Annotated in this window: 54 protein-coding genes, 1 tRNA gene and 8 pseudogenes (1 of these 63 running past the window's edge); 38 read left to right on the top strand and 25 right to left on the bottom strand. The window is 64.5% G+C overall.

What is annotated here, in order from left to right:
• The 12 genes and pseudogenes from B9A11_RS13460 to allE all read left to right on the top strand — a co-directional run.
• Positions 1-890 carry the 3' portion of a thiamine pyrophosphate-dependent enzyme gene (locus B9A11_RS13460; protein WP_306345511.1) on the top strand. Its footprint begins 109 nt before the window's first position, so 890 of the gene's 999 nt are visible here — the last part of the coding sequence; its start codon lies beyond the left edge, outside the window; it ends in the stop codon at positions 888-890.
• Positions 891-1,001: 111 nt separating this feature from the next.
• Positions 1,002-1,064, top strand: a pseudogene (locus B9A11_RS22600) (twin-arginine translocation signal domain-containing protein); the annotation flags it as partial.
• Between the two features lie 112 nt (positions 1,065-1,176).
• Positions 1,177-1,935 (top strand): extracellular solute-binding protein, encoded by a 759-nt coding sequence (locus B9A11_RS13450; RefSeq protein WP_370736542.1) that lies wholly within the window; start codon positions 1,177-1,179, stop codon positions 1,933-1,935.
• Between the two features lie 96 nt (positions 1,936-2,031).
• Complete coding sequence (locus tag B9A11_RS13445; RefSeq protein WP_058248555.1) at positions 2,032-3,087, top strand: ABC transporter ATP-binding protein; 1,056 nt, start codon at positions 2,032-2,034, stop codon at positions 3,085-3,087.
• Positions 3,084-3,935 (top strand): ABC transporter permease, encoded by an 852-nt coding sequence (locus B9A11_RS13440; protein WP_058248554.1) that lies wholly within the window; start codon positions 3,084-3,086, stop codon positions 3,933-3,935. The genes B9A11_RS13445 and B9A11_RS13440 overlap by 4 nt, the downstream gene beginning before the upstream one ends.
• A complete protein-coding gene (locus B9A11_RS13435; protein ID WP_234988849.1) occupies positions 3,932-4,561 on the top strand; it encodes an ABC transporter permease in 630 nt (209 codons plus the stop codon). The genes B9A11_RS13440 and B9A11_RS13435 overlap by 4 nt, the downstream gene beginning before the upstream one ends.
• 1 nt (position 4,562) lies before the next feature.
• On the top strand, positions 4,563-4,745 hold the full coding sequence (locus tag B9A11_RS22200; RefSeq protein WP_234988848.1) for a hypothetical protein: 183 nt from the start codon (positions 4,563-4,565) through the stop codon (positions 4,743-4,745).
• 32 nt (positions 4,746-4,777) lie between these two features.
• Positions 4,778-5,497, top strand: coding sequence for an aspartate/glutamate racemase family protein (locus B9A11_RS13430; RefSeq protein WP_058248553.1), 720 nt, complete (start codon positions 4,778-4,780; stop codon positions 5,495-5,497).
• A complete protein-coding gene (locus B9A11_RS13425; RefSeq protein WP_058248552.1) occupies positions 5,494-6,384 on the top strand; it encodes a polysaccharide deacetylase family protein in 891 nt (296 codons plus the stop codon). Before B9A11_RS13430 ends, B9A11_RS13425 begins: the two co-directional genes overlap by 4 nt.
• Positions 6,385-6,388: 4 nt before the next feature.
• Positions 6,389-7,102, top strand: a complete 714-nt coding sequence (locus B9A11_RS13420) for a polysaccharide deacetylase family protein (RefSeq protein WP_234988847.1) — start codon at positions 6,389-6,391, stop codon at positions 7,100-7,102.
• Positions 7,072-8,196 (top strand): M20 family metallopeptidase, encoded by a 1,125-nt coding sequence (locus B9A11_RS13415; RefSeq protein WP_058248551.1) that lies wholly within the window; start codon positions 7,072-7,074, stop codon positions 8,194-8,196. Before B9A11_RS13420 ends, B9A11_RS13415 begins: the two co-directional genes overlap by 31 nt.
• Positions 8,193-8,930 carry a (S)-ureidoglycine aminohydrolase gene (gene allE / locus B9A11_RS13410; RefSeq protein WP_058248550.1) on the top strand — a complete coding sequence of 246 codons (738 nt, stop codon included), beginning with the start codon at positions 8,193-8,195 and terminating at the stop codon, positions 8,928-8,930. Before B9A11_RS13415 ends, allE begins: the two co-directional genes overlap by 4 nt.
• 5 nt (positions 8,931-8,935) lie before the next feature.
• Here allE and B9A11_RS22195 read toward each other — a convergent pair.
• Both B9A11_RS22195 and B9A11_RS22190 read right to left on the bottom strand, forming a co-directional pair.
• A pseudogene (locus B9A11_RS22195) lies at positions 8,936-9,531 on the bottom strand (LysR family transcriptional regulator substrate-binding protein).
• A gap of 125 nt (positions 9,532-9,656) precedes the next feature.
• Positions 9,657-9,854 carry a helix-turn-helix domain-containing protein gene (locus tag B9A11_RS22190; protein WP_058248548.1) on the bottom strand — a complete coding sequence of 66 codons (198 nt, stop codon included), beginning with the start codon at positions 9,852-9,854 and terminating at the stop codon, positions 9,657-9,659.
• Positions 9,855-9,902: 48 nt separating this feature from the next.
• On the opposite strand from B9A11_RS22190, the gene B9A11_RS13400 reads away from it, so the two are divergent.
• On the top strand, positions 9,903-10,967 hold the full coding sequence (locus B9A11_RS13400; protein WP_058248547.1) for an FAD-binding oxidoreductase: 1,065 nt from the start codon (positions 9,903-9,905) through the stop codon (positions 10,965-10,967).
• Between the two features lie 57 nt (positions 10,968-11,024).
• Here the strand turns inward: B9A11_RS13400 and B9A11_RS13395 are convergent, their stop codons facing one another.
• The gene (locus tag B9A11_RS13395; RefSeq protein ID WP_058248546.1) at positions 11,025-12,035 is read right to left on the bottom strand and encodes a substrate-binding domain-containing protein; all 1,011 of its coding nucleotides are present in this window, start codon (positions 12,033-12,035) and stop codon (positions 11,025-11,027) included.
• 227 nt (positions 12,036-12,262) lie between these two features.
• Here B9A11_RS13395 and B9A11_RS22185 point away from each other — a divergent pair, with 227 nt between their 5' ends.
• From B9A11_RS22185 to B9A11_RS22575, 9 genes and pseudogenes are all read left to right on the top strand, one after another.
• On the top strand, positions 12,263-12,436 hold the full coding sequence (locus B9A11_RS22185; protein WP_234988846.1) for a hypothetical protein: 174 nt from the start codon (positions 12,263-12,265) through the stop codon (positions 12,434-12,436).
• Positions 12,437-12,459: 23 nt separating this feature from the next.
• Complete coding sequence (locus tag B9A11_RS13390; protein WP_234988845.1) at positions 12,460-13,293, top strand: substrate-binding domain-containing protein; 834 nt, start codon at positions 12,460-12,462, stop codon at positions 13,291-13,293.
• Between the two features lie 77 nt (positions 13,294-13,370).
• Positions 13,371-14,147 carry an ATP-binding cassette domain-containing protein gene (locus tag B9A11_RS13385; RefSeq protein ID WP_058248545.1) on the top strand — a complete coding sequence of 259 codons (777 nt, stop codon included), beginning with the start codon at positions 13,371-13,373 and terminating at the stop codon, positions 14,145-14,147.
• Positions 14,144-15,367: a sugar ABC transporter permease gene (locus B9A11_RS13380; RefSeq protein ID WP_058248544.1), complete on the top strand. Its 1,224-nt coding sequence runs from the start codon at positions 14,144-14,146 to the stop codon at positions 15,365-15,367. Before B9A11_RS13385 ends, B9A11_RS13380 begins: the two co-directional genes overlap by 4 nt.
• A 10-nt stretch (positions 15,368-15,377) precedes the next feature.
• The gene (locus B9A11_RS13375; protein ID WP_058248543.1) at positions 15,378-16,100 is read left to right on the top strand and encodes an SDR family oxidoreductase; all 723 of its coding nucleotides are present in this window, start codon (positions 15,378-15,380) and stop codon (positions 16,098-16,100) included.
• Position 16,101: 1 nt separating this feature from the next.
• Positions 16,102-17,663: pseudogene (locus B9A11_RS13370) on the top strand (FGGY-family carbohydrate kinase).
• A gap of 310 nt (positions 17,664-17,973) precedes the next feature.
• Positions 17,974-18,623: pseudogene (locus B9A11_RS13365) on the top strand (HupE/UreJ family protein).
• Positions 18,624-18,645: 22 nt separating this feature from the next.
• On the top strand, positions 18,646-18,939 hold the full coding sequence (locus B9A11_RS22580) for a hypothetical protein (RefSeq protein ID WP_306345510.1): 294 nt from the start codon (positions 18,646-18,648) through the stop codon (positions 18,937-18,939).
• Between the two features lie 44 nt (positions 18,940-18,983).
• A complete protein-coding gene (locus B9A11_RS22575; protein ID WP_306345509.1) occupies positions 18,984-19,289 on the top strand; it encodes a hypothetical protein in 306 nt (101 codons plus the stop codon).
• 155 nt (positions 19,290-19,444) lie between these two features.
• On the opposite strand, the gene B9A11_RS13355 is transcribed toward B9A11_RS22575, so the two are convergent.
• Positions 19,445-20,209, bottom strand: a complete 765-nt coding sequence (locus B9A11_RS13355; RefSeq protein ID WP_143595885.1) for a multicopper oxidase domain-containing protein — start codon at positions 20,207-20,209, stop codon at positions 19,445-19,447.
• A gap of 213 nt (positions 20,210-20,422) precedes the next feature.
• Here B9A11_RS13355 and B9A11_RS22180 point away from each other — a divergent pair, with 213 nt between their 5' ends.
• From B9A11_RS22180 to B9A11_RS13330, 6 genes are all read left to right on the top strand, one after another.
• A complete protein-coding gene (locus B9A11_RS22180) occupies positions 20,423-20,914 on the top strand; it encodes a heavy metal-binding domain-containing protein (protein ID WP_234988844.1) in 492 nt (163 codons plus the stop codon).
• A 39-nt stretch (positions 20,915-20,953) separates the two neighbouring features.
• Entirely contained in the window at positions 20,954-21,541 is a 588-nt protein-coding gene (locus tag B9A11_RS22175; RefSeq protein ID WP_234988843.1) for a P-type ATPase actuator domain-containing protein, read from the top strand.
• A 77-nt stretch (positions 21,542-21,618) separates the two neighbouring features.
• Positions 21,619-21,921 carry a hypothetical protein gene (locus B9A11_RS13345; RefSeq protein WP_143595884.1) on the top strand — a complete coding sequence of 101 codons (303 nt, stop codon included), beginning with the start codon at positions 21,619-21,621 and terminating at the stop codon, positions 21,919-21,921.
• A gap of 90 nt (positions 21,922-22,011) precedes the next feature.
• On the top strand, positions 22,012-22,437 hold the full coding sequence (locus tag B9A11_RS13340) for a c-type cytochrome (protein WP_058248540.1): 426 nt from the start codon (positions 22,012-22,014) through the stop codon (positions 22,435-22,437).
• Position 22,438: 1 nt separating this feature from the next.
• Positions 22,439-23,815: a multicopper oxidase family protein gene (locus B9A11_RS13335; RefSeq protein WP_058248539.1), complete on the top strand. Its 1,377-nt coding sequence runs from the start codon at positions 22,439-22,441 to the stop codon at positions 23,813-23,815.
• A 12-nt stretch (positions 23,816-23,827) separates the two neighbouring features.
• Positions 23,828-24,262 carry a c-type cytochrome gene (locus B9A11_RS13330; RefSeq protein WP_058248538.1) on the top strand — a complete coding sequence of 145 codons (435 nt, stop codon included), beginning with the start codon at positions 23,828-23,830 and terminating at the stop codon, positions 24,260-24,262.
• A 62-nt stretch (positions 24,263-24,324) separates the two neighbouring features.
• Here B9A11_RS13330 and B9A11_RS13325 read toward each other — a convergent pair whose 3' ends face one another.
• Both B9A11_RS13325 and B9A11_RS13320 read right to left on the bottom strand, forming a co-directional pair.
• Positions 24,325-24,648: a 2Fe-2S iron-sulfur cluster-binding protein gene (locus tag B9A11_RS13325; protein ID WP_058248537.1), complete on the bottom strand. Its 324-nt coding sequence runs from the start codon at positions 24,646-24,648 to the stop codon at positions 24,325-24,327.
• Positions 24,645-25,925, bottom strand: coding sequence for a cytochrome P450 (locus B9A11_RS13320; protein ID WP_058248536.1), 1,281 nt, complete (start codon positions 25,923-25,925; stop codon positions 24,645-24,647). Before B9A11_RS13320 ends, B9A11_RS13325 begins: the two co-directional genes overlap by 4 nt.
• 141 nt (positions 25,926-26,066) lie before the next feature.
• Here B9A11_RS13320 and B9A11_RS13315 point away from each other — a divergent pair, with 141 nt between their 5' ends.
• Positions 26,067-26,585 carry a MarR family winged helix-turn-helix transcriptional regulator gene (locus tag B9A11_RS13315; RefSeq protein ID WP_058248535.1) on the top strand — a complete coding sequence of 173 codons (519 nt, stop codon included), beginning with the start codon at positions 26,067-26,069 and terminating at the stop codon, positions 26,583-26,585.
• 428 nt (positions 26,586-27,013) lie between these two features.
• On the opposite strand, the gene B9A11_RS13310 is transcribed toward B9A11_RS13315, so the two are convergent.
• Positions 27,014-27,090, bottom strand: a tRNA-Arg gene (locus B9A11_RS13310).
• Positions 27,091-27,218: 128 nt separating this feature from the next.
• Between B9A11_RS13310 and B9A11_RS13305 the strand changes: the two genes are divergently transcribed.
• From B9A11_RS13305 to B9A11_RS13280, 6 genes are all read left to right on the top strand, one after another.
• Complete coding sequence (locus B9A11_RS13305; protein WP_058248534.1) at positions 27,219-28,142, top strand: SMP-30/gluconolactonase/LRE family protein; 924 nt, start codon at positions 27,219-27,221, stop codon at positions 28,140-28,142.
• Between the two features lie 96 nt (positions 28,143-28,238).
• The gene (locus B9A11_RS13300) at positions 28,239-28,691 is read left to right on the top strand and encodes an acetyl-CoA carboxylase biotin carboxyl carrier protein (protein WP_058248533.1); all 453 of its coding nucleotides are present in this window, start codon (positions 28,239-28,241) and stop codon (positions 28,689-28,691) included.
• A 4-nt stretch (positions 28,692-28,695) separates the two neighbouring features.
• Entirely contained in the window at positions 28,696-30,057 is a 1,362-nt protein-coding gene (locus B9A11_RS13295) for an acetyl-CoA carboxylase biotin carboxylase subunit (protein WP_058248532.1), read from the top strand.
• On the top strand, positions 30,054-31,520 hold the full coding sequence (locus B9A11_RS13290) for a biotin carboxyl carrier protein (protein WP_058248531.1): 1,467 nt from the start codon (positions 30,054-30,056) through the stop codon (positions 31,518-31,520). The genes B9A11_RS13295 and B9A11_RS13290 overlap by 4 nt, the downstream gene beginning before the upstream one ends.
• A complete protein-coding gene (locus tag B9A11_RS13285) occupies positions 31,517-32,329 on the top strand; it encodes an HAD-IIA family hydrolase (protein WP_058248530.1) in 813 nt (270 codons plus the stop codon). Before B9A11_RS13290 ends, B9A11_RS13285 begins: the two co-directional genes overlap by 4 nt.
• Positions 32,317-34,317: an acetoacetate--CoA ligase gene (locus B9A11_RS13280; RefSeq protein WP_058248529.1), complete on the top strand. Its 2,001-nt coding sequence runs from the start codon at positions 32,317-32,319 to the stop codon at positions 34,315-34,317. Before B9A11_RS13285 ends, B9A11_RS13280 begins: the two co-directional genes overlap by 13 nt.
• A gap of 68 nt (positions 34,318-34,385) precedes the next feature.
• On the opposite strand, the gene B9A11_RS13275 is transcribed toward B9A11_RS13280, so the two are convergent.
• From B9A11_RS13275 to B9A11_RS13230, 12 genes and pseudogenes are all read right to left on the bottom strand, one after another.
• Positions 34,386-34,706 carry a 2Fe-2S iron-sulfur cluster-binding protein gene (locus tag B9A11_RS13275; RefSeq protein WP_058248528.1) on the bottom strand — a complete coding sequence of 107 codons (321 nt, stop codon included), beginning with the start codon at positions 34,704-34,706 and terminating at the stop codon, positions 34,386-34,388.
• A 20-nt stretch (positions 34,707-34,726) separates the two neighbouring features.
• A complete protein-coding gene (locus B9A11_RS13270; RefSeq protein ID WP_058248527.1) occupies positions 34,727-35,485 on the bottom strand; it encodes an SDR family NAD(P)-dependent oxidoreductase in 759 nt (252 codons plus the stop codon).
• Positions 35,486-35,580: 95 nt separating this feature from the next.
• On the bottom strand, positions 35,581-36,135 hold the full coding sequence (locus tag B9A11_RS13265; protein WP_058248526.1) for an HD domain-containing protein: 555 nt from the start codon (positions 36,133-36,135) through the stop codon (positions 35,581-35,583).
• A 66-nt stretch (positions 36,136-36,201) separates the two neighbouring features.
• Complete coding sequence (locus B9A11_RS13260; RefSeq protein WP_234988842.1) at positions 36,202-37,521, bottom strand: PEP-utilizing enzyme; 1,320 nt, start codon at positions 37,519-37,521, stop codon at positions 36,202-36,204.
• Complete coding sequence (locus B9A11_RS22170; RefSeq protein ID WP_234988841.1) at positions 37,466-37,981, bottom strand: hypothetical protein; 516 nt, start codon at positions 37,979-37,981, stop codon at positions 37,466-37,468. Before B9A11_RS22170 ends, B9A11_RS13260 begins: the two co-directional genes overlap by 56 nt.
• A gap of 82 nt (positions 37,982-38,063) precedes the next feature.
• Positions 38,064-39,040: pseudogene (locus B9A11_RS13255) on the bottom strand (PEP/pyruvate-binding domain-containing protein).
• A gap of 113 nt (positions 39,041-39,153) precedes the next feature.
• On the bottom strand, positions 39,154-39,603 hold the full coding sequence (locus B9A11_RS22165; protein ID WP_234988840.1) for a cytochrome P450: 450 nt from the start codon (positions 39,601-39,603) through the stop codon (positions 39,154-39,156).
• Positions 39,604-40,458: 855 nt separating this feature from the next.
• Positions 40,459-41,451 carry an AfsR/SARP family transcriptional regulator gene (locus tag B9A11_RS13245; RefSeq protein ID WP_058248525.1) on the bottom strand — a complete coding sequence of 331 codons (993 nt, stop codon included), beginning with the start codon at positions 41,449-41,451 and terminating at the stop codon, positions 40,459-40,461.
• A 38-nt stretch (positions 41,452-41,489) separates the two neighbouring features.
• On the bottom strand, positions 41,490-41,654 hold the full coding sequence (locus B9A11_RS21425; protein WP_159452502.1) for a hypothetical protein: 165 nt from the start codon (positions 41,652-41,654) through the stop codon (positions 41,490-41,492).
• Between the two features lie 24 nt (positions 41,655-41,678).
• The gene (locus B9A11_RS13240; protein WP_058248524.1) at positions 41,679-41,939 is read right to left on the bottom strand and encodes a hypothetical protein; all 261 of its coding nucleotides are present in this window, start codon (positions 41,937-41,939) and stop codon (positions 41,679-41,681) included.
• Positions 41,940-42,005: 66 nt separating this feature from the next.
• Entirely contained in the window at positions 42,006-42,950 is a 945-nt protein-coding gene (locus tag B9A11_RS13235; RefSeq protein ID WP_058248523.1) for an MYG1 family protein, read from the bottom strand.
• 110 nt (positions 42,951-43,060) lie between these two features.
• Entirely contained in the window at positions 43,061-44,215 is a 1,155-nt protein-coding gene (locus tag B9A11_RS13230; protein ID WP_058248522.1) for an aromatic ring-hydroxylating oxygenase subunit alpha, read from the bottom strand.
• Between the two features lie 141 nt (positions 44,216-44,356).
• On the opposite strand from B9A11_RS13230, the gene B9A11_RS13225 reads away from it, so the two are divergent.
• Positions 44,357-44,992: an alpha/beta family hydrolase gene (locus B9A11_RS13225; RefSeq protein ID WP_058248521.1), complete on the top strand. Its 636-nt coding sequence runs from the start codon at positions 44,357-44,359 to the stop codon at positions 44,990-44,992.
• Here the strand turns inward: B9A11_RS13225 and B9A11_RS13220 are convergent.
• From B9A11_RS13220 to B9A11_RS13200, 5 genes and pseudogenes are all read right to left on the bottom strand, one after another.
• Positions 44,956-45,924 carry an FAD:protein FMN transferase gene (locus B9A11_RS13220; RefSeq protein ID WP_234988839.1) on the bottom strand — a complete coding sequence of 323 codons (969 nt, stop codon included), beginning with the start codon at positions 45,922-45,924 and terminating at the stop codon, positions 44,956-44,958. The two genes, B9A11_RS13225 and B9A11_RS13220, sit on opposite strands and share 37 nt — an antisense overlap.
• Positions 45,914-48,106: pseudogene (locus B9A11_RS13215) on the bottom strand (PepSY domain-containing protein). The gene B9A11_RS13220 and the pseudogene B9A11_RS13215 overlap by 11 nt, the downstream one beginning before the upstream one ends.
• A 13-nt stretch (positions 48,107-48,119) precedes the next feature.
• Positions 48,120-48,589 (bottom strand): annotated as a pseudogene (locus tag B9A11_RS13210) (DUF2271 domain-containing protein).
• A 34-nt stretch (positions 48,590-48,623) separates the two neighbouring features.
• Complete coding sequence (locus B9A11_RS13205; RefSeq protein ID WP_234988838.1) at positions 48,624-49,055, bottom strand: PepSY domain-containing protein; 432 nt, start codon at positions 49,053-49,055, stop codon at positions 48,624-48,626.
• 180 nt (positions 49,056-49,235) lie between these two features.
• Entirely contained in the window at positions 49,236-49,511 is a 276-nt protein-coding gene (locus B9A11_RS13200; protein WP_058248519.1) for a PepSY domain-containing protein, read from the bottom strand.
• 203 nt (positions 49,512-49,714) lie between these two features.
• On the opposite strand from B9A11_RS13200, the pseudogene B9A11_RS13195 reads away from it, so the two are divergent.
• Both B9A11_RS13195 and B9A11_RS13190 read left to right on the top strand, forming a co-directional pair.
• Positions 49,715-50,304: pseudogene (locus tag B9A11_RS13195) on the top strand (winged helix-turn-helix domain-containing protein).
• Positions 50,301-51,317 (top strand): sensor histidine kinase, encoded by a 1,017-nt coding sequence (locus B9A11_RS13190; RefSeq protein ID WP_058248518.1) that lies wholly within the window; start codon positions 50,301-50,303, stop codon positions 51,315-51,317. Before B9A11_RS13195 ends, B9A11_RS13190 begins: the two are co-directional and overlap by 4 nt.
• A 66-nt stretch (positions 51,318-51,383) precedes the next feature.
• Here the strand turns inward: B9A11_RS13190 and B9A11_RS13185 are convergent.
• The coding region (locus B9A11_RS13185) for a VCBS domain-containing protein (RefSeq protein WP_143595883.1) at positions 51,384-55,925 on the bottom strand (4,542 nt) is incomplete at its 5' end.

Below are 55,925 nucleotides of genomic sequence, written 5' to 3'. Positions count from 1 at the left end.
TGTTCCACGGCGAGCCGCATAACCTTGGGATTTGTGGCGGGCTGAGCCACCCGCTCGCCACCGAAGTCATCATGCAGTCGGACTGCATCCTCGCCTTTGGCGCGAGCCTGAGCAAACACACCACCGAAGAGCGCGCCTATACCAAGGGCAATCGCGTGGTGCAGATCTTGCCCGACATTCAGGAAAACGCGCGAATGGACGTGCCGTCGCTGCGGCTGATCGGCGATATCGCCGGGACGGCGCAGGCGTTTACCGATCTGCTGGACATGGCCGAGATCCCCGGATCGGGGGCCGCCGATGGCTTGGCCGAGCGGCTGGCTGCACAGCCCGCGCCCACCGCCCCCGGCACCGTCGACATGGTCCCCGCCCTGCGCGCGCTGAACGCCGCCCTGCCGCGCGAGCACGTCCTGGTCGCCGATCTGGGGCGCTTTGTCACCACCGCGTGGCGCGCCCTGCCGGTGACGCGGCCCTCGGACCTTGTCTACACCTGTCACTTTGGCGCGATTGGCTGCGCAATGGGTCAGGCCATAGGCACCGCCACTGCCATCACCGACCGGCCCACGGTTCTGGTGGCCGGGGACGGCGGCTTTACCCTGTCGGGGCTGAGCGAGCTGGCCACCGCCGTGACCCAGAAGACCGACATGGTGATCCTCATTTGCAACGATGGCAGCTATGGCGCCGAGCACGTGCAATTCTCCAACCGCGCCATGGACCCGAGCCCGTCAATGATCGCGCAAATCGACTTTGCCGCCGCGGCGCAAACGCTGGGGTTGAAAACCGTCTGTGTGAGCGATGCCGACAGCCTCAAGACAGCTTGCGAGGCTATCAAAACCCGCGATGCCCCGCTTTTGATCGACCTGCGACTGGATCCGATCAAGATCGAGATGTAGCCGCAGCCCGAAATCCCGCCTTCTCCCCTTTGGCGGGCAAACCGGGGTCTACCGCGCCTCCTCCCTGCGGTAGACCCACGACAATCCAACAGGTGAACGAAACCCAAGACTTTGACACGTCGCAACTTTCTCAAGACCTCCGCCGGGGTGGCTGCGCTTGGGGCGATCGGGCTGCCCGCGCTGGCGCAATTTGACACCTTTATCGTCAACATGTTCGGTGGCCGCTGGGAAAACGACTGGCGCCAGCACGTGATGCCGAAATTCGCCGCCCAGATCGGCAAGGACTTTGACCTTGATATCGGCCTTGGCATGGCGTGGATTTCCAACTTTCGCGCGGCGGGCCCGGACAATCCCCCCATTCCCGGCGGTGATGCTGAACGAGAAATACACCGCGATGATCCGCAACGACGGCTATTTCGCGGAACTGACGCCGGACAACGTGCCGAACATGGCCGATGTGATCGAACCGGCTGTGCTGAAGGGCAACACCGCCGTGACCGGGATGCTGGCGCCGCTGGTCATTGCCTATGGCACCGATCTGGTGTCCGAGCCGCCCAAGGGCTGGGCCGACCTGTGGGACGAGCGCTTCACGGGTCAGCTGGGCCTGTACAAGATCACCAACTCTGCCGCGACCATGATGGCGATGTGGGCGGGCGAGCACTTTGGCTCTGGCCGCGACGACATCGAAACCGCCGTGGCAAAGTTCAAGGAACTCGGCCCCTTCCCGCAGATCGGTTACTCGGCGCAGCTGACGCCGCTGCTGTCGCAGGGTCAGGTGGCCGTGGCCCCCATCGATCTGGGCGAGGTCAAGGCGATGCAAGAGGCAGGCATCCCGATCGACTACGTTGTCCCCGAAGAAGGCATGTTGGTGTTCGACCACTCGTTCTCTGTGTTCGAGAACAGCGCAGACAAGCGGCTGGGCTTTGACTACATCAACTTTGCCCTGTCCCCGGAAATCCAGCTGTCGATGGCGGAAAACTGGCTGATCGCGCCGACCAACAAGACGGTCGAGCTGCCCGAAGAGCTGCAAAAATGGCCGCTCTAGCCCGAAGTTGTCAGCCAGGCCATCCGGTTTGACTGGGACGAAACGCTCGCCATCATGCCGGGCTTGAACGACCTCTGGGAACGGACGATCTAAGATATGGCGACGGTTGAAGTCAGGGATCTGCGCAAGCGGTATCAGGATTTTCTCGCGCTCGATGGCGTGTCTCTGCGGGCCGAAAGCGGCCAGCTGGTGACGTTGCTCGGGCCTTCGGGTTGCGGCAAAAGCACCACCTTGCGGTGCCTTGCGGGCTTTCTCGAGGCGAACGGCGGGGAAATCACGGTCGACGGGGAGTCGATCCTCGGGGTCCCGGCCAACCGTCGCGGTTTTGGCGTGGTGTTTCAGAACTACGCCCTGTTCCCGCATATGACCGTAGCCGAGAACATCGGCTACGGTTTGAAAATCCAAAAGCTGCCCAAGGCAGAGATCGACACGCGTGTGCATGACGCCATGAAGCTGGTGCGTCTGGACGGTCTGGCCACGCGTCTGCCGCGCGAGATTTCCGGCGGGCAACAGCAGCGCGTCGCGCTGGCCCGTGCGCTGGTGCTGAAACCCAAGCTGCTGCTGGACGAGCCGCTGGCCAACCTTGATGCGCGGCTGCGCGACGAGGTGCGCTGGCTGATCCGCGACTTGCAGCAACAGTCCGGGATTACCGCCTTTTACGTGACCCACGACCAGTCCGAGGCGATGGCCATGTCCAACATGGTCGCGGTGATGAAGGCGGGCCGTGTGGCGCAATTCGCCACCCCGCGCGAGATCTACCAAAAGCCAACCGAACGCTATGTGGCCGATTTCACCGGCGAGGCGAATTTTATCACCTGCTCCAGCGTCACCCCGCTGGCCGAGGGGCGCTATGCGATCACCGCCGCCGGGGCCACGCTGGAACTGAACGGCGTGCCGGGGATCACCGGCCCGGCCGAGCTGCTGCTACGCCCCGAGGCACTGGCCCTGACCACGCCAGAGGCGGGCACCTTCCAAGGCACGGTCAGCAAGTCGGCCTTTCTGGGGGCGGCGCTGCGCTTCGAGATCACGCTGGCCGACGGGTCTGTGCTGAAACTCACCCCAGAGCCGAACCACCCGGTTGAGGCGGGCCAAAAGGTCGGCATCGCCATAGACCAATCGCACGCATGGCTGATGCCAGAGGTGGCGCCATGATGCGCAACCCCAAGCTGCTGCTGGCGATCCCGGCAATTGCGCTGATCTTTGTCTTTATGATCCTGCCGATCACCAACATATTCGAGATGAGCTTTCGCACCCCCGGCCAGTCCGAGCCCTTTGGCGACGACTACACCATGATGCACTATGACCGCATCCTCGGGGATGCCTACTACTGGGGCGTGCTGGGGCGGTCTTTGCTGACGGCGGGCGTTGTCACGCTGCTGTGCCTGATCGTCAGCTACCCCATCGCCTGGCACATGTCCAAGGCCAAGGGGCTCAAGGCGGTGTTCCTCTATGCCTGCATCGCCTCGCCGCTGATGACCGGCGTCTTGGTGCGCAACTTTGGCTGGATGATCGCCGCCGCGCTGAACGGGCCGCTCAATGAGACGCTGATGGCGCTGGGGCTGATCGAACGCCCCCTGCGGATGCTGTTCACCCAAGGTCTGGTGATCCTGGCGCTGGTGCATGTCTTTGTGCCGTTCATGGTGCTGCCGATCAACAACGCCCTGCGCAACATCAGCCCCACCCTGATCGAGGCCGCCTCGAGCATGGGGGCCACCCGCCGCGAAGTGTTCCGCGACATTATCCTGCCGCTCAGCTTTCCCGGCATCTATCCCGGCATGATCCTTGTCTACGTGCTGGCCGTGGCGGCCTATGTGACGCCTGCGCTGCTGGGCGGGCAGATGGTCAGCTATATGCCGACCCTGATCATTGGCGAGCTGACCGGCACGTTCCAATGGCCCTTTGGCTCGGCGCTGGCGATCGTTCTGTCGCTGTCCACCATCCTCGTGGTGGGCGTGTTCACCGCCCTCACCGCCCGTCTTATGGAATGGTCCAAGGCATGAGCGAGATGACCAACACCTTTGCGCACCAGCGCCCCGTGAACCTTGGGTTCGGGATCGTGATCGTGCTGCTGTACGTGCTCCTGATGGCCCCCTTGGTGATGATCATCGGCGCGTCCTTTACCGATGGGATGATGATCGACTTCCCGCCGCAGGGCTTTTCCATGCGCTGGTATATCGAGTTCTTCAACCGCCAAGACCTTGTGGACGGGCTGCTGATGTCGCTGCGCATTGGCGCGATCACCGCCGTGGTCACCTTGACCGTCGCGATGATGGCGGCCATGGCGGGGCAGGCGATCTCGGGGCGGCTGTCGGGCTGGTTCCAGCTGGGCATGATGCTGCCGCTGCTGGTGCCAGAGCTGCTGACCGCCGTGGGGCTGCTGTTCTTTCTGTACAAGATCGAGCTGGCCAAGACCGTCACCGGCCTGCAAATGGGGCATATCCTGATGTCCTTCCCCTATGCCTACGTGTCGATTGCCGCCGCCATCCGGCAGGTGCCCGCCTCACTCGAAGAGGCGTCCCAAAGCCTTGGGGCGACCGGCTGGCAGACCTTTCGGCTGGTGATCCTGCCGCTGGTGATGCCGGGGCTGGCGATGGGCGGGATCTTTGCCTTTATCAACAGCTTTTGATTTGTACACGATCTCGCTGCTGCTCAAACCGCTGGGGGGCAATACCCTGCCGCTCGCGCTGTTCGACTTCTTGACCTACGAGTTCAAGCCCACCGCCGCCGCCGCCGCGACCCTGTCGATCCTGCTGTCGATTGGCGGTGTGGCGCTGGTGCAGCGTCTCGTCGGACTGCAACGCGCCTTCTGAGCCAGCCCTCCCGTTCTGAAAGGAAATCCCCGATGACCGCTTCATCGGACGCCCCCCGTCTGCTCTATCAACTGGCCAGCCCGCTGCATCGCACCGCCGGACCCGAGGTCGTCGCGCGCGGCCTGACGATGCTCCAGCGCTGGGCCCCCTCGGCCCAAGTGGCCATCGCCTCGCCCGAGGATGGCCCCGCCGCCATCGAAAGCGCCGCCGATGCCGCCATGGTCTTTCCCGCCCTGCGCGCGGCGGCCCAGGTTTGGGCCGACAAGCACGACGCGGTGGTGATCGGCTGCTTTAGCGACCCGGCGGTGGACGCCCTGACCGAAGTCTCAGGCCTCCCCGTCATCGGCCCGGGCGAGGCCGGGATGCTGGCCGCCAGCCAGTTGGGCGACCGCTTTGGCGTACTGTCCTCGGACCCCACCCCCAAAGGCCTGCGTCGCCGCATTCGCGGCCTCGGCCTTGAGGGCAGCTTTGCGGGCGAATTCACCGTGGGCGGCTCTGTTGCCGATCTCAACCGCGACCCGGACACCCACCTGCCCGCCATCGTCGAGCGCGCCCGGACCTGTCTGGCCCAAGGCGCCGACGTGCTGGTGCTGGGCTGCTTTGCCCTGTCGTTCATCCCCGGCCTGCCAGAGCGGCTGACGGCGGCGCCTGGCGTGCCCATCGTCAACCCGGTCATCGCGGGCCTCAAGGCCGCCGAGGCCGCTGTCCTTTACCGCGCGGGCCTGCCCCGCCCCACCGAACGAAGCGCATGATGACCTCTCAGCCTTCACCCGATGCCTTTGACGCGCTGGTCCGGACCGCGCAGTTCCAGCGCACGCGCCGCATCCAGATCCCCGATTTCGCCTATCCCGAGGGCGTCAAGCTGGCGGTCAACTTTACCTTGGATTTCGACGCCATGCTGCTGCGCCGCCTGCTGAACGAGCCTTGGGGCCAAAAGGCCAAGGGCGAATTCGGCGGCCGTGTCGGCGTCTGGCGCATCATGGAGATGTTCGATGCCGAGGACGTCAAGGTCACGCTGTTCACCCCCGGCCGCATCTGCGAGCTCTACCCAGAGGTGCTGCGCGCCGTGATCCAGAACGGCCACGAGCTGGGCAATCACATGTGGGAACACGAGGTCTACGCCGACCCGGTCATCGAGGATGCCCACCTGACCCGCACACTCAAAGCCCTGTCCGCGATCCAAGGCGGGCCTGTCACCGGCACGCGGTCCAGCCACACGCCGGGCCTGCTGCGGTCCAAGGGCGTGGTCTACAACTCCTTCACCTCGGCGCATGACCTGCCCTTCTACGAGCTGGACGCGCAGGGCGAGAATCCGATCCTGCAACTGCCTTTCCACTATGCGCTGGACGACGCCATGTACTTCAGCTTTGGCTGGCTCGACACGCCGAACGCGGCGCAGCGCGTCATGGACGTGGACGAGGTGTTCGACATCTGGTGGGCCGCGTTCGAGCAGCAATACAAGGCAGGCGGCTACGTCAACTTTCTGCTGCATCCGTTTGTGTCGGGCCACGCCATGCGCGTCGACATAATCCAGCGCCTGATCCAGCGGATAAAGACCCTGCCCGGCGTCTGGTTCCCCACCTGCGATACGCTCGCCCAGCATATCCTGACCCACCACCCCTTGCCGGAGGCGCAGTAACCCCATGCCTTGGAAAGACTTTTACACCACCTCCGATGAAATCGGCATCCGCGATGCGGCGATCCAATGGCCCGAGGGGCAGAGCATGGCGCTGGGTCTGACGGTCAACCTGAACCCCGCCGGCGCGGGCAAGCGCATCACTGCCAAGGATCTGGCCTATCCCACGTGGCACTATGGCCTGAAAGAGGGGCTGGACCGCTTTCTGGAACTGTTTGATCAGCTGGGCATTCGCGCGACCGAGGTGCTGACCCGCGTCACGGGCCAAGCGCCCAAGGGCTGGTTCGCCCTGTCGCGCCCCGATGACCGCGCGGCGACGGGCTGTGCCACCGATGACACCGTCAGCCTGCTGAAGGCGCGCGGCTATGCCTACATCGGTAACGGGCTGGCGGATGATGCTCCCTATTACTGGGTGACCGACCCCGCCAAATCAGAGTCGCTTTTGGCCCTGCCCTACTACTATCACTTTGATGATACGTTTTTTTTGATGTTCCCGCGCGAAGGCATCGGGCTGGAGCGTCCGCAGGCTTTGCTGAGCAACTGGCGGGCCGAGTTCCGCGCGCAGTATCGCCGGGGCCGCTACGGGCGCCGAAATCGCCGCGCATTGGCAAGCGGTGCATCCCGCCGAGACGACGCTGAACCTCGCGCCAAGCATCTGGCGCGACTACGCCGACAGCCTGAGCTAAGCCCATGGACAGCCAAGACATTCTGGACAGCCTGATGGCGTGGGTGCGGATCGACACGCCCACCGGCGACGTGCAAGGCATCGCCAAACTGGTCGATCTGATCCAATCGCAACTGGCCCCGCTGGGCTGCGAGATCGAGCGTATCGCGGGTCGGGACGGCATGGGCGACCATCTGGTTGCGCGCTTCAGGGGCGGCGACGGCCCCGGTGTGCTGGTGACCTCCCACATCGACACGGTCTGCGCCCCCGGCACGGTGCCGATCCGCCGCGACGGCGACCGGCAGTATGGCCCCGGCATTGCCGATATGAAGGGCGGCGGCTACCTCGCGCTGTGTGCCATGCGCGACATCGTCGAGACGGGCACGCCGCTGCCCGGCCCGGTGACCTTGATCTACAACTTGGACGAGGAAATCGGCGCACCGACCTCTCATCAGCTGATCCAAGCCGAGGCGCGCAAGATGGGCGCAGCGCTGATCCCAGAGCCTGCCCGCGGCGACGAGGCGATCACCTTTCGCAAGGGTCGCGCCAAGTACACGCTGGAGTTTCACGGCGTCCAAAGCCACGCCGGGTCAGCCTTTGCCGATGGGCGCTCTGCGATCTTGCAGATGGCGCGTACCATTGGCCAGCTTGAGGCGATGACCGATCTGGCCACCGAAACCACCGTCAACGTGGGCCGGGTGCGCGGCGGCACCGAGCCGAACGTGGTTGCGGGATACGCCGCCTGCGACATCGACGTGCGCTTTGCCGATGATGCCCTGGGCCTTGCGGTCGAGGACGCGCTGAAGGCGCTGACATCGGACGACCCCGCCGTGACGATCACCCTGTCGGGCGAGATCGAAAAGCCGTGCCTTGCGCGCACGCTCGAAACGCTGGCGATGTTCGCCCGCGCGGCAGAGATCAACACCGCGCTCGGCGCGCCGATGGTGGAAGCCCGTTCTGGCGGGGGCAGCGACGGCAATTTCACCTGCGCCGCCGGGGTGCCGACGCTCGATGGCCTTGGGGCGATCGGCAACAACTGGCACTCGCCCGCCGAGCATATCCTTGTGACGCCGCTGGCCCGCCGCATGGCGCTGCTGCGCGCGCTGATCCTGACCTACGCGGGCACCCGCCCAAACGGAGAAACCCAATGACCCCGAGCTTTGGCCAAACCCCATCCGACATCCGCCGCAACCACGCGCTGCTGACCCCCGAAAGCCACGAGTGGATCACCCAGCCCGATTGGCCGGGGGCGGAAATCGCCTTTTTGATCAGCCCGGACATGGGCGCGAAATTTGCCATGGGGTTGGTGCGCAGCAAAGGCGGCCTGACCGGCATCGCCCCCGCGCCGACGGGCATCGCACGCTTTGTCTTTGTGCTGGAAGGCGCGGTCACCCTGTCCACCGGCCAAGAGCTGACCACCGAAGGCTACGCCTTTTTGCCCCCCGAGACAGACGCCACGCTGAGCTCCCCGGCGGGGGTGTCGCTGCTGCTGATGGAGTGGCGATTTGTGGCGCGCGGGGAAATCCCCGCCCCGGTCTTTGGCCATGTCAAGGACATCCAAGGCACGCCGCTGCGCGGTGACGACTGGCTGATGGTGCAAAAGATGCTGCCCACCGACGCAGGATTCGATGGCGAGGTGAACATCATGAATTTTCACCCCGGCGCGTCGCTGGCCTATGTGGAAACCCATTTCATGGAACACGGGTTGCTGATGCTGGACGGCGGCGGCGTGTACCGGCTGGACGACCGCTGGTATCCGGTGGGCAAGGGCGACGCGATCTGGATGGGGCCGCATGTGCCGCAGTGGTTCGGCGCGCTGGGGCGCACGCCCAGCCGATACCTGATCTACAAGAACTACAACCGCTCGCCGCTGGCGGCGCGATGACCGCGCTAGCCGCCATAATTGTGAAAGATTGTCTTGATCGCGGCGGCAAAGGCCTCGGACGAGACGGTCGGCGTGCGCCCTGCCATCCGGCAACAGGCCACCGGGGGGCTGGCAAAGGGCAAATCGCGCAGCTCGACAAAGGCGATGCTCTCGCGCCGTACTTGCAGAAACCGGCCAAAGACGATGCCGATGCCCATGCCGCTTTCAACCATCTGACGCAAAAGCGTAAAGCTGTTGGTGCGCATGACCTCGCGGACCTGCACCCCCCCTGCGCCAGCGCATCTTGCAGCATCTCGCGCATGGCGATCGAGTCGTCGGGAAAGATCACCCGCTCGCCGTCCAAATCCGGCAGCCGCGCGTCGCGCAGCTTGGCCATCGGGTGATCCAGCGCGGTGATCGCATAGGTCCGCCGCCGCAGCGTCGCCAGCGTTTCAATCTCGGGCGTGGCGGGAAAGTTGTACCCAAGGCCGATGTCGATCTCGCCCGCCTGCAACCGCTGGACAATCTCGCGGGTGTTCTCGACCACGATATGGAATTTCAACCCCGGATGGTTGTAGCTCATGTCGCGCAGGATGCCCGGCAGCAGGTCCGAAGCGAGCACTTCGTTCACGCCCAGCCGCAGCTGCCCCCGTTACAGCCCCTGCAACTGGTCGATTTCATCCTGCGCGATGGTCAGCTCGTTCACCACAGAGGCGCAGCGGAACAACAGGATTTCGCCCGCCTCGGTCAGCTCGAGCCCGCCGCGCCCCGGTCGCGCCGGAACAGCTCGACGTCCAGCGCCAGTTCAAGGTTCTTGATCTGCTTGCTCACGGCAGAGGGCGCCACGTGCAGCGTATCGGCGGCGGCGCGAAAAGAGCCCTGTTGCGCGACTTCGATGAAATGCCGCAAACCGGGCAAACGGCCAAGAAGGGTGCTGGGCGGCATCGGGGATTCCTGCAAACGTATAATCTGGCGTCAAGGAGCGCATCATAGATGGACCGAACCTGCATTCAACAGGCCATTCCCAGCAGCGCCGCAATCGCGGAGTTTGCCGAGGCGCTCGGGGCCAAGGGCGTGCTGAGCGCGCCCGAGGATTGCGCGCGCTATGCGTTGGACCAGTCGGGGCTGACAGGCATGCCGCCCCTCGCCGTGCTGCGCCCCGCCACCACGGCAGAGGTCGCCGCCGCGCTGGCGATTTGCACCCGGCACGGCATCGCCGTGGTCCCCCAAGGCGGGCGCACCGGCCTGTCGGGGGGCGCGTGCAGCCCGGCGGGGGCGGTTGTCCTGTCGACAGAGCGCATGTCCGGCGTGATCGAGGTCGACCCGGATGCCATGACCCTGACCGCCTGGGCTGGCACCCCGCTGGAAACCGTCCAGGAGGCGGCGCGTGCGGCGGGCCTTGATTACCCCGTCGACATCGGCGCGCGCGGCTCTGCCACCATCGGCGGGACCATCGCCACCAACGCGGGCGGCATTCGCGTGCTGCAACACGGCATGACCCGCGCCAATGTTCTGGGCCTGGAGGCGGTGCTGGCCGATGGGGCGGTGATCTCGCGGCTGGGCAAGACGGTCAAGGACAACTCTGGCTTTGATCTCAAACAGGTGTTCATCGGCTCCGAAGGCACGCTGGGCGTTGTCACCCGCGCCGTGCTGCAACTGCGCCAACCGGGGCCGCAGTCGGCCCTTGCCCTGCTGGCGCTGCCCAGCCACGACGCCGCGCTGGCTTGCCTTGGGGCGGGGCGCAAACGCTTTGGCGCGCGGCTGGCCCCCCTGCCCCAGGCGCGCGGCACGCTCAAGGTGGGTCACGTGGGCGATGGCAACGTGCACCTGCTGGTGGCGCACGACGGCAGCGCGCAGGCCGAAGCCCGGATCGAGGCGGAAATCTATGCTCTCCTGCGCGACTGGGACGGCGCGGTGACCGCCGAACACGGCATTGGCCGGATAAAGGCGCAGTGGATCGGGCACAGCCGCTCGAACGCCGAAGTCGCCATGATGCGCGCTCTGAAAACCCAGCTGAACCCTTTGGGCCTGCTCAACCCCGGCGCGGTCTTTGCCTGAAGGGCGCGAGCCGCATCACGGGGCCGGGCCTTGCGCGATCCCAAGGCGCGACATCCCTCACCGGGGGTGAAGGATACAGGGCACCTTGGTCACCTGAGGGGTCTGCGCCCCGTCGCGCATCTGTGCCATCAGCTTGGCGATCAGGCTGGGTACATCCTGTTCCACCATGGCAACGGTCTGCGGCAGAAGCGCGCCAAAAGGGTCGTAGTCGAAACTGCCATACCGAATAGAGGCGGCCTCGGCGTCGGGCAAAGACTGCATCAAGCGCACGACGCCTTCGAGGGTGATGGTGGAATTCACGAAAATCCCGTGGGGCGTGAACGGCAGGTTCTCTAGCAGATGGCGCGCCTTGTCGGGGGCGTAACCGGGGGTCAGGATATACTCTGGCGGCACGTCGATGCCACGGGCCGAATGGGCCTCGACGAAGCCGCGCCGCCTTTCTTGGGTGTTGTGATCGTCCAGCCGCCCCCCGATGAACACCAACGGCTCTGCCTGTCCCAGCTCTTGCGCGCAGGCATCCAGCAGCACATTCGTCAGATTGAAGGCGCCCATTAAACTGTCTGAAATGATCGACGGCGCACGGCTTCCGGGAAGGTCGAGATTGATGGTCGGGACACCATTGGCCGCGCAGACCTCTGCGATGCGGTCAGGATTGGTGGCACCGCAGGCCACGAGGCAATCCACCTGATAGGACAACAATCCGCGCACCGCCGCGACTTCCAGATCGGGGTCACGCTGGGTGCAGGTGATGACCGGAAACAACCCGGCCGCGCGCGCCGCCTCTTCGAATTGCTCGGCGATCGCGCCAAAGAACCGGTTGTCGTATTTCGGGATGACCATGCCGACGATGTTCGATTTGTCCTTGCGCAGAACGCTGGCCTGAATGTTGACCGCATAGCCCTGCTCTTCGGCGGCCTTGAGCACGCGGTCCGCCAGTTTCTGGCTGATTCGACGCTTTTTCCACGATCCGTTGAGCACAGAGGTTACCGCCGTGGGCGAGGTGCCGACGATTTCCGCGATGTCGTAAATCGTTGTCCGCTTTGAGGAATTCCCGTCGCTGGCCGTCATGCGCTCAATTCTTGTGCAAGGTTTGTCGAAAACCCACGTTGAAAGGTGCGGCGGGCGGCGGCAATCACGCTCCATCGGTTGAGCAGGTAATTGAGCACTTGCTCCATCGAAAAAGCGCCCCAAGAATGGCGCATAGGGAGGAGAATTGCCAAATGACGTCGGACCACAGGTCCGGTGCTGCCTTCCTGTGCGCCCATCCAAAGGGCCGGTCTGACAGGAGGAGCACCATGACCAAGACCCGAATTCTCGCCGCATCCGTGCTGGCGCTGACCGCCGCACAGGCCCATGCCGAAGCGACCGTCGCCTTTTTGATGCCGATCAGGCATCCACCCGTTACGAGCAGCACGACTTTCCCGGCTTCAAGGCCGCCATGGACAAGCTGTGCCCCGATTGCACAGTGATCTAGCAGAACGCCAACGCGGATGTGTCGCTGCAACAGCAGCAGTTCAACTCGGTTATTGCGCAGGGCGCCAAGGTTGTCGTGCTGGACCCGGTGGACAGTTCTGCCGCCGCCGCGCTGGTGCAGATCGCGCATTCCCAAGACGTCAAGGTCATCGCCTATGACCGCCCGATCCCCGATGTCCCGGCGGATTTCTACGTCTCCTTCGATAACGAAGGCATCGGCCGCGCCATCGCGCAATGCCTCGTGGATCACCTCAAGGCGCAGGGCATTTCCGACGGCGAAGGCGTCTTGCAGATCAACGGCTCGCCCACCGACGCGGCGGCTGGCCTGATCCGCGACGGCATCGACGACGCGCTGGACAATTCGGCGTATAAAACCCTGTCCGAGTTCGACACCCTTGATTGGGCTCCGCCCAAGGCGCAAGAGTGGGCCGCCGGTCAGATCACCCGTTTTGGCCCTGAAATCAAAGGCATCGTGGCTGCCAACGACGGCACCGCGGGCGGCGCGATTGCGGCGATGAAAGCGGCGGGCGTCGACCCCCTGCCCCCGGTCACCGGCAATGACGCCACCATCGCGGAGCTGCAACTGATCATTGCCGGGGATCAGTACAACACCATTTCGAAACCCTCCGAGATCGTCGCCGAAGCCGCCGCCGAGGTCGCCATGCAGCTGGTGCGCGGCGAGACGCCCGAAGCCACCACCGAGCTGTACAACACGCCTTCGCAGCTGTTCGTGCCTGCGGTTGTGACCGCCGAAAACATCAAGGCAGAGATCTTTGACAGCGGCATCCAGACCGCCGCAAAGGTCTGCACCGGCGAATACGCTGCCGCCTGCGCCAAGCTCGGGATCGAGTAAACCACGCGCCAAAAGACCACCGTGGGCGGCGTTTCGCCCTCGGTTCATAAAGCCCAGAATGTCGGGGAGGACAGGGAATGCAAAAGGGTGATCTCATCCTGAAGCTGCGCGGCGTGACCAAGCAGTTTGGCGCGGTGACCGCGCTGCAGGACATCGAGCTGGACGTGCACGCGGGCGAGGTCGTGGCCCTCGTCGGCGACAACGGCGCGGGCAAATCGACGCTGATCAAGACGCTTGCGGGCGTGCACCAGCCGACCAGCGGCAGCATTGAATGGTGCGGCAAGCCGGTCACGCTGGACAGCCCCGGCACCGCGCTGGAGCTGGGGATTGCCACGGTTTTCCAAGACCTTGCCCTGTGTGAGAACCTCGACGTCGTCGCCAACCTCTTTCTCGGGCACGAGCTGAACCCCTGGGCGCTGGACGAGGTCGAAATGGAGGTCCGCGCCTGGACGCTCCTGCAAGAACTCGCCGCGCGCATCCCATCCGTCCGTAAACCCATCGCCTCGCTGTCCGGTGGCCAGCGCCAGACCGTGGCGATTGCCCGCTCGCTGCTGCTCGACCCCAAGATCATCATGCTGGACGAGCCGACCGCCGCGCTGGGTGTCGCCCAGACCGCCGAGGTGCTGAACCTGATCGAGCGCGTGCGCGACCGGGGGCACGGCGTGATCCTGATCTCGCACAACATGGAGGACGTGCGCGCCGTGGCCGACCGCATCGTCGTGCTGCGCCTTGGCCAGAACAATGGCGTCTTTACCGCCGAAACCAGCCACCAAGACCTCGTGGCCGCCATCACCGGCGCCACTGACAATTCCGTCTCGCGGCGCATGGCCCGCAAACTAGGAGAGCCCGCATGACTGACGCACAACTCGACCGCGCCGACAGCCGCGTCCGCCACGACGAAGGCCTCTCGGGCGCGCTGCGCGCCTTTATCGACCGGGTCCGCTCTGGCGATTTGGGGATGTTGCCGGTGCTGATCGGCCTTGCGCTGATCACGCTGGTGTTCAGCACCTTGAACCCGGTGTTCCTTGCGCCGAACAACCTTGTGAACCTGCTGTTCGACGCCGCCGCCATCGGGCTGATCTCGCTGGGCGTGGTCTGCGTGCTGCTACTGGGGGAAATCGACCTTTCCATCGGCTCCATGTCGGGGCTGTCCTCGGCGCTGGTGGGCGTGCTTTGGGTCAATTCCGGCCTGCCGATGATGGTCGCCATCGTCGGCGCGGTCTTGGCGGGCGCGGCCGTCGGAGCGGTCTATGGCGTGTTGCGCAACAAGTTCGAGATGCCGTCCTTTGTGGCGACCCTCGCGGGTCTGCTCGGGCTGCAACTCTATCTGCTGGGCAGCACCGGCTCGATCAACCTGCCCTACACCTCGCCGCTGGTGAAGTTCGGCCAGATCCTGATTATGCCCGCGTGGCTGTCGTACCTCGCGGCGATCCTGCCCGGCGCATTCATGCTGTATTCGGGCCTGAAAACCATGCAGCGCCGCCGCGCCGCCAACCTGTTCAGCCCCGGCCTGTCGGTCTTGCTGGTCAAGGCAGGCGTGATCACCGTGGCGCTGCTGGCCTGTGTCGCCTACCTCGAACAGGGGCGCGGCGTGCCGTATATGTTCGGCGTCTTCACGCTGTTCGTGGTGGCGCTGGACTATGCGCTGCGCCGCACCCATTGGGGCCGGTCGATGTTCGCCGTGGGCGGCAACGCCGAGGCCGCGCGCCGCTCGGGCATCTCGGTCAAGAAAATCCGCCTGTCCGCCTTTATGCTGTGCTCTTCGCTGGCCGCTCTAGGGGGCGTCTTTGCCGCCTCGCGTCTGGCGTCCGCCAGCCAGCAAGCGGGCACCGGGGACGTGAACCTCAACGCCATCGCGGCGGCGGTCATCGGCGGCACCTCGCTGTTCGGCGGTCGTGGCTCGGCGTGGTCCGCTCTGCTGGGGATCATCGTGATCCAAGCCATCTCGAACGGCCTCACGCTGCTGAACCTCTCGTCGAGCCTGCGCTACATGATCACCGGGGCCGTGTTGGCCATTGCCGTGATCGTCGACAGCCTTGCCCGCCGTTCCCGTGCCTCTCATGGCCGCGCCTAAGGACAACCCTATGAAACTGCAAAATAAAACCGCCGCCATCACCGGCGCTGCCTCTGGGATCGGTCTGGCCTGCGCCAAGGGCCTCCTTGACGAAGGCGCACAGGTCGTGCTGATCGACCGCGACGGCGACAAACTCTCCAAGCTCTGCGCCGAGCTGGGGGACAACACCCACCCGCTGGTTCTGGACCTCTTTGACGGGCCTGCGGTGTCCGCCATGGTGCCGGAAATCGAAAAGCTGGTCGGCCCGCTCGACATCTTTCACGCCAACGCAGGCGCTTACATGGGCGGTGCCGCCGCCGAGGGCGAACCGGACGCCTGGGACCGGATGCTGAACCTCAACATCAACGCCGCCTTTCGCTGTGTGAATGCCGTCCTTCCGGGCATGATCGCGCGCAAGTCGGGCGACGTCCTGTTCACGTCCAGCGTGGCAGGCGTCGTTCCGGTGGTGTGGGAGCCGATCTACACCGCCTCGAAATTCGCGGTCCAAGCCTCTGTGCACAGCACCCGCCGTCAGATCGCCCCGCACGGCATCCGCATGGGCGCGGTCCTGCCCGGCGCCGTCGTCACCGCCCTGCTGGACGACTGGCCCAAGGAAAAGATGGAAGAGGCGCTGGCCAATGGCTCGCTCATGCAGCCCGAAGAGGTGGCCGAGGCGGTGGTCTTTATGCTGACCCGCAAAAAAGGTGTGGTGATCCGCGATATGGTGATCCTGCCCAACAGCGTGGACCTGTAAGATGTTCATCGGCATTGACGTAGGCACAGGCTCGGCCCGCGCGGGGGTGTTTGACCCCTCGGGCGTGCTGCATGGCACCGCGGCGCAGGACATCGCGCTGTGGAAAGGCCCCGGCAACCGGGTCGAGCAATCCTCGGGCGACATCTGGCGCGCGGTCTGCGCGGCGGTGCGCGGGGCGGTTGCGGCGGCGGGGGTGGAGCCGGACGCGGTACAGGGCATCGGCTTTGACGCGACCTGTTCGCTGGTGATCCCAGGGGAGGGCGGCGCGCCCCTGCCCGTGGCCGAGGATCGCAACATCATCGTCTGGATGGACCACCGCGCGACGCCGCAGGCCGAACGAATCAACGCGCTGGAGCATGGCGTGCTGGACTATGTCGGCGGCACCATCTCGCCCGAGATGGAAACGCCCAAGCTGCTGTGGCTCAAGGAAAACATGCCGCAGGTCTATGACGCGGCCTGGCAGTTCATGGACCTGACCGATTTCCTGACGTGGCGCGCGTCAGGCGATCTGGCGCGTTCCATCTGCACGGTGACCTGCAAGTGGACCTATCTGGGGCACGAAAATCGCTGGGATGCGGGGTATTTCGAACAGATCGGCCTTGGGGATCTGTGCGCGGGCGATTTCCAGCGCATCGGCAGCCGTGTGGTTCCCGCAGGCACTGCGCTGGGTCAAGGCCTGATAGAGGCCGCCGCCCGCGACATGGGCCTGATCGCGGGAACTCCCGTGGGCGCGGGCTTGATCGACGCACATGCAGGGGGGCTTGGCACCGTTGGGACAGCAGGCGATCCGACCGCCGATCTTGGGTATGTGTTCGGCACCTCCTCTTGCACGATGACCACAACCCGCGATCCGGCCTTTGTCCCCGGCGTCTGGGGGCCGTATAACTCTGCCATGATCCCCGGCATGTGGCTGAACGAAGGCGGTCAAAGCGCCGCCGGGGCCGCCGTGGACCAGTTGATCGACCATCACCCCTTCGCCCCAGAGGCGCATCGTCTGGCCGATGCCGCCGGGCAATCGCTGTCGGCGTGGCTGGCGGCACAGGTCGGTGAGCGCGACGTGCTGGACATGGTTGAGGGCGTGCATGTGGTGCCAGAGGTGCTTGGCAATCGGGCCCCTATGCCGACCCCTATCGGCGGGCGACGATCATGGGCATCGGCATGGACCGCGGTCTGGACAGCCTGCTTGCGCTGTATCTGGCGACGCTGTGTGGCCTTGGCTATGGCCTGCGCCAGATCATCGAGGCGCAGGACGCCGCCGGTGCAAGGATAGAGCGGATCGCGGTCAGCGGCGGGGCGGGGCGCACGCCTTTGGTGCGGCAGATCCTCGCCGACACCACCGGCAAGCCCGTGATTGCGCCCGAAACCGCAGAGCCGGTGCTGCTTGGGGCGGCCATGCTGGGCGGCTTGGCGGGAGGGATTTTTCCCAACACGCAATCCGCCATGCAGACCATGTCGCGCAGCGGCGCGGTCAGCCAGCCCGACCGTGATCGCGCTGAGCGCCATGACGCCCGCTACGCGCTGTTTACCCGGATACAAGAGGTGAGTGGCGCGGCCTACGCTTGAAACGCGCGCCTGAAAGCGTCGATAGGCCGGTCCTGCGCGCAATCCCCTTTGTCAAGGCGGGGGGGGAGGGCCGACCTGCGACCTTGGACGGGCAAGTCTTGCGATTTGAGACTGTCATAACCAATTGTGAACCGCCCCCGAGGATACTTCTGGCGTCATGTGGGACCGCGACCATTCCGTCGCCGCCCGCCTTAAGCCGACAGTTGCGCCCACCAAGAGCCTGATCCGACTTGGATCACCTTTATTTCGGACAAAACTGGAGTCTCTCATGACATCCCAACTCACGGGCTGGTGCGTGGCGCTGCCCCTCATGCTGCTTGCCATTGCCACGCAGGCCGCCGCCCATAACGTCACCGAAGGCGACGCGGGCTATATCCAGGAAATCTGGGGGTTCACCTGATCCCCTTCCTCTATCTCGGGGCCAAGCACATGGTGACCGGCTATGACCACATCCTGTTCCTGCTGGGCGTAGTGTTATTCCTCTATAAAATGAAGGACGTGGCAATTTACGTCAGCCGCTTTGCCTTTGGCCATTCGTCGACCATGCTTCTGGGCGTCTGGTTTGGCTGGGGCATCAACAGCTACATCGTGGATGCGATCATCGGCCTCAGCGTGGTCTACAAGGCGCTCGAAAAGCTCGGCGCCTACCAGCGGTGGTTCGGGGTCCAGCCGAACACCAAGGTGGCGACGCTGATCTTTGGTCTGGTTCACGGCACGGGTCTGGCGACCAAGATCCTGCAATATGACATCGCCAGCGACGGGCTGCTGCCCAACCTGCTGGCCTTCAACGTCGGCGTCGAGATCGGCCAGATCATGGCGCTGGCGGTGATCCTCATCGTCATGGACTACTGGCGGCGCTCGGCCCGTTTCATGACGCAGGCCTACAGTTTTAACGTGGTGATGATGTCCATGGGGTTCATCCTCATGGGGACCCAGATCACCGGCTATTTCGTCGCCTGAGCGACCGAAAAGGGGACAAGACATGTTCAATTCCAAACGCCCCTCGCTCGAAGAGCTGCCGACCACGGCGCAGCTGCTGAAATCCACCGCCATTGCGGCCGTCTCTGCCGTGGCGATCCTCGTCGCCGTGGTGCTCCCGGCGGAGTACAACATCGACCCGACCGGCTTCGGGCGCAGCTTGGATCTGGCCGAGATGGGCGAGATCAAGCAACAGCTGGCCGAAGAAGCCGCCCAGGATCATTCCTCGCTGCTGGATGACCTCTTTTCGGTTTTCGTAAGCAGCGCCGCCGTACAGGAAGCGCAGGCCGAGGAGTAGCGCGATGAGGTCAGCTTCACGCTCGCGCCCGGTGAATCCGCCAAGTGGAAGATGGATATGACCGAAGGTCCGACTGCCTTTTACCGCATGACCACGACCGGCGGCGCGGTGAACTATATCTGCACGGCCATGGGGGCGGACAGAACGCCACCTATGAAAAGGGCCGCGGATCGACCGGGGCCGAAGGTCCGTTGGTGGCGGCGTTCGATGGCAGCCACGGCTGGTTCTTCCGCAACCGCGACAAGACCGACGTGACGGCGGCAAGGATCGTCGCCGAGGTGGACGCGATAATTCGTGGCCGTGATGAACCAGTAAACGGAGGAGACCGTTTTCATCCTCGTGGCGGGTGATGGCGGCATCATCGACGCCAATTTTACCGGCAGGTTTCCCTACGTCTGGGATGTGCAGACGGACGGGGTCCAGCCGCAAAACTGACATAGCCGCCAGCCAAGACCCTGGCGATGCTCCGCCCCGTGGCCCGCATAAGCCCGCGCGTGATGCGGCGTCAAATCACCTCGCACCACGTGGCCATGCCGTCAGCCTGATGGCTGAGCATGTGACAGTGCAGCATCCAGCGGCCTGGGTTGTCAAAGACCACCAGCACCGACCGCGTGTCCCCCGCGTTCAGCAGCAACGTATCGCGAAGCGGGCCAAGCCCGCCGGATGCGTCCACCTCTTGAAAGTGGTGGCCATGCAGGTGCATTCCATGCGGAAACCCCGTCTGGTTCACCATCTCGATCCTGACAGTCTCGCCCCGCCGCGCACGCAAGAGGGGCTGCCGCGGCAAGCCCGAGATGTCGTTCAAGGCCCAGATCCCGGTGCCTTTATGTGGCGCCCCGCCTGCGCCGCCTTGCAGCGCAAGGCTGGCGGTTTGGCTGGCCGTGCCGGGCTGCGCCACCGGGTTGGCCGGCAGGCGCGGGATCGGCGCGGTGGAAACCGGACGCGCACCCTCCGCCGCAAGTGCGCCCAGCAGATCATCCGCCCCACCGTACGTGTCACGGATCACCACCGGCCCGGTCACATCGGCGATCACGTCCATCCGGTTCGGCACCCGCAGCCCGTGCCAATGCACCAGCGCCCCGTCGTCCAGGCCGTTGTCCAGCGTGATCCGCGCGACGTCGCCTTGGCCAAAGCGCAGCTCCGGTCCGGGCACCGACCCGTTAAAGGCCAACATCGGCAACCGCCGCCCAGCCACCGGAACCTCTCGGGCCTCGGGGCGCAGGGTCACGGCAGGGGCGGCCCAACTCGGCGCAGCCAGACCGGCCGCCATCAGCGACAACACGTTTCGACGGGTGAACAGAATGACACGGCTCCTTTCGGGGTCGCGTTTTCCGACGTCTCAGCGCGCCGATCAACCCCAAGCCCCCGATTTACGCGCGGTCGCAGGCGGTTGGGGGCGCGTGAACGAGGCGCTCTTGACCCTCTGCCGGGTGGAACCCCCATCTGTTTGATCCGTCTTCAGGTTAAAGCGCAAGGATGGCACATGGCTCAGGCCCACGCGGATCACAACCCTACGGAGACCGTGCCCCGTGACCCCGTCTGCGGCATGGACGTGGACCGAAGCACCGCCGCCCACATGACCAAGCACGACGGCCAACGGCCCTATTTCTGCTCCGCGCGCTGCAAGTCGAAAATCGAGACCCAGCCAAAGGCTTACCTCGGCGACCAACCCGCCCCCACCAAGATGCCAGAAGGCACGCAATACTCCTGCCCCATGCACCCGAAAATCGTGCAGGATCATCCCGGCGACTGCCCGAAATGCGGTATGGCGCTCGAGCCGATGACACCCTTTGCCGAGACCGGCCCCAACCCGGAATACGTTGATTTCAAACGGCGTCTGTGGATCACCGCGCCCTTGGCGCTGGCGGTGTTCATCCTCGAATTGGGCACGCTTATCGGCATTCCGTTTGACCAATGGTTCGGCCATCCGCTGTTCGGCTGGGTGCCGTTTGCGCTTGCGACGCCGGTGGTCTAGGTCTGCCGACCGTTCTTCGATCGCGGCTGGGCGTCGGTCGTGAACCGCTCGCCCAATATGTGGACGCTCATCGCGCTGGGGACCGGGGCGGCTTACCTGTTTTCCATCGTCTCGCTGCTGTTCCCCGGCCTGCTGCCGGCGCAGATGCAGGACGGCATGGGCATGACGCCGATGTATTTCGAGACGACGGCGGTGATCCTCGTCCTGATCGGGCAGGTCATGGATCTGGCGGCGCGCGAACGCACTGGCGATGCGATCCGCGCGCTGATGGACCTCGCGCCCAAGACTGCGCGCCGCGTCACCGACAGTGGCGAAGAGGATGTGCCGCTCGACCAGCTCCGCTCCGGTGATGTGCTGCGCGTGCGCCCCGGAGAGAGCATTGCGGTGGATGATGTGGTGACCGGGGGGCGGTCTTCGGTCGATGAAAGCATGATCACCGGCGAGCCTGTTCCGGTCGAAAAGGTCGAAGCCGAGACCGTCACCTGCGCTGTCCTATGCCTTTGTTGCCGCCGTGTCGGTCATCGGCAATGCCCTGCGCCTGCGGGCAGCCAAGCTTTGACGGGGGCGGCGCATTCCGTGTATGCTTGTCGCCGGGCGGTCTTGCGCCCGACCGGAGGGATCATTTGAACCGACGCGCTCATAGAGGGGCTGACAAACGAGCCGACAGCTGCGTTTCGCCATTTCTGCGGCGCGCGTGGTGCCTTTTGTGCGTTCTGTTCCTGGGTCTTGGCCTTGTTCTGGCGTCTGCGCCGGACGTGCGGGCCGCCGTCCCCGACCATCATGAGGCTGCGATGGTCCCCTGCGCCGACTGCCCCGATGCGCATCACCAAGCGGCGGACGGCACGGTGCCTGACTGCCATCACGTCATGAGCCTGACGCTTGCGCCCCTGTCGCCAATGACCGGGTTGGTCACGCCTTCATTTGGGCGGGCCGTCCACGGCCTGCCCTCTGCGGAAACCGGGTCGCACCGCGCGCCCGAGCATGATCTGCCGCCTCCGCGCGCCTAGGCGCTGCGCCGTTCGGCGGCTCTTTTGGGACCATCAGATCAACGCATTCCGCACCTTGGCGCACACCTCGGTGCCCCTCAGGACAAGACCATGAAAAAATTCGCATTTGCTGGCGCGGCCGTGGTGGCCGTGTCCGCCCTCGCATATCTCGCCTCGCCTCGGACCAACGCACGGGAAGCCGCGCCCGCCAGCGGCACGGACCTTGTGAACGTTACCCTCCCGGACACGCTGTCGGCGCAGGCCCAGATGGGCAAGCGGGCCTTTGATGCGGTCTGCGTCGCCTGCCACGGCACAAACGCCGCCGGAAAAGACGGCTTTGGCCCGCCGCTCGTCCACGTCATCTACGAACCGAACCACCATGGCGATATGTCCTTTTACATGGCGGTTCAGAACGGCGTGCAGGCGCACCACTGGCGGTTCGGCAACATGCCTGCGCAGGACGGGCTGACCAAGGGCGACGTCACCACGATCATCGCCTACGTGCGAGAACTTCAACGAACCAACGGGATCAACTGACATGACGATCACCCTGAACAGGCGCGCCTTTTGCGGCGGGCTGGCTGGCGCTGCAATTGCCCGCCCGGCTTGGGCAGCCACAGACCCGCTGATCGCGCAAAAGGCCAGCGTGCAACTGGCCCCCGAGGGCTACCCCGCCACGCCCGTCTGGTCCTATGGCGGCAGCATTCCCGGCCCGCTGATCCGCGTGCCCCAAGGCGGGCGCGTCACCCGGCGGCTGGTCAATGATCTCGAGGTGCCGACGTCGGTGCACTGGCACGGCATCCGCATCGACAACGCCATGGACGGGGTCGCGGGGCTGACGCAGGACGCCGTACCGCCGGGCGAGACCTTTGACTACGATTTCGCGGTGCCGGACGCGGGCACCTACTGGTATCACGCGCATACCAACTCGATGGAGCAGGTCGCGCGCGGCCTGTCGGGTGTGCTGATCGTCGACGAGGCGACCCCGCCCGACGTGGACCGCGACGAGGTGCTGATGCTGGACGACTGGCTGCTCGACCCGGACACGGGCAGCTTTGTAGAGCCGTTCACCCACCCGATGATGATGAGCCACGGCGGGCGCACCGGGAACCTGATCGGCGTGAACGGTCAGTATGCCTATAGGATGCAGGCCGAGACCGGAGAGCGCCTGCGCCTGCGGCTGATCAACGCCGCGAATGCCCGGATCTTTGGCCTAAAGCTGGACGGCATGACCGGCTGGACCGTGGCGCTGGACGGGATGCCTCTGGACACCCCCGAGAAGGTCAGCGGCGAGATCGTTTTGGCCCCGGCGCAGCGTGTCGACCTGATCGTTGACATCACCGCGACGGACGGCCCCGCGGGGCTGCTGATGTCCCTCGACGGCGACACGTGGGAAGCCTTGGTCGATGTATCCATCACCGGCACGCGCCCCCCGCGCGACACCGCCCCCGCGCCCCTGCCCGCCAACCCGAACACCGCCCTTCCGGACCTGTCGCAGGCCCGCGCGCTGGACATGGTGATGGAGGGCGGCGCGATGGCCGGCATGGACAGCGCCCTGTTCCAAGGAGACCGGCTCGACTTTCGCGCGCTGATCGATCGCGGCCAGTTCTGGGCGCTGGCCGGTCAGGCGGGGCTGTCCGAGACGCCCTTTGCGGAGCTGTCACGCGGCGAGGTGGTGCGGGTCAGGCTGGACAACCGCACGGCATTTCCGCACGGGATGCACCTGCACGGGATGCACTTTCGCGAGGTGCGCGCCGATGGCGCGATGGGACCGCTGCGCGACACCATCCTGTCGATCCCCAACACCCCGCTGGAGATCGCCTTTACCGCCGACAACCCCGGCAAGTGGCTGCTGCATTGCCACATGCTGGCCCATGCTGCATCGGGCATGACAACCTGGATCAATGTGTCCTGAGGAGAGACTTGGATGAATAAAACCATAGCAACGATCACGCTTATCGCACTCGGCACCGCCGCGCTGGCCCATGGCGGGGTCAAGAACAAGGACGTTCTGGCCCGGATGGAAGTTATGAAGACCATTGGCGAGCAGATGAAGGTGCTGGGGGCGATGGCCAAGGGGCAGACCGCCTTTGACGCTGCCGCCGCGAACGCTGCCCTGACCGAGATCGCGGCGCAGTCGGCGCAGATCGCGCCCATGTTCGAGACCCGCGCAGACGATCCCAAGTCCGAGGCGCTGCCGATCATCTGGGCGCAGTGGGACGACTTTGCCACGCTGGCCTCGGCGTCGGAAACCACTGCCGCAGCGCTGGCCGGGACCATCACCGCCAAGGCCGACCTTGGCCGCGCGCTGGGCCAGTTGGGCGGCACCTGCAAGGCGTGTCATTCCAAGTACCGCGAATGACAAAACGCGCCCCGTCCTGCGATGAGGCGCGCTCCTTTTGGCGGGGCCGGTTTGGGGGCCGGTCAGAACTGGGTCTCGGGTATGGTGATCTGTGCGCCGTTCAGCGCGTCGGTCACCGTGACCTGACAGCTCAGGCGGCTGTTGTCCGCCCGCGGCGTGGCTGCGAATTCGAGCATGTCGTCTTCGCTGTCGCTCGCGGGACCGGCGGCGGTCAGGGCGATGTCGTCAAGAAAGACGTGGCAGGTCGCGCAAGCCATGGAGCCACCGCACTCCGCGATCACCCCGTCGATGCCATGCGCCTGCGCGGTTTCCATGATCGTATGGCCGGCCTTGGCCGCGACCGTCTTTTGGCTGCCGTCGGGTTGGATAAAGGTGATGTCGATCATGCGTCTTGCTCTTTGTAGGGTCCAAGGTGAACGCGCAGCTGCGCCGGCCCACGAAAGGACAGGGTCTTGGTGAAATCGGTGTCTTCGGCGCCCTCGGCGAGGCGCATTTCGGGGAAGGCGGCGGTCAGCTCTTCGAGCAGGATGCGCAGCTCCAGACGGGCCAGCGGCGCGCCGACGCAATGGTGCAGCCCCTTGCCAAAGGCCATGTGGTTGCGGGCGTCCTTGCGCGCAATGTCAAAGGTTTCGGGCTCTTCGAACAGCGCCGGATCGCGGTTGGCCGAGGCCAGCGACAGCAGCAGGTTCGCCCCGGCGGGCAGGTCGACACCGCCGATGGTGACCGGCTCTTTTGCGCGGCGGCGCCATGCCACCACGGAGGTCGCGTAGCGCAGCCCCTCTTCGACGGCGTTCTTGGCCAGCGCGGGGTCTTGGGCGATGGCGCGCCATTGCTCGCGACGTTTGAGCAACTCAAGGATCAGGTTCCCGGCGGCGTTGGTGGTCGTCTCGTGCCCCGCCAGCAGCAGACCAAATACAAGGCTGCGGATCTCGTTCTCGGTCAGGACCTCGTCGTCCCCGCCGCGCAGCTCGAACATCTTGCTGGGGTAGTCATCCTTGGGGTCGGCCTTGCGCGGGGCCACCAGATCGACGGTGTAATCCCAAAAGTCCGCCAGATCGCGCGCCGCCTGTTCAAAGTCGGTTTCCTCGGGGCGGCCCCAGATCATGTGCAGGCGCAGATCGCCCCATTTCTTGATCTGGCGCGGGTCGAAATCATTGACGCCCAGCAGCATAAAGACGACCTGCGCCGGGTATTCATAGGTCACCGCGTCCACCAGATCGACGGTCTCTTGGCCCTTGAGCTTTTGGACATAGCTGCGGGCCAGTTCGCGGATGGCGGGCTCGTAGGACATGAACTGGCGAATGTTCAGGAACTTGGTCACGTGGTTTTTCACGCGGGTGTGCAGGGGCGGATCGCAGGCGACCTGAATGGCCTCATGAGCGAACTTGCGCTCCTGAAGGTAGGTCAGCGTCTCTTGCGGCCAGGGAAAGATCGGCTGCGTCGTCAGCACGGCGGTAAAGCGGTCGCTGTCGGGCATGATCGCTTCGATATCGGCGCGGCGGGTGACCACCCAGTAGTCGATTTCCGGCGCGTGAAAGATCGGCACCTCCTCGCGGATCTTCGCGAGAAATTCGTACATGCCGCGATGTTCAAACGGCTGAAAATCTGCCGACGCGGCAGCCATAGGACAGCCCGAAGCCGCCCCGTCAAAGGGTGCGTTCATTGGTTCCTCCTCCCAAAGGGCAACCGTGTCGCGGCCGCTTTACAGGTGCTAAACGATTCGATGATGTCACCTCAACATTGATGATGATCTGTCACCACCGTGACGACTATTCCCGGACGCGGCGATGGGCTACACAGGCATATGACTGTCGATGTTGATGACCTGAATGCGCTTTTTACCGTCGAGATCGAGGCCGAAGATGGCCCGCCTTCGCGCACGCTAAGCTTTACGCGCAGCCCGACGGTGCTGCTGAACTTTGCCGCGAACCGGTTCAACCGCGCGGCGGCCAAGGCCTATGCCCAGAAGTTCGACATCGGGATCATGGATTGGCGGATGCTGGTCATGCTGACACGCGTGCCCGGGGCGACGGTGACGCAATCGGCGCAGACCATCGGCATCGACAAGGCAGCGATCAGCCGGTCCGTGGCGCGGCTGGAACAGCGCGGGCTTGCGGTGGCGGGCGATGTGCACGCCAATGGTCGCAGCCGGGGATGGTGGCTGACCGAGGCGGGGCGCGCCTTGCATGACCGGGTGCTCGTCGAAGCCCTGACGCGCCAGAAGCGCCTGCTGGACGGGTTCAGCCCCCAAGAGATCGCGACGCTCACCGATATGTTGGGGCGGTTCATCGACAATCTCGACCGGCTGAACGACGACGGTTAGGGCGCGCGCCCATCGAAAGGGCCACGGCCAAGAAGGATAGGGCACGGGCTGGCGGTTGGCTTGGGTTGATCCATCACCACATATCGCGATCTGGGATGTCGCCCCTTACGGCACCGAGACCCTGACCGCACCCCAAGAGGCTGACTGCGCTGAACTGCGCCCCCGAGAGGATCAAAGGTGTCGCGCCCGAAAGCCAAAATCCAGTTGGAATACCCTAGGAATCTTCTTTTAAAAACAATCGGTTTGTTGAAATCGACGCACCAGATTGCCACGATGGCGGGCCATACATCGCTTGACGAGATGGCGCGCCACACGAAAGCCGCCGGATTGTTCGGCTGATCTGCGCGGCCTGATTCGTGGGACACACTCGAAGCAGTGGGACACAATCGGCGCAAAAGCACTTATTTTTATAGCTATGATTTTGAAAATGGCGATCCCTGAAGGACTCGAACCCTCAACCTGCTGATTAGAAGTCAGCTGCTCTATCCAGTTGAGCTAAGGGACCGCTGACCTTGCTTTTGCCCCGTTTGCCCGCCCCGCGCAAGAGCCCCGCGTCGTCACACGCGCATCGCCGCAAAACCTACCCTCGGCCTGCGTTTTGCGCTAACACCTCTTTAACCCGGAGGACATATCATGTGGCAACAGGCCCAAAGCTACCCAGACCCGCGCGTCGAAATCCTGGATGAGCGGTTCCGCCCGCTGCTGGTGACCCATGCCGCCGTTGAACGGTTGCACACAGGGATGCGCTGGGCCGAGGGGCCGGTGTGGTTCGGCGATATGCGCTGTTTGTTGGTCTCGGACATCCCCAACAACCAGATCCTCAAGATCGAAGAGGAAACCGGCGCGGTGTCGGTGTTTCGCCGCGGCCCGCACACCAATGGCAACACGCGCGACCGGCAGGGGCGCTTGGTGTCCTGCGAACATGGTCACCGCCGGGTGACGCGCACCGAATTGGACGGCACGATCACCGTGCTGGCCGACAGCTATCAGGGCAAGCCGCTGAACGCGCCCAACGATGTGGTGGTCAAGTCCGATGGCTCGGTCTGGTTCACCGATCCGACCTTTGGCATTCGCGACTATTACGAAGGCTACCGCGCCGAGCCAGAGCTGCCCACCAACGTTTACCGCATCGACCCGGACGGCACGATGACGGCTGTGATCACACAGATCGACCACCCCAACGGCTTGGCGTTTTCCCCTGACGAATCCATCCTTTACGTGGTGCAAAGCGGCCTGCCGCGCTGCATCCATGCCTATGACGTCGATGGGGCGCGGGTCTCGAACGGGCGGCGCTTGATCGAGGCCGGGGCAGAGGGTACGCCCGACGGCTTTCGTCTGGATACCGATGGCAACCTGTGGTGCGGCTGGGGCGTTGGCGAGGGGTTAAACGGCGTGCGTGTCTTCTCGCCTCTGGGCGAGGCGATTGGCATGATCCACCTGCCCGAACGCTGCGCAAATGTCTGTTTTGGCGGGACTTATCGCACCCGTCTGTATATGGCCGCCAGCCAGTCGGTCTATGCTTTGCACGTCCGCGCGCAGGGGATGCCCTACGCCTGACCGTTTCACTTAGTGAAACTTTGGGCGATGGCGAATTGAGCCGTTTGCCCCGCCTCCCTAGCCTGCTGTCAGGAGATTTAGGGGGGGCACAGGGCCATGAGCGGACTGACGCGGTCGGATATCGACGACATTCTCAAGCTGATCGACAGCTCTGATTTCGATGAACTCAAGCTGGAAATGGGCGAATTGAAACTGGAACTGCGCCGTCGTGGCAGCAGCCCCGCGCCCGCCCCCAGCGCGCCCGAGGCTCCCGCGCCCAAGGCCGCCGAACCGGTCGCCGTGGCCGCCCCCGTTTTGGTTTCGGGTGGTGGATCGGAGGTGCCCGCGCCGCTGCTCGGCACCTTTTACCACGCGCCCAAACCCGGCGATCCGCCTTTCGTCAAGGTCGGCGACACGGTCACCAAGGACACGGTCATCGGCATCATCGAGGTCATGAAACTGATGAATTCGGTCACCGCCGGGGCGGACGGCGTGGTCACCGAAATCCTCGCGCCCAACGGCGAATTGGTCGAACACGGCCAAGCCCTGATCCGCATTCAACCGGCCTGACCCCATGGCCAAGATCAAACGGATTTTCATCGCCAATCGCGGCGAAATTGCCGTGCGCATCATCCGCACCTGCCGTGAATTGGGCATTGAAACGGTGCTCGGCGTGTCCGAAGCGAACCGGGATACATTGGGTGCACAATTGGCAACGCGCGTGGTTTGCCTCGGGCCAGCGGCGGCGACGCAAAGCTATCTCAAGGTCGGCACGGTGATCGAGGCAGCGATGGGCACCGGCTGTGACGCGATCCACCCCGGCTATGGGTTCCTGTCGGAAAACAAGGACTTGGCCGAGGCTTGCGCCGAGACCGACCTGATCTTTATCGGCCCATCGCCGGACAACCTGACCGCCGTGGGCGACAAGCTGACCGCGCGCACCCACGATGAAAAGGCTGGCGTCCCCCTGACCCCGGGCGGGTCGGTGGACACCGAGGCCGAGGCGCTAAAGCTTGCCGAGGCTGTCGGTTTTCCCTTGCTGATCAAGGCGGTGTCGGGCGGCGGTGGGCGCGGCATGAAGCGCGTAAACTCTGCCGCTGAACTGCCCGCGCAACTCAACCTCGCGATTTCCGAGGCCGCCGCCGCCTTTGGCGATGGGCGCGTTTATCTCGAACGGTTCGTCACCGTCGGGCGGCATGTCGAGGTGCAGATCCTGTCGGACGGCGAGACGGTCCTGCACACCGGCGAGCGCGATTGTTCCGTCCAGCGCCGCTATCAAAAGGTGGTCGAAGAAGCCCCCGCCCCCGGCCTGCCAGACACCCTGCGCCAAGGGCTACTGGACGCCGCTGTCACATACGCGCGGCACATAAGTTATCGCTCGCTCGGAACGGTCGAATTTCTCGTCGATGTGGAACGGCAGGAGTTCTACTTTCTCGAGATGAACGCACGTATACAAGTTGAACACCCAGTGACCGAAGCGATCACGGGCCTCGACCTGATCGCGCTCCAGATCGCCATCGCAGAGGGTAAGCCCTTGGGAATGCGCCAAAACGACATCACTCTGCACGGCCACGCAATTGAATGCAGATTGAATGCAGAAGATATACAAAGTGATTTCATGCCCTCTCCGGGCCGGATCAAACAGGCGTGGTTTCCGTCGCTGACCGGCGTGCGGGTCGACACGCACATGCAACCCGGCGCGATGATCTCGCCCTTTTACGATTCCATGATCGCCAAGCTGATCACTTGGGGGCCGACGCGGGCCGACGCCATCGCGCGTATGCAAGCTGTACTCAATTTACATACGCTGGACGGCGTCACCACCAACGCCCCCCTGCACAGCGCCATCATGGCAGATGAGACCTTTCAACAGGGCGGCGTCGATACGACCTATCTGACAGGCGTTCTGCCCCGCCTCACGGAGGACAAAACATGAGCGATATCAAGCTGATCGACTGCACCCTGCGCGATGGCAACCAGTCCAAATGGGGGGCTACGGGGCTGGACACCGGGATGATGCTGCAAATCGCCCCGGTGATGGACCGCGTGGGCTTTGACTCCATCGACTTTACAACCTCGACGCATATGGCCGTGGCCGTGCGCTTTAAACAAGAAGACCCGTGGGAACGTCTGCGGCTGTTCCGCGAGGCCGCGCCCAACACGCCGCTGTCCTTCCTGACGACGGGGATGCGGTTCATCTCTTGGGAGACGGCCAGCGAAGAACTGATGGAGTTCTCTTTTCGCCTGCTGGTGAACAACGGGATTGACCGTTTTGCGGTCATGGACCCGATGAACAACATCGCGAATATGACCAATATGGCGGGGCTGACGCGCAAGGCCGGAGGCACGCAGATCGTCGCCGCGCTGACCTTTACCCTGTCGCCTTTGCACGACGATGCACATTGGGCCGAAGGCGCTAAAGCATTGGCCAATAGTGGAAAATTCGACCGGATCTACGTCAAGGACCCCGGTGGGCTGATCTCGCCCGAGCGGGCGCGGAGCTTGATCCCGGCGCTGATGGCCGTCGTTGGCGACACGCCGCTAGAGGTCCACAGCCACTGCACCATCGGCCTTGCGCCCTTTGCCTATCTCGACGCCGCCGACGCCGGGGCGGGCTACCTGCACACCTGCGCGTCTTCGGCGGCGAACGGCACTTCGCGGCCCGCGCAATTGCCCGTCATCGCCAACCTGCGCGACATGGGCCACACCGTCGACGTAGACGACGACGCCGTCGCCGAGATGGACGCCTATTTCACCGCCCTCGCCCGCGCCGAAGGCCTGATGCACGGCACCCCCGGCGAGTTCGACCGCTCGTACTTTCACCACCAGATCCCCGGCGGCGTCATGGGCACCCTGAAGCGCCAGTTGCGCGAGACCAAGCGCGAGCATCTGGTCCCCAAAGTGCTCGAAGAAGTCGCCCGCGTCCGCGCCGAACTGGGCTATCCGATCATGGTTACGCCGTTCAGCCAGTTGGTCGCGACCCAAGCGCTCCTGAACGTCACGGCGGAGGAACGCTACCAGACCGTTCCCGACGAGGTGACGCGCTATGTGCTGGGCCGCTTCGGCACGCCCGCGATGCCGATGGACGCCAATATCGAGGACCGAATCAAATCCTCGAAACGCGCGCAAGAGATTGAATCCGAACCGAAAATGGCCCCGCTGTCCGAGTTGCGCGCCAAGATCGGCAAGCATTACAGCGACGAAGAGTTCCTCTTGCGCGCCACCATGCCCGCCGATCAGGTGGACGCCATGGTCTCCGCTGGCCCTGCACGTCGCGGCTATGATCCCGGCAGCAAACCGGTGATGGACTTGGTTAAGGAACTGACCAAACGCAAAGGCCTGAGCCACGTGAAAATCGAACGCCCCGGCCTGAAGATCGAGCTGGGAGGCAGCGCATGATCAAGGCGGCAGTTTTCGACATCGACGGTACCTTGGCGCTGATGGACAAGGAAAAGGGCACCTTTGCCGCCCTGCCCGGCGTGCTGGACGCGCTGGCCGCCTGCCGGGCCAAGCGGATCAAGATCGTTGCGTATACAAATGGTACATTTTTTGCACCCAAACATTATTATCCATTGCTCGCCGATGCGGGCATCATTATCGACCCCGGTCACTTGCTGACCCCAGCCGCCATCGCGGCGCAAGCCTTGGCCCAGCGTGGCTACAAACGGGTCATGGTCTTGGGCGGCGACGGCACCACCGTTCCCGTGGCTGAGGCGGGCATTGAGGTCATCCCCGCCACCAAGAATGCGCCAAAGGTCGATGCGGTTTTGCTGGGCTACACCCGCGATTTGACGACCGAAGGGCTGGAGGCCGTGGTTCAAGCGGTCTGGGACGGGGCCACGCCCTTTGCGGGGTCGGTCGCGCCCTATTTCGCCTCGTCCAGGGGCCGGATGCTGGGGATTTCCGGCGCGATCGCCGCCGCTTTGGAGAATGCCACCGACACCAAGGTGACGGTTTTCGGCAAGCCCGAGACCGCCGGATTGACCACCGTCACCGCCATCACCGGCGCTGACCCGCGCGAGATGGTGGTGGTCGGCGACGACCCCAAGCTGGAAATCCGCATGGGCCGCCGCGCGGGCGCGTTGACCGTCGGCGTGACCACCGGCATCGCCGACGCCGCGCTGTTCAACAGCTTTCCCGAGGACGAGCGCGCCCATGTCGTCATCCCCTCGCTGACCCAATTGCAGGAGCAACCATGGCTCAAGTGACCGAAGGCCAGACGCTCTGGCACGCTTCGCCTGACCGCCTCGCCGCGGCGAATATCACGAGCTATCTCAATTGGTTATCTGACCGAGACCAGACTTTTGACGGCTATTGGGACCTGTGGGACTGGTCCACGCAGGACATCCCCGGCTTTTGGAAATCGCTGTGGGAGTACTTTGACATCATTGCCGAAGGCGATCTCCAAGAGGTGATGGCAAGCGCCCCCATGCCGCGCACCCGCTGGTTCACCGGCACGCGGCTGAATTACACCGAACACGTGTTGCGGCACGAAAGGACGGGTGATCCGACCCGCGTCATGCTGCACCATTCGTCGGAACTGCGCGAGAGCGCGACCTCTAGCTGGGCGGAGATCGGCGGGGCCGTGCGCAGGCTGGCGACGCGGCTGCGCGAGATGGGCCTTGGCCCCGGCGACCGCGTGGTCGGCTACATGCCCAACATTCCCGAAACGGTGGTGGCGCATCTGGCGGTGATCGCCATCGGCGCGACGTGGTCCTCTGCCGCGCCCGAATTCGGCGCACAAACGGTGATCGACCGCTTTAGCCAGATTTCGCCCAAGATGGTTTTTGCCGTGAACGGCTATCGCTACGGCGGCAAGGACTATGACCGCACCGGTGATCTGACCCAGATCATGGGCGCACTGCCCACCGCCGAGCACTTGGTGATGCTGGACTATCTGCCCTCGGCGGCCAAGACACCCGGGCCCTGCGCGGCGGTGATCCAGACGTGGGACGCGATGCTGGACGGGCTGGATATACCATGTGAACACTTTGAGTATACGCGTGTTGCGTCCGATCATCCGCTGTGGGTGCTGTTTTCCTCGGGCACCACAGGCCTGCCCAAACCCATCGTCCACACCCACCACGGCATCGTGCTGGAGCACTACAAATCCGCCGCGTTTCACTTTGAAATCGGCGAAGGCGGCGCGCTGTTCTTTTACTCGACCACTGGTTGGATGGTCTGGAACACGCTGATGTGGGGGCCGTTGATGAACGGTCGGGCGGTGCTATATGACGGGCACCCGGCGTACCCGGATGCGCGTCTCTTGTGGCGCATCGCCGAGCAGGCGCAGGCCACCGTTCTGGGCGTCTCGCCGACCTATATCCAGATGGTGCGTCAGCAGGGGATCGAGCCGGGAAAAGAGTTTGATCTCAGCGCCTTGCAGTCGGTGATGCTGGTCGGATCGCCGTCCACACCCGAGACATTTCAGTGGGCGCATGAGGCGATCAAGCCCGACATCTGGGCCAGTTCGCAATCGGGCGGGACCGAGTTCTGCTCGGGCATCCTTGCCGGCTCGCCGCTGTTGCCGACCCGCGCCGGGGAAATTCAGGCGCCGGAGTTGGGGACCTTGGCGCGCGCCTATGACGAAGCCTGCGCGGCGGTGATCGATGCCGAAGGCGAGCTGGTGATTGAGCGGCCCATGCCCTCTATGCCGCTGATGTTCTGGGGGGATTCAGCCTTTCGCCGCTATGAGGACAGCTATTTCGCCACCTACCCCGGCGTGTGGCACCATGGCGACCGGGTCAAGTTCAACACCCACGGCGGCAGCTTTGTGCGGGGGCGGTCGGATGCGACGTTGAACCGGTTTGGCGTGCGGATCGGCTCGGCCGAGATCTACCGCACGATGGAGGCGATCCCCGAGGTACTCGACAGCCTCGTGGTCTGTATCGAAGAGCCCGGCGGCGGCTATTACATGCCGCTGTTCGTGCAGATGGCCGAAGGGGCCGAGCTGACCGATGAGTTCCGCAAGACCATCGCCGCAAGGCTACGCAGCGAACGCTCGCCCCGCCATGTCCCGGATGAGATCATCGCAGCGCCCGGCATCCCCGCAACATTGACAGGCAAGAAGATGGAGGTGCCCGTGCGCAAGCTTCTGATGGGGGCCGCGCCGGAGAGCGTCGCCAGCCGCGACGCCACGCGCAACCCGGATGTCTTGGACTGGTTCGCCGACTTCGCAGCCAAACGCCACACATGAAAATGGGCGCCCCGATCCCCGCGGGCGCCCAATTTTATTAGATAAAAAAATTGCCGTCCCCTGACGGCTCAGCGCCCGGTGGCGACTTGGAACACTGCCCCTTCGAGGGCCGCCGTCACCACCAGCTGACAGGTCAGGCGCGAGGCCTCGGTCGGGGTCTCGGCGTTGAACTCAATCGTGTCGGCCTCGGCCACGTCCGGCGCGGGCAAAGGGCCGTTCGGCGCTTCAACCACGTAGCAGTGGCAGGTGGCGCACATGGCAGAGCCGCCGCATTCCGCGATAATCCCTTCGATGCCCGCGTCCTTGGCTGCATACATCAGCGGCTCGCCTTCCTTGGCGTCCACATCGCGGCGGGTGCCGGTTTCTTCGATGAACTTCACTTTGACCATTCTGTCTTTTCCTTCGTACGTCAGATGAATTGCTTGCCGTCGTCAATCACCAAGGTCTGCCCGGTCATGAACCCAGACAGCTTTGAGGCCAGATACAGCGCCCCGCCGGTGATGTCCTCGGCCTCGGCATTGCGGCAAAGCGCGGCGCGGCCCACGCCATAGTTGCGCGCATCTTCAATGTGGCCAAAGCTCGCCTCGGTCAGGGTGAACCCCGGCGCGATCACGTTGACCCGCATGTTGTCGGGGCCCAGCTCCTTGGCCATCACCCGGCTTATGGCGATCACCGCCCCCTTGGAGGCGACGTAGTGCATCCAGTGCGGCGAGCCGGAAAACACCGTCGCCGAAGCGATGTTGATGATCGACCCGCCCTGCGCTTTCATCAAGGGCACCACGGCGCGGCTGACCTGCCAGACGCCCTTGGTGTTGACGTTCATCGCCTTGTCCCAGTCGTCTTCGTCCAGCTCCATAAAGGGCGCGCGTTTGAGCGCCGCAAAGAACGCCGCGTTATTCACCAGCACATCGACCGCGCCGAACGCGTCCTGTGCCGCTTGCGCCATCGCCCGGCAGCTGGCCGCATCTGTCACATCCAAGGCCGTCGTCACGCAGGTGCCGCCCGCCGCCTCGACCAACGCGCAGGTGTCCTTGCAGCAGGCAATGTCCGCGGCCAGCACCCGCGCCCCCTCGGCCGCAAAGGCCATGGCAAAGGCGCGGCCAATCCCTTGGGCCGCGCCCGTGACGATGACGGCTTTGCCCTCCAGCCCCAAGCCCGTTACCCCCATGATGTTCCTGCCTTTTCATTGAAAGTCGTGAATTCCGGGCCTCGGCCCAGATAGCTTTGGATCGCCCGTTCCGCGCGCACCGCGGCGGTCTGCGCCTAGGCCTGCGCGCGCCCCGGCGCGGTCAGCATCACCGGGTTCGAGCGTTCCTCGAGCATCAACAGCACCTCGGTGACCGGCACGTCATACCAGCCGGCAATGGTGCGCATCCCATGCGGGGTCGAGCGCCAGCCCTTGTCCGCGTCCTTGACCACCGCGTCGTTGATATTCTTGTCCTCTTTGACCGTGTCGTGGCCGTCGATGATCTGACACACCGCGTCGATGTCGACGCCCTCTAGGCGGTGCCGTTCAAGGTTCTCGCGCGCAATATCCACGCCATACAGCTCGTGATCGCGCACCAGATCCAGCCGCGTCGGCCTGCGCCCCACGGCGAGCAACAGCAAGTCCTTGGGCACACGGCTCCACCCGACATCGTGCAGCAGGATCGCGGGCAGGACCACGTCTGGGTCCGCCTCGGGGATTTCCCGCAACAGCACCTGCGCGAGCGCGTAGGCGATGATCGTGTGCTCGTCATTGTTGCGCACGTTCAGATAGGGCTTTGCCTCTTCCCAAAGCGCCCGATCGCGCGGCAAAAAGATGTCCTGAGCAATCAAGCATCCATCCTCTGGAATTTGCGTGAAAAATGGGGGCGCAAGACGCGCGCCTCCAGGTCGGAGTGATCAGTCCAGAATGGTCACCTTGCCGGTGTTGCCATCCACCCGCAGGCGCATCCCCGTCTTGATCTGGCTGCTGGCGGTGCCGGTGCCGGTCACCGCCGGAAGGCCATACTCGCGGCAGACAATCGCGGCGTGGCTCATCATGCCGCCAATGTCGGCCACCGCCGCGCCGATCTTGCCGAACACCGGCGCCCAGGACGGCGCGGTCACCGGCGTCACGAGGATTTCGCCCTTTTTCAGCTCGGACAGCTGGTCCGGGCTGCGCAGCACGCGGGCGGTGCCTTCGACGATGCCGGGGGCGGCGGCCATACCGGCCAAAATGCCGTCCTCAGACGCCCCACCCGTCCAGCGGTCAATCGCCTCGGAGGTGATGCCCCAAAGCGTGATGGTAAACGGCTCGGTGATCACTTCGGGCGGGTTGTTCAGCGCCGGGGCCGGGGATTGTGCCGAAAGCGCCTCATAGATCTTGCGGCGGCGGGCGATTTCCTCGGGCCACACGTCGGTGCCGCGCTTGGCCACGCCGATCGCCCACGAAGAGGAATAATCCCACCAAACGTCGCGCACCTCGTTGCGATTGAGAAAGAACATGTCGTCCTCATTTTCCCAAAAGCCCTGATCCGCCAGCAGTTTCGACAGCGCGCGCATTTTGCGCCAAAAGACGCCAATCGCCCAGTGCTCAATGTAAAAGTTATGATCTTCGACATAGGGGAACACGGTGCGGGCAAGGCCCAGTTTGCCGTCGAAAACGGCCTGCGCCTCTGGCTCCATCATCTCGCGGTATTCGGCGGTGATGCGGTCACGCTCGGCCAAGAGACGCTCGGTGGGGCGCATGATCTCATCGCCGTCGTTCAGACGGTCAATGTAGTCGCGCAGGTAGGACATGGGGATGTCCAGATGGTCGATCCAATACTTGTCGGTCGAATAGAACCCATTGCCCGAGGTAAAGTTAAACCACGGATTTTTCGCGGTTTCCCACGCCTCTATCCACTGCGCGCCGTTCGGCTGCGCGGCGACAGCGGCGAGCGCCTCATCCACGGAACCCGTCGCCAGAGCGTCGCCCAGATCCAGTTCGACCGCCAGCTTGGCCAGCTTTTTCAGCTCATCATCTGGGCGGAAGAGTTCGCTATCGACGCCCTGCACCATCTTGGCAATCGCCTGATCGGGGATGTTGGGGAATTCGCCTTTCATGAACCCGAAGAAGTCCAGATAGGCGGCATATCCGAGGTTCAGGAACTCAAAGTGGTGTTGCCAAATCTTATAGCACAGCTCAATCGCGCGGTCGTATTGGTCGAACAGCTGGTTGGTGCTGTCCGGCCCCCGCACCGCTGGTCACGACGTCCAGCGGCTCGACCTCTGGCAGGGTGGTGAAATCCAGCGACTCCAGCGCGTTGATCTGCGCCATCACCTTGGTTTTCCAGTTGGCGTAGAGGTCACCCCAGTTGGCAAAGTAATGCCCGGCGCGCTCCATGAATTGGGGAACGCACGCTTCGATGTCCTGCGGGTTCACGCCGACGGGCGAGAAGTACACATAGCCGTTCAGAATGCGGTAATCGACGCCATTCTCGGGCGGCACCAGCAGGTGGCGGGTGTTGTATTGGCCCAGCGATTTCGTCGCGAAATCCACCATGATCACGTCAAACGGACGGAACGGCGTCGGCCAGTGCTGCGAGTTGCAGAACCAAAAGGTCTGGTCATCCTCGGCGCGCCGTTTGGGATTGAACTGGGTGTAATACGGATAGAGATCCTGCCAGCCGTCGGCCCCCGGCGGGCGTTGCGACCTCAAAAGCGCTTGGGAACAGGCTTTTCTGCGCGTCCCTTCTGTGTCCTCCCTAAGAATGGCGTACGTTGTCGTACTTGTTATGGTGTCAGGTCTTGGACCCGAGCGGATTGTTCAACGTGTTGACGATGCCCATCATGCCGGTGGCATAAGCGTTTGACGGCTTTGCCTTTTTCTTTTGCGACCAGATGGTTTCGGGGCGGCTTTGCAGGGCGAGCAAGTTCTCGCCTTCGGGCAGATCCGCGTCAAAGGCCCACTCTACGTCCTGCGGGCATTTGTTCCGTTTTTCCAGTCGTTTGGCCAGACGGGCGACAGCCATGATTTCCGCGTCGGACAGGCAGGAAATGGTGCGGCGCTCGTCGGGGACGTCGCGCTCGATCGCCTCGCCAAGGGTCTCATCGCCGACCAGCTCGACATGTTTGTCAGAAATTTTGCGGTCGACGATTTCTTCGAGCACCTTTTCCACGGTGTAGTTGTCCGGGGTCACGACACCGGACACCACCAGCTCGCCCAAACCCCAGCTGGCGTCGATGACGATGCGCGTGCGGTCGCCGGTCACCGGGTCCAGCGACATGGCAACGCCAGCGGTGCGGGCCTTGACCATCTTTTGCACGCCGACGCTCATCAGCACGTCGATATGCGCGATCTTGTCTTTTCGCGGTAGGCCACAGCACGCGTGGTGAACAGCGAGGCCCAGCAATCGCGGACCTTGTCCACCACGTCATTTGCGCCCTTCACCCACAGGTAAGCGTCCTGCTGGCCTGCAAAACTTGCGTCCGGCAAGTCTTCGGCCGTGGCAGAGGACCGCACCGCAACGGGCATATCGCTGCCCATCGCGTCATAGGCGGCGCGGATGGCCTGGTCGACCTCGGCGGGCAAATGGTGCGAGCGGATGCGAATGCGGATCGCCTGCGCCGCGCGGTCGACGCTATCGATATCGTCGGGGTCCACGCCCGTCAGATGGCGTTCAATCTCGGCGCGCAACCCGTGATGGTCCAGCATCGCCTGATAGGCATCGGTGGTCACCGCAAAGCCCGGCGGCACGGCAACCCCGGCCTGCGTCATCTCGCCCAGCGAGGCGCATTTGCCCCCGACCCGGTTGTGATCGTCGCTGCCGATGGCGTTGAACGGCAGGGTGTACAGCTCATTCATTCCCAGATCCTTCATCCCCGGCCCCCTTATACCTGATCCCACTCCACCATGACCGAGGTCGGCACACGAAAGGTGATGTTGCGCAGGTATTCCGCCTCGAACCCCGGCGCGAGCCGCAGCGAGGGGAAGCGTTCGGACAGTTGCGCCACCAGTTCCTGCGCTTCCATCTTTGCCAGCTGAAACCCAAGGCAATAGTGAATGCCGTAGCCAAAGCTCATGTGGGTGCGGGCGTTCTGGCGCGTGATGTCCAGTGGTTCGCCGCTGGGGAAGTGCTCTTCGTCGCGGTTGGCAGAGCCGGTAATCATAAGGATTTCAGCGCCTTCCGGCAGATCGACGCCGCCGACGGTGGTGGCGTGACGGGCCTTGCGCCGCCAACCGACAACCGACGGCATAAAGCGCAGCATCTCTTCGACGGCGTTCGGGATCAGCGAGGAATCGGCGCGCACGGCGTCCCACGCATCGCGGTTGTCCATCATCGCCAGCACGTAGTTGCCCATAAAGGTCGAGGTTGTCTCGTGCCCTGCAAAAAGCGTCGAATAGCACGCCGGCGATCTCGTCGTTGCTGAGCACGGCCCCTTCGGCCTGCAAACGCAGCAGATCGGACGGGAAATCATCGCCGGGATTGGCGCGGCGCATATCCAGCAGATCGTGGATGTATTTCCAATAGGCCACCATGTCGTGCGCCACGGGGATCTGCTCTTCGTCACTCAGATCGGACCACGTCATGCGGGCGCGCGCCTCGCCGTAGCGCTTGATCTTGGGCACGTCCTCGTCGGGGATGCCCATCAAGGTGAACAAGACATAAGCGGGCACCGGGTAGGCCACGACCTGCCAGAAATCCACCGGCATTTGCTGTGCGCCCGCCGCTTCGAGCTTGTCGAGGTGGTCCGAAACGATCTGTTTGATCATCGGCGCGATGGATTTGAAGCGGCGCGGGCCAAAGCACGACTGCGCGATCTTGCGAATGCGGGTGTGTTCGGGCGGCACGCGGGCGGTCAGGCCGGAATAGGCGGTAAAGCCCCCGTCCTTGAGCACTTGCCGCCCCGCCTCGCACATGGGACGCATGGGTTTCTGGGCGTTCTCGCTGGAAAAGGTCTTCCAGTCGTCAAAGATCTGCTTGCAGTCCTCGTAGCGCGACACGATCCAGTAACCGCTTGGCTCGTCAAAGAAAATCGGTTGTTCCTTGCGGAACTCTTCCCACCGGGCGTGGGGTTTGTTCAGGTCAAAAGGGTCATACCCTTTGGACGGCAGACTCCCGTCATGCGCGTTCATTTTATTATCCTCCCATAGGTCCGTGATGAGCCTCCCTGCTCTGAATCACGGCTTGCGAATCACCGTATTGCCAAAACTTTGGAATTTCTTTGGCCCTCTAGAGACTCGCAAAGTTCCTCATAGATATCATGGACTTCGTCCCGTTCCGGCAGGTCGCCTGCGGCCTCGACGGCGGCGCGGAACTGGCGGTATTGGCGGTGAATCGCGGTCAGGCGACCCTGGGCGTGCAGCACCCGCATCGCTTCGATATTCGCCTCGGGGCTGGACGGGTCGAGCGCAATCGCACGTTGTGCGCGGTCCAAGGCTTGCGCCGTCCGCCCCTCTTTGCGCAAGAGCGCCGACATATCATACTGCACCCGCATCGCCATCTCGCGCAGCCACGTGCGGCGGGGCAAGACCCGGTCCTCGTGCTCGTTGTGCAGGTACTCCAGCGGCAGGTCCTCGAACAGATCACCACCATATAGCCGCTCGGCCGCGAAATAGACCGGCAGCGCGTCCGACGGCACGCCATGGCGCGCCAACGAAATCGCGCGGCGGCAGATTTGTTCAAAACTGGTGATGTCGAGCCAAGAGCCCACCGGCACGTTTAGCCGATAATACTCGCCCGACCGCACCACAGCATCCTTGGACCCAAGCGCCTTGCGCAGCATGGCGATGGCGTGATGCAGAGGGGCGCGCTTGGTCTTCTCGAAGCTGCCCTCGGGCCAAAGCAGCTCGCTGATCCGTTCGGAATGCGCGCCTTTTTCGCCGGTATGCAAAAGATATGCAAAAAGAACACGCAGTTTATTCGGAGCGGCCCCAGACACTTGCCAGTCAACGGGGCGGTTGCCGCCGGTGAACACGGTCAGTTGCCCCAGACAGTGAATGTGCCAACGCGGGCTGCCTGTGGGCGCGGCGCGACTGCGGTTCAGCCAATCGGGCGATGCCCCCCGCGCCGCTTGCCGTTCCACCCCCTTAAAGAACTTGCCGCCCGCGTAATCTGGCACCACGCGCCCCAGCATAAAGCCCAGCTGCTCATCCACGGTGCCTTGGCGCAGCAGCTTGGGCGGCACCCAGAACGGGTTTTCGTACAGCCCGACGGCGCGAGAAACTACCGGTGCGCGCGGAACGCCGCCTGCACCTGATCCTCGATCATGTGTTCCTTGTTGTAGAACGACAGCACCGGCACGCCGATCTGCGCGGCGAGCTCCTCGGCGATGGCGCCCCAGGTCTCATAGCCCGTGACCCCCTGCACCGCCGTCAAGCCCCAGCTCATGTCCACAACAACAGAGGTAAGCCCCTAGAAAGACGCCAGTTCTCCCCAAAGGTTGCCCAGGACTTCACTCGACTCGATCGGCACACGGTCCAGCCCCAGCCCCGCAATCGCAACCCGCCGAGGCGGCGCGATCCGGGGCAAAAGCGCCGCGTCATCGGTCAGCAGAACCGGCCCAAGGCTGTGGACGAACCCCTGAAGCGCGGCGTCCAAAAAGCCTGCGTCGGCGAAATCGCAAAACAGCGCGGCATTCACGTCAGAGGGCGCGCGGGGGGCGGAATGGGGCATGGGACTCTCCTGCGGGCTGCGGACAGCTTACACAGCCGCCGCGCCCCGACCAAAGAAATCCCAAAGTTACTTTGCCGCAGCCTGCGCGTGCTCAAACTCCGCCACGGCCAGCTGGGCCATTTCGGTGATCGCCGCGTGAGAGGACGCCACGGAGATGAACAACCCGTTGTGGCAGAACTTGGCGCCTTTGACGCCGCAAGCCTCTTCGAGCGCGCCATCGGTCAGCCCGGCCCAGGCAGCGGGCAGGTCGGCGCGCTGCTCGAACGTGTCGTCGCCCACGCGAATGCCGGTCAGCGCCCAGTCCTGGTCGCGCGGGTGCACCACGAACAGCATGTGATCCGCCCCGGCCTTTTCCACCGCCGAGCGGAAGGGCATCCCCATGGGCAGCTCGAGCACGCGGTTGTCCCCCGCTTTCGCAATCGCCTCCATCACCATGCTTTCGGCGCGGTGCTTGGCGGCGCGGCGCGCGATGGCCGCCTCGACAAACGCCCGCGCAATGGGCAAGGCCTGCGCAAAGGCCGCATCGTCCGCCCCCGGCGCGCGGTTATCAAACGGCGGCTTGAGGCTTTCGAGCAGGGTCGGCAGCGTCAGCTGGGACATCAGGTTGCCCCCGGCGGACGGGTCCATCGCGCCATTGTCCATCAGGTCGATGGGCAGCACAAAGCCTTGATCGAAAGAGGCAAAAATGCTCGCAATGTCCTGTTCCGGCACGTCCAAGCTGCGCAAATACGCCTCGCCATAGTGCCGCCAGATCAGCCCGAAAGAGCTGTAGGGATGGTCGTGGTTGTGGCGCTTGGGCGTGGGCCGCTGGTGGTGGTCAAAAATCAGCCGATCCGCGTCGTATTCGCGCCCCACGTCGTAGATGATGCGGTCCTCGCCCGGCGTGATCCATTCGGGATCGCGGCTGCGCACGATACGCGCATCCGGGTACAGACGGGTCAGGATGACCGAGGACAACAGTTCATCCGCGTGGAAACCACCGGAATGCGTCACAAGATAAGAGATCGTCATTGGGCCTACGTCGCTGCGTCATGGCGCAGCCGGGACCGCGCGAAATCTCGCGGACCCTAGCCCGGAATGACCCGGTGCCTCAAGGTTTGAGTAACCAAGAAACGCCGCGTTTAAACGGTAATTTCCCCGCGGAGCGCCGCGTCGATGGCCTTTTGGCCGAATTGCAGCCCACATTCGAACTTGCCGAACAGGAAATCGCTGTTCGCGCCGGTTTCCAGCCCCTTCTGGATGCCTTCGCCGATGACGAAATCCTCTTCGAACACGACGCGGATCAGATCGTAGTTCTTGGTAAAATAGCGCTCGGCCTTTTCGGTCTTGGGCTCTTCGGCGATCAGCATCATGCACTGGAACACGCAGGTTCCGGGGCCAGTGGGGATGATCGTGTGGATGTAGATGTGGTCGGTCTGCACCTGCACAAAGTTCGCCGGGAAGATATAGTTCTGCGTCATGAAGTACTTGCGGTACTCCCACTCTTCCTCGGGCTTGTCCTTGAGTTCCACGATGTTCGGCTGCGGCAGGGCGTGGCGCACATGCGGGTCAAAGTTCAGGTGGATGCTCTGATTGTCCAGATAGCCCGCGCAGGCGGTGTCGCGGTGCGCGTGGCAAAAGTGATAGCTTTCCTGAAACCCTTCGAGCAGCAGGCGCCAGCTCATGTTCTTGGACAGCTCCCACTTGCGGAACACGTGGTGCGTGTCCATCGACAGCCCATTCAGTTGCTCGGCCAAGGGCGCGAGCCACGCGTCGATGTCGACCTCGTGATCGGGCTGCGAGGGCATGACAAAGATCAGGCCAAAGCGTTCCCAGACCGGCAGCTCTTTCAGCGAAATGTCCTCACGCGCGACGCCGTCAAAGCCCTCTTTGTGGGGCATCCCGCGCAGCTTGCCATCCAGGCCATAGGTCCAGGAGTGGTAGGGGCAAGAAAAGGTGCGCGCCTTGCCGCAGGGCTTGTCCTCGAGCCGCGCGCCCCGGTGGCGGCAGACATTCAGGAACGCCTTGAGCACGCCGTCCTGCGTGCGCGTCACAAGGATCGGCACGCCGGTGGTGTCATGGGTCAGAAAATCGCCCGGCTCGGCCACGTCCGAGATATGCCCGATGATCAACGGGAACTTGCGGAACAGGATCTGCGTCTCTTGCTCCAGCTGCTTGGGGTCGGTGTATTTCGACACCGGGTTTTCCATGACCTCGTCCAGCATGTGCGTGGTCTTGGTCTCGGCCATTTCAAGGATGTCGCGGATGATGTCGCGCTCTTGTGTGCTGATGGTCATGGCGGGCTTCTTTTTAGTCTGGTCCGCTTGGTGCGGCGGGGATTAAAAATTTGCACCTATATGAGGGGTCGCATACCACTACGCAAGAAAGTTTCGTTCAAGTGGCGCAGGACGCGCGATTTTAAGCCATAGGGGGGCGCGATGGCGGAAATTCTTTGGAAACGGGCCGGGGATAGAGCCCCTGTTTTGGTTTTGGCGCACGGGTCTGGCGCGCCGATGGACACCCCGTGGATGGAAACCGTGGCCGGCGGGCTGGTCCAGCGGGGAATCAGCGTGGCCCGGTTCGAGTTCGCCTACATGGCGCAGCGGCGCAGCGGCGGCTCCAAGCGCCCGCCGCCCAAGATGCCGATCCTCGAAGAGGAATACCGCGCGGTCCTGAACGATTTGGCAAGCGAAGGGCCGGTGCTGATCGGCGGCAAATCCATGGGCGGGCGCGTCGCCAGCCTGATCGCGGACGATATGCTGGACGAAGGCCAGATCAAGGGTGTGGTCTGCATGGGCTACCCCTTTCACCCGGGGGGCCAGCCGGACAAGCTGCGCACCGCCCACCTTGAGGGCTTGCGCACCCCGACCTTGATCTGTCAGGGCACGCGCGATGCGCTTGGGTCGGACGCCGAGGTGGCAGGCTATCGGCTGTCGCCGCAGATCCGGGTCGAATGGTTCGCCGATGGCGATCACGATCTCAAACCGCGCAAGCGCGAGACCGGCCTGACGCTGGACGATCACCTCGACGCGGCCTGTCAGACCATTGCAGACTGGGCCAAGGCGCTGTCCTGATCGGCAAAGAGCGCGCCAACGCCGGTGGCCGCGATGCCCTGCGCCGAGCGGATCAGGAACAGCGCATTTAGCCCCCGCTTGCGCGCGCAGGCCGCGCCCTTCTCGGCCCCAAGCACCATCAAGGCCGTGGCCCAGGCGTCGGCTTCGGCGCAGCTGCCCGCCACCACGCTCACCGACGCGGGTGAGGCCAACAGCGGCGCGCCGCGCGCCGGGTCCATGGTGTGCGACAGGCGGCGGCCCTGCACCTCGACCCAGTGGCGGTAATCACCCGAGGTCGCCACCGCGGCGTTTTCCAGCGTCAGCACCGACTGGGCGGCGCGGCGGGTGTCATCGGGCGCTTCGACCGCGATCCCCCACGGCTGGCCATCGGGCCGCAGCCCCAGCGCGCGCAGCTCTCCATCGATGCCCACAAGCGCGTCGGTGACGCCATGGGCCAGCAAGGTTTCCGCCAAACGGTCGACGCCATAGCCCTTGGCGATGCCGTTTAGGTCCAGCGCGATGGGCGCGGTCTTGCGCACCCGCGTGCCTTCCAGCTCCAGCGCCTCGGTCGCAGGCACCCGCACGACCTGCATGGCTTCGCGGATCGCATCCGGGCTTGCCTCGGCGGGGCCAAAGCCCCACGCCAGCGCCGCATCCCCCAGGCCGATATCGAACGCCCCACCAGAGGCGCGCCCGATCCGCACCCCAAGGTCCAGCACGCGGGCCAGATGCGCCGGGATCTCCGCCCATTCGCCCACCGGCATCGCGTTCAGGCGCATCAGGGCGCTGTCCGCCTTATAGGTCGACATTTGCGCGTCGATCTCGGTCACCGCCGTCTGCAAGGCCGCCTGGATCGGGGCGGGGTCGACCCTCGGCGGGGCAAAGAACAGCGCCGACCAGCGGGTGCCCATGGCCCTGCCGTTCAGCGCGTGGCGGGTGGGATCAGTAGACATCTTCGAGGTATCTCCCTTGGGTCTTGAGCATCTGCGGCGTCAGGCCCACCGGCGCGAGGATCTCTGTCAGGGCGTCCGCCACGCCCACCGCCATCCCGCGCCCGCCGCAGACCATCACCCGCGCGCCGCCGCGGATCAGCTCGGCCACCTCGGCCCCTTCGGCGCGCAGGGCGTCCTGCCGGTAATGCGGGCGGCGGCCGCGCGACGCGGCGGTCAGCAGACGGGTCAGACGGCCCTTGGCCTGCCAGTCCGCAATCTCGGTGTCATATAGGAAATCGCTGTCCGAGTGGCGCATCCCGAACACCAGATGCACCGGACGCCCTGTGCGATTGCCGCGCACGATCCCGGCCAGCGGGCCAATCCCCGTCCCCGCCCCGATCAGGATCAGCGGCACGCGCGAGCTGCCCGGCTTGAAGGCGGGGTTGCGGCGGACGGAGTCGCGCACCTGATCACCCGGCTTTAGCGCCGTGAGATGCCCAGAGCACAGCCCGCCGGGCTGGCGTTTGACCACGATCTCGACAAAGCCATCGCCGCGCGACGAGGCCAGCGAGTACAGCCGTGGCAGGTCAGAGCCGTGGGGCAGGACGGCCAGCAGATCGCCTACGTCAAACCGCCCAAAGCCGGCCAGCCGCTGCCACAGGGACAGGTTCGGCAGGGCAAAGCGCAGGATCGCCGTGGGCGCCTGGACCTCGGCCCCATAGTCGCGGCGCGAGATCAGGGTCAGGCTTTGCCCGTCCGGCTGCGCGGGCTGGTGCAACAGCGTCAGGTCCAACCCCAGCACCGCGCCCAAGTCACGCCCCCAGCGGGCGAAATCCTGCGGCGACTGGCGGTCGACGGTGTCCATGGGCATCAAGGCCCGCCACCCGGCCTGCGCCGCCTTGGCCTGCACCGCACGTGCAAAGGCGCAATAGGCCGGAAAGCTGTGATCGCCAAAGCCCAGCACCGCCATCGGTATGTCCCGCACCTTGGACAGGCGGTCAAGGAACCCCTTGGCCGACGCCGGCGCGTCGCCGTCGCCATAGGTCGCGGCCAGCACGATGATCCGCTGCGCCTTTGCATAGCGGTCGGGGGCAAAGCTGGACATGGCGGCGGTGTGCACCCTGCGCCCCGCCTCTGTCAGGGCGGTGTGCAAAGCCCCGGCAAAGCCCCATGTGCTGCCCCCTTCGGAGCCGACCAAAAGGATGGTCTCGGCCTGCGCGGCGGGGCGATTTGCGCGCAGACGCGGGCGGGTTTTGCGCGCGGTCCACCACAGGATCACGCCGGTTGCGCCCATGGCAGGCACCGCCAGCGCCATCACCCCCAAAACCAGCCCCAGCGCCGCCGCGCCCTGCCCGGTGTGCAGCATGTACAGGGTGTCCGAGACCTTCTCCCACGCGGACAAATCCGCCCAGGCCAGCGTCTGCCCGGTGCCTTGATCCACTTAGCCGCTGCCTTTGGCAATTTGCAGGGTATAGACGTCGCTGGCATCCCCGGCATAGGGGTAATGCAGCGTGCGCAGCTCTGCCACGGGGGTTTGCGTCAGAAGCGGCATCTCGGACGGCGCAGCGCCGGTGTCCATGGACACCTCACGCGGGAAGGCGGGGGCCGTATCGCCCTCTGGCAGCACGCCAAAGGTCACCGCCGTCATCCACAGCGCCGTCACAGAGGACAACGTCAGGCCCAGCACGGCAAAGCGCGCCAGTTCCACGTGCAAGCGCCCCGCCATTGGCCCGCGCAAAGGCGCAAACCAATGCCGCCAGCCGCCCGCGCGCCGCGCCACCAAAGCAACGCCCCACAGCGCAAAGACCAGCATCGCCGCCGCCCCCAGCGCCATGGTCAGCCGCCCCGCATCGCCAAGGAACAGCGACCGGTGCAAATTGGTCAGCCACCGCGCGATCTGGTTGGGATCGGCAGAGGCCACCCCCTGCCCCGTCTCGGGGTCGATCACCGCCGCGCCCGGCGCGCCCGCATCGAACCAGTAAACGGTGATCTTGCCCGATGGGCTGCGGCGGATTTCCTCGACGCCGGGGTAGACGGTCTGCACCCGCTCGGCCAGCGTCGCGACGCTTAGACCGCGGTCCGCTTGCGGGGCGCTGACGCGTTCCAAGGCGGGAAAGACCGCCAGCGCCGCGCCGCTCAGCGCGAGCACCGTGATCACCCCCAAGGCCAGCAGACCCGGCCAGCGGTGAAGTCCGCGGATCATCGCCGATGCCCCCTTACATATCGTAGGTAAAGGACTGGATGTAGCGACGCCCAGACACCGGGGTGCCTGCGCCTTGGGTCGTCAGCGGCACGGAGACCTCGGCGGGGCTGTCGCGCATATCCTCGACCGAAGCGTCAATGTGCAGCGTATAGCCCGCATCGAACAGCGCATTCGACAGATCAAGGCTGATCTCCAGCTGGCGGCCCGCGCCGACGCTCGCCCCGGTGATGCCGTTGACCTGCGCGGTATCCCCGCCGGTCATCCGATACCAATCGGTCAGGTGCTTGTAATACTTGGATTTGCCCCCGCCATCCACAGGCTGCCGACATAGTCGCCCGCCGCATCGGTGACGAAGAACGCCAGATAAGCGCCGTCCCCGCCATAGCTGTTCATCTGCGTGGTCAGGGTCACCGGCTTGGCGGCGGCAAGGCTGGGGGCGGTCAGCGCCGTGGTCAGCGCCAGTGTGCAAAGAAGCGTTTTAATCGTCTTGTGTCCTCTAGGTGATGGTGGGCGGGGCTTAGTTCACTTTGACAGACGGGGCCGCGCCATCGCCGAACAGCCCGTTCTGGGGCGGCGCGATGGTCCCGGCCGGAGCAGGGGTGGCCCCGCCGCCATAGCCAAAGCCGTCGTCATCGTTATCGTGATCGTCGTCGTGAGCGGACGAACCGCCTTTGCGCTCCATCTCGACCAGAGCCAGGCTCTCGGGGTCAAGCTTGGCCTCTATTCTACGGCCCTGCGCATCGGTTCCGTCGATTTCGTAACAGCCGTCGTCGACTTTGATCCGGCGCACGGTCCAGCCTTGGTCCTTGGCCATCTGCTCGGCGGCCTCCATAGGCTGCCACTGATCGCGCGCGGCGGTGCAATCGTCGTCATCGGCCAAAAGCGCGCCTGCGGGCAAAACGGCCAGCAGCGCCAGTGCGGTGAGGGTCTTGGTCATCGGTCCGGTCATGGGATGCCTCCTGTTTTTGAACTGGGGACACTCTGGACAGCGGACCTGAGCGTATCCTGACGCGCCGCGCCTTTGTGCTTCAGCTTGGCGTCAGGTTTGACAAACCGCCGAGCAGGCAAAGAAAAACCCCCGTCAGACAGGCTGCGGGGGGGTGCGGACAATGACGCAACGGGACAACGGTCAATCGTCGTCGTCTTCCTCGTCGTACTCGATCTCGATCACCTCGAGCGTGCCGGGATGCAGCTTGACCTCGACCCGCCGCCCGGTCTGGTCGCGTCCCTTGATCTCGTAGCAGCCATCGTCGATCTTGATCCGGCGCACGGTCCAACCTTGGTCCTGCGCCATCTCGGCGACCGCCGCGCGCGGATGCCAATCGGCCATGGGGACAAAGCAGTCGTCATCCGCAAGCGCCGGTCCGGCCAGCACAGCGGCGATGAGTGCGATGGCTCTGGTCATGATCTGCTTTCCCCTTGGGTGTCTGCGACCCCCTGTCTATGCGCCGCCAACCTGACACGGACTTGAAGCGCCCCCGCGCCGCTTCGTCAGGTTGACGTAAGCTGGATATATCATGGATAGAATGTAGGAAAGAAACCGGGGGCCAAATGCGTATCTTGCTGATCGAAGACGACACAGTCGTCGGGGCCGCCATCAACGACTAGATCGCCAGTGACGGCCATGGCGCCGACTGGGTGCAGCGGCTGGATGCGGCGGGCGATGCGGCTATGATCTGATCCTGCTGGACCTGATGCTGCCGGACGGGCGCGGCATTCCCTTTCTCCAAGGCTTGCGCGCGCGGGGGGATGTCACCCCGGTGATCATCCTGACGGCGCTGGATCAGGTGTCTGACCGGATTGCGGGGCTGAACGCCGGGGCGGACGATTACCTGGTGAAACCCTTTGATCTGGCGGAACTGTCGGCGCGCATCGGGTCGGTCGCTCGGCGCTATGGCGGCAACCCCAACCCGATCCTCACCCATGGCGATCTGCACATCGACCTCGCGGACCGCAGCATCCTGCGCGATGGCAAACCCGTGCAGCTTACCGCCCGCGAATGGGCGCTGTTCGAAGCCTTCCTGTCGCGCCCCGGCCAGCTGCGGTCCAAGGCGCAACTCGAAGACACGCTCTATGCCTTTGGCGCAGAGATCGAAAGCAACACCATCGAAGTCCACGTCAGCCGCCTGCGCAAGAAACTGGGCGCAAGCGTGATCCAGACAGAGCGCGGCATGGGCTACCGTCTGGGTCCGGCATGAGGATGCCGCGCAGCCTTCAGGCGCGGCTGGCGCTGTCGGTTGGCGTGGTGCTGACGGCGCTATGGCTGGTTGCCGCCACCGTGACGGCGGTGATCCTGCGCGGCGAGATGGTTGAGGTCTTTGACAGCGCCCTGCGCGAGACCGCCGAGCGGATCTTGCCGCTGGCCGTGTCGGACATCATCGCGCGCGAGGATCCCGGCCTGACACAGCGGCTTGGGGCGCTGCACCGGTTCCGCGTGATCCTGCGAGACCGCAGCATCCGCGATCTGTCGCCGGTGCCGACCGGGGACCTGCCGTCCGAGCTGGCCCCGCTGGCGCAAACGCTGAACACGCTGTTTGGCCGCCTGCATCAAGCCTTTGACGCCGAGCGCAGCTTTGCCGCCAATGCCGCCCATGAGCTGCGCACGCCTTTGGCCGGGGCCATCGCGCAGGCGCAGCGCCTTCAGGCCGAAACGCTGGATGCCACCGCCCGCGCCCGCGCCGCCGAGATGGAAAGCACGCTGAAACGCCTCACCCGCCTGTCCGAACGCCTGATGCAGCTGGCCCGTGCCGAGGGCAGCCCCCTGCGGCTGGGCCATGCCTCGGACCTGCGGGCCGTAGCGCAGCTGATCGTCCATGACCTGACCCGCGCCGCGCCGGATCGCGTGACGCTGTCGCTGCCAGACGCGCCGGTGATGTCCGACCTTGACCCGGACGCCTTTGGCATCCTCTGCCGCAACCTCTTGGAAAACGCGCTGCGGCACGGTGCGGCGGACAGTCCCGTCGCGGTCACCCTGTCTCCGCAGGGGCGGTTTAGCGTCGCCAACGATGGTCCGGCGCTGGAGGCAGGCACCCTCGCGCGGCTGACCACCCGCTTTGAGAGGGGCGCGACCAAGGCCAGCGGCAGCGGGCTGGGCCTTGCCATCGTCGCGGCCATCGCCAGCCGCATCGGGACAGAGGTTACGCTAACCTCGCCCCGGCCCGGTCAGACCAGCGGGTTCGAGGCGTCCTTGATGCTGCCTGTCACCGCCTGACACCACCTGAACGCAAAACCGCGGCGAAGGTCGCCCCCGCCGCGGTCTGATCCATGCCTTCGGTGCTTAGATCAAGGGCTCTTCGGTGGTGATCGGCGCATCCGGCAGAAGGATTTCCTCCGGCGCCGAGGCCAGCTCGACCCCTGCGTAGTCCATCACCGACCCGTCGGTCAGCACCAGCTCGGCCAGCTCGACCACCTCATCGGGGCTGTCTGCCTCGGGGGCGCTGCCGGTCAGGTCAAAGTGATCAACACCCATGTCCAGCAACGAGGTCAGCTCGCCTGCATCGGTGACGCCATTCTCGTTGGCGTCCTGCCAGACAACCATATCGGCAAAGGCCGCATCCTGCGCGTCCAGCACCCCGTCGGCGTTCTCATCCAGACTCCGCAGCGCCGCCATCGAAGTGCCAAAGGAGCCACCCGCAAAGGCTTCGGACAGCAGTTCCGCACCGTTGTCGATGGTCCCCGACCCGTCGAGGTCAATCGCCAGCATCCCGTCAGTGCCGCTGACCCAGGTGACGCTCTCGGCCACACCGTCATAGTCCAGATCAAAGGTCACGCCTGCGTCCAGATCGAGGAAGTCGAACCCGTCGCCCCCCAGATCCAACACCACCGGGTCTTGGATCCGCTGAACTTGCAGGGTGTTGCCGACCTTTTGATAGTCGATGATCACCTGCCGCGCAGAGTTGGTATAGGTCCCCACGTAGTCGTTGTTGGTCACCGAACCGTTGTTGCGGTAATCCCCGAACGTCACCGTCCCGGTCCCGGCGGCGCGCAGTTGCAGTTGCACCCCTTCGCCATTGTCCACAGCGCCGTTGGAGGTGCCGTTGAGAGAGACGTTGTCGCCGCCGCTATAGAGATAGTTCAGCTGGATGCGGCCAGAGTCGTCATGCACCCCAAGGTTCAGCTCGACATAACGCAGCGTCGAAGAGAACGAGCCGATGTTGCCGTTCAGGAAGACATCGTTCCCACCCGACAGGCTACCGTAGCGGACCGCCCATGTACTATAGCCGGTGACCGCCCCGTCCACACGCACGGTCAGGTTCTCGAACAGCATCTCGTCAAAGGTCGAACGGGAGTTGTACGGCTGACGGAAAGTCAGGAACAGCTGCGTCGGATTGATGTCATTGGTGCCGTTGATCCGTACCGCGATCTCTCTGCTGCCGCTGCCGTCGGCGGACAGCACGGTGATCGTATCGCGCAGGAACTGCCCGTCGTTCAGCGCCTGCACCGCGGCGTGATTGTTGTTGAGGTTATAGGTCCAGTTTCCGCCTGCGCTCATGCTAAAGCTGCCAAAGCCGTTGTCGCCAAGGGTGGTGCCAAACCCCTGGAAGGACGCTTCGCCCTGATCGGGGTCCGAGATGTTCAGCTGGCCCGAGGCGGTCAGGGTCTGATCTTCGCGCACGGTCTGCACGGCGGTGCCGGTGATGGTCGGCACATCGTTGGTGCCGGTCACTGTGATGGTGACGTCGTTTATGGCCGTCGCGCCATCGGCATCGGTGGCCATCACCAGAACCGTCACATCGCGGGTCGCGCCTGCGGGCAGGGTCTGGAAATTCGCGCCGGGGTCAAAGGTCAGGCTGGTGCCGGTGATGCTGGCGCTGCCTTCGGCGGGGCCGCTCAAGAGGCTATAGGTCAGCGTCGCGCCGTCCTCGCCCGGATCAATGTCCGCGCCCAAAGCCGCCAGATCCAGCGTCACCGCCGCCCCGTCCTCGACCGCGTCCAGCGCGCCCGCCGCCAGCGTCGGCGCGTCGTTCACGTTGTCCACGGTCACCGTGACCGTTTCCACCGAGGACAGGCCGAACTGGTCCACCACGCGATAGGTAAAGCTGTCGGTGCCGTTGAAATCGGCGCCCCCGGTGTAGCTATACGTCCCGTCGGCGTTCATCACCACCGAGCCATTGGCCGCGCGGCTTTCCAGCATATAGGTCAGCACCGCGTTTGCATCCGCATCGGTGGCGGTGACGCTGCCGGTGATGACGGTGTCTTCGTCGCCGGTGATGGCGCTTGCTTGGGCCACGGGGCCGTCATTCATGCCCTCGACGTTGATGTCCACCGTGCGGGTCAGGACGCCGCCCTGCCCGTCATCCACGGTGATGTCATAGGACAGGGTGACCACTTCGCCCAGACCGAGGCTCTGGAACAGGGCCGAGACGTTGTCGAACGCCCAATCGACGCTGCCGCCTTGCGTTGCGCCATCGGCCACAACGGAAATCGAGAACAGCGCCTCGATCGCCGCCGCATCCAGCCCTGCCGTCGCGCCCGACATGGCAAAGCCCGTCACCGCCGCCGTCTGCACGTCGCTGGTGTCCACATCCGCGAACAGCAGGCTGCCGGTGGCGTCCTGCGCCTCGACGATGCTTTCGACGGTGATCGGCTTGAAGGTGCCGTACTCGTTGCTTTCATCCTGCCCGAGGTAGATCGCCAAGCCATTGGCCGGGTTGATGTACTCGCCGGGATTGCCGCTGCCGGTGAAGGGCGCGATAAAGGTCATCTGGTCGTTTGCGCCATCCAGCGTGAAGCCCAAGGTGTAGTCCGTGGCCACGGGCATGAAGGTAAAGCTGACGTTGTCGGTGGTGCCGGTCGCTGCCCCGCCAGAGATGTCCACGTTCCCCGCCATGTCGATATCGCCGGCAAAAAAGTGCCCCGCTGCCTGTTCCAACGTGTAGTAGGTCATGTGGCCCATGCCATCGGTCAGCCCGACCATTGAGTCCTGATCGCCGCCGGTCAGGACAAAGCCCGCATCCATGGTCATCTCGACCACGCTGTCGGCCTTGAGCTCTCCGGGCATGAAGAGGCCCGCGACGGTGTGCACCATGCGATAGCCGTTGCCGGGGGTGACCTCGAACACCTCTTGGCCGTAGATCACAGTGGCCGAGGCGGGCGCGCTGCCGAAATAGGCCATGGCGAGGTCCTGGGCCGACAGGTTGGTCACCCGCGTGGTCCCGGTCTGCACCGTCACCGACAGGTCAGAGCCGCGCAGGATCGTCGGCGCGTCATTGGTGCCGGTCACGGTGATGGTGACATCATTCACTGCCGTCGCGCCATGGGCGTCCGTGGCGGTGACTTGGACCGTCACGTCGCGGGTTTCGCCTATCGCGAGGTCTTGGAAGTCCGCGCCGGGGGTGAAGGTCAGCGTGGTGCCGGTGATGGTCGCCGCGCCTTCGGAGGGCTGGCCGCTGACCGTATAGGTCAGGCTTGCGCCGTCGTTGTCGCTGTCCACATCCGCACCCAGCGCCGCCAGATCGACGGAGACGCTCGGGCCGTCTTCAACCGCGTTGGTCGCCGCGGCCTGAAGCGTGGGCGCATCATTGGTGCCGGTGATGGTGATCGTGACGTCTTGGGTCACGCTCAGCGCCGGGGCGGCGTCGTCGGCCAACTCCAGCGTATAGGTCAGAACCACGGTTTCACCCACGGCCAGCGCGTCGAACGGCTCGGAGCCAGAGTCAAAGGCCCAAGCCACCGTGCCCGTGTCCGCGCTGCCGTCCACCGCAACGCCGCCTTGCGGGGTGAACATCGCCAGCAAGGCCGCCGCATCGGGGGCCACGCCGGGATTGTCCCCGGACACCGCCACCTCGACCGAAGCGATCGAGACCACGTCCGAGACATCCACGTCCTGCACGTCAAAGCTGCCCGAGGCGGTCAGTCCGCTGTCGGTTTCCACCAGCGGTTCGGCCACGTCCATGACCGGCCCGGTGCCGCCGCGCGTCACCACGAGGTTGTCGATGCCGATACCGTTGCCATAACCTGCCGAGGCAGGGCCAAAGCTCTGGGTATAGGCACTGATCCCGTCCATCCCTTGGAAATAAGCGTAAATATCGGCACGCGTGCCGCCATAGGTCGTGAAAATATTGACCGAATTGGCGTTGTCGTAAATCTCGATGTACCAGTCGTCGCTGCCGTCATCTTCGGTTTCGGCATAGACGAACAGATCGCCGGAAAAGCCGTACAGGCGGACCTGGCTCTGTTCGCCGTTCAGCCCGTCGTCGTTCAAGACGTCAAACCCCTGAAGCGAGACTTTGCTGCCGTCATCGCTGCTGAGGTAGAAGTAACCGAAGTTATACTCGAACTCTTGGTCCTGCACCTCGTCGAAGACACCGAATTCGTTGTCGCCATCGCCGTCCACGTCCTGCACGGGCATCTCGGCCACGTCGTTGACGCGCACTTCGCTGCCATCGGGCGGGTAATTGTAGCCATAGTTTTCGACGTTCCACGCGACGGTAAAGCCGTCTTGGGTATAGGTGCCCTCGCGGTAATCGCCGGTGTTCATCCCGAGGCTGTTATTGCCGCTGTCAAAGTCGATGGTGGTCCCGCTGCTGCTGGCCCCGCCTGCAACGATGGTCGGCGCGTCGTTGGTGCCGGTGATGGTGACGGTGACGTCGTTCGCGGCTGTCGCCCCGTGGGCGTCGGTGGCGGTGACTTGGATCGTCACGTCGCGGGTTTCGCCTTTGGCGAGGTCTTGGAAGTCCGCGCCGGGGGTGAAGGTGAGCGTGGTGCCGGTGATGGTCGCCGCGCCTTCGCCCGGTTGGCCGCTGACCGTATAGGTCAGGCTCGCGCCGTCGTCGTCGCTGTCCACATCCGCGCCAAGCGCTGCCAGATCGACGGTGAC

Origin of the sequence: Tropicibacter naphthalenivorans (assembly GCF_900176475.1) — a bacterium.
GTDB classification, from domain to species: Bacteria; Pseudomonadota; Alphaproteobacteria; order Rhodobacterales; family Rhodobacteraceae; genus Tropicibacter; species Tropicibacter naphthalenivorans.
This window is presented reverse-complemented; position numbering and strand designations above follow the sequence as displayed.

What these genes read in the sequence shown, in the direction of transcription:
- B9A11_RS13445 (WP_058248555.1), top strand. Translation starts at nt 2,032, where the DNA reads ATGGCGACGGTTGAAGTCAGGGATCTGCGCAAGCGGTATCAGGATTTT.
- B9A11_RS13440 (WP_058248554.1), top strand. Translation starts at nt 3,084, where the DNA reads ATGATGCGCAACCCCAAGCTGCTGCTGGCGATCCCGGCAATTGCGCTG.
- B9A11_RS13435 (WP_234988849.1), top strand. Translation starts at nt 3,932, where the DNA reads ATGAGCGAGATGACCAACACCTTTGCGCACCAGCGCCCCGTGAACCTT.
- B9A11_RS13430 (WP_058248553.1), top strand. Translation starts at nt 4,778, where the DNA reads ATGACCGCTTCATCGGACGCCCCCCGTCTGCTCTATCAACTGGCCAGC.
- B9A11_RS13425 (WP_058248552.1), top strand. Translation starts at nt 5,494, where the DNA reads ATGATGACCTCTCAGCCTTCACCCGATGCCTTTGACGCGCTGGTCCGG.
- B9A11_RS13420 (WP_234988847.1), top strand. Translation starts at nt 6,389, where the DNA reads ATGCCTTGGAAAGACTTTTACACCACCTCCGATGAAATCGGCATCCGC.
- B9A11_RS13415 (WP_058248551.1), top strand. Translation starts at nt 7,072, where the DNA reads ATGGACAGCCAAGACATTCTGGACAGCCTGATGGCGTGGGTGCGGATC.
- allE (WP_058248550.1), top strand. Translation starts at nt 8,193, where the DNA reads ATGACCCCGAGCTTTGGCCAAACCCCATCCGACATCCGCCGCAACCAC.
- B9A11_RS22190 (WP_058248548.1), bottom strand. Translation starts at nt 9,854, where the DNA reads ATGCCGCCCAGCACCCTTCTTGGCCGTTTGCCCGGTTTGCGGCATTTC.
- B9A11_RS13400 (WP_058248547.1), top strand. Translation starts at nt 9,903, where the DNA reads ATGGACCGAACCTGCATTCAACAGGCCATTCCCAGCAGCGCCGCAATC.
- B9A11_RS13395 (WP_058248546.1), bottom strand. Translation starts at nt 12,035, where the DNA reads ATGACGGCCAGCGACGGGAATTCCTCAAAGCGGACAACGATTTACGAC.
- B9A11_RS22185 (WP_234988846.1), top strand. Translation starts at nt 12,263, where the DNA reads ATGACCAAGACCCGAATTCTCGCCGCATCCGTGCTGGCGCTGACCGCC.
- B9A11_RS13385 (WP_058248545.1), top strand. Translation starts at nt 13,371, where the DNA reads ATGCAAAAGGGTGATCTCATCCTGAAGCTGCGCGGCGTGACCAAGCAG.
- B9A11_RS13380 (WP_058248544.1), top strand. Translation starts at nt 14,144, where the DNA reads ATGACTGACGCACAACTCGACCGCGCCGACAGCCGCGTCCGCCACGAC.
- B9A11_RS13375 (WP_058248543.1), top strand. Translation starts at nt 15,378, where the DNA reads ATGAAACTGCAAAATAAAACCGCCGCCATCACCGGCGCTGCCTCTGGG.
- B9A11_RS22580 (WP_306345510.1), top strand. Translation starts at nt 18,646, where the DNA reads ATGTTCAATTCCAAACGCCCCTCGCTCGAAGAGCTGCCGACCACGGCG.
- B9A11_RS13355 (WP_143595885.1), bottom strand. Translation starts at nt 20,209, where the DNA reads ATGGCGGCCGGTCTGGCTGCGCCGAGTTGGGCCGCCCCTGCCGTGACC.
- B9A11_RS22180 (WP_234988844.1), top strand. Translation starts at nt 20,423, where the DNA reads ATGGCTCAGGCCCACGCGGATCACAACCCTACGGAGACCGTGCCCCGT.
- B9A11_RS13340 (WP_058248540.1), top strand. Translation starts at nt 22,012, where the DNA reads ATGAAAAAATTCGCATTTGCTGGCGCGGCCGTGGTGGCCGTGTCCGCC.
- B9A11_RS13335 (WP_058248539.1), top strand. Translation starts at nt 22,439, where the DNA reads ATGACGATCACCCTGAACAGGCGCGCCTTTTGCGGCGGGCTGGCTGGC.
- B9A11_RS13330 (WP_058248538.1), top strand. Translation starts at nt 23,828, where the DNA reads ATGAATAAAACCATAGCAACGATCACGCTTATCGCACTCGGCACCGCC.
- B9A11_RS13325 (WP_058248537.1), bottom strand. Translation starts at nt 24,648, where the DNA reads ATGATCGACATCACCTTTATCCAACCCGACGGCAGCCAAAAGACGGTC.
- B9A11_RS13320 (WP_058248536.1), bottom strand. Translation starts at nt 25,925, where the DNA reads ATGAACGCACCCTTTGACGGGGCGGCTTCGGGCTGTCCTATGGCTGCC.
- B9A11_RS13315 (WP_058248535.1), top strand. Translation starts at nt 26,067, where the DNA reads ATGACTGTCGATGTTGATGACCTGAATGCGCTTTTTACCGTCGAGATC.
- B9A11_RS13305 (WP_058248534.1), top strand. Translation starts at nt 27,219, where the DNA reads ATGTGGCAACAGGCCCAAAGCTACCCAGACCCGCGCGTCGAAATCCTG.
- B9A11_RS13300 (WP_058248533.1), top strand. Translation starts at nt 28,239, where the DNA reads ATGAGCGGACTGACGCGGTCGGATATCGACGACATTCTCAAGCTGATC.
- B9A11_RS13295 (WP_058248532.1), top strand. Translation starts at nt 28,696, where the DNA reads ATGGCCAAGATCAAACGGATTTTCATCGCCAATCGCGGCGAAATTGCC.
- B9A11_RS13290 (WP_058248531.1), top strand. Translation starts at nt 30,054, where the DNA reads ATGAGCGATATCAAGCTGATCGACTGCACCCTGCGCGATGGCAACCAG.
- B9A11_RS13285 (WP_058248530.1), top strand. Translation starts at nt 31,517, where the DNA reads ATGATCAAGGCGGCAGTTTTCGACATCGACGGTACCTTGGCGCTGATG.
- B9A11_RS13280 (WP_058248529.1), top strand. Translation starts at nt 32,317, where the DNA reads ATGGCTCAAGTGACCGAAGGCCAGACGCTCTGGCACGCTTCGCCTGAC.
- B9A11_RS13275 (WP_058248528.1), bottom strand. Translation starts at nt 34,706, where the DNA reads ATGGTCAAAGTGAAGTTCATCGAAGAAACCGGCACCCGCCGCGATGTG.
- B9A11_RS13270 (WP_058248527.1), bottom strand. Translation starts at nt 35,485, where the DNA reads ATGGGGGTAACGGGCTTGGGGCTGGAGGGCAAAGCCGTCATCGTCACG.
- B9A11_RS22165 (WP_234988840.1), bottom strand. Translation starts at nt 39,603, where the DNA reads ATGATGGACAACCGCGATGCGTGGGACGCCGTGCGCGCCGATTCCTCG.
- B9A11_RS21425 (WP_159452502.1), bottom strand. Translation starts at nt 41,654, where the DNA reads ATGAGCTGGGGCTTGACGGCGGTGCAGGGGGTCACGGGCTATGAGACC.
- B9A11_RS13240 (WP_058248524.1), bottom strand. Translation starts at nt 41,939, where the DNA reads ATGCCCCATTCCGCCCCCCGCGCGCCCTCTGACGTGAATGCCGCGCTG.
- B9A11_RS13235 (WP_058248523.1), bottom strand. Translation starts at nt 42,950, where the DNA reads ATGACGATCTCTTATCTTGTGACGCATTCCGGTGGTTTCCACGCGGAT.
- B9A11_RS13230 (WP_058248522.1), bottom strand. Translation starts at nt 44,215, where the DNA reads ATGACCATCAGCACACAAGAGCGCGACATCATCCGCGACATCCTTGAA.
- B9A11_RS13225 (WP_058248521.1), top strand. Translation starts at nt 44,357, where the DNA reads ATGGCGGAAATTCTTTGGAAACGGGCCGGGGATAGAGCCCCTGTTTTG.
- B9A11_RS13220 (WP_234988839.1), bottom strand. Translation starts at nt 45,924, where the DNA reads ATGTCTACTGATCCCACCCGCCACGCGCTGAACGGCAGGGCCATGGGC.
- B9A11_RS13205 (WP_234988838.1), bottom strand. Translation starts at nt 49,055, where the DNA reads ATGACCGGACCGATGACCAAGACCCTCACCGCACTGGCGCTGCTGGCC.
- B9A11_RS13200 (WP_058248519.1), bottom strand. Translation starts at nt 49,511, where the DNA reads ATGACCAGAGCCATCGCACTCATCGCCGCTGTGCTGGCCGGACCGGCG.
- B9A11_RS13190 (WP_058248518.1), top strand. Translation starts at nt 50,301, where the DNA reads ATGAGGATGCCGCGCAGCCTTCAGGCGCGGCTGGCGCTGTCGGTTGGC.